Annotated in this window: 51 protein-coding genes, 1 tRNA gene and 1 pseudogene (2 of these 53 running past the window's edge); 30 read left to right on the forward strand and 23 right to left on the reverse strand. The window is 67.9% G+C overall.

Going from position 1 to position 55,518, the window contains the following annotated elements:
- The 18 genes from traD to V8Z74_RS16810 all read left to right on the forward strand — a co-directional run.
- Positions 1-588, forward strand: the 3' portion of a protein-coding gene (gene traD, locus V8Z74_RS16725; RefSeq protein WP_096450694.1) for a type IV conjugative transfer system coupling protein TraD. It extends 1,572 nt beyond the left edge of the window; only the last 588 of its 2,160 coding nucleotides appear in the window; the start codon falls outside the window, past its left edge; its stop codon occupies positions 586-588.
- Complete coding sequence (locus V8Z74_RS16730; protein ID WP_096450692.1) at positions 585-1,334, forward strand: TIGR03747 family integrating conjugative element membrane protein; 750 nt, start codon at positions 585-587, stop codon at positions 1,332-1,334. Before traD ends, V8Z74_RS16730 begins: the two co-directional genes overlap by 4 nt.
- A 113-nt stretch (positions 1,335-1,447) precedes the next feature.
- Positions 1,448-1,858 (forward strand): integrative conjugative element protein, RAQPRD family, encoded by a 411-nt coding sequence (locus tag V8Z74_RS16735; RefSeq protein WP_096450690.1) that lies wholly within the window; start codon positions 1,448-1,450, stop codon positions 1,856-1,858.
- Positions 1,855-2,094, forward strand: a complete 240-nt coding sequence (locus V8Z74_RS16740) for a TIGR03758 family integrating conjugative element protein (RefSeq protein ID WP_096450688.1) — start codon at positions 1,855-1,857, stop codon at positions 2,092-2,094. Before V8Z74_RS16735 ends, V8Z74_RS16740 begins: the two co-directional genes overlap by 4 nt.
- Positions 2,095-2,115: 21 nt before the next feature.
- Complete coding sequence (locus V8Z74_RS16745) at positions 2,116-2,493, forward strand: TIGR03745 family integrating conjugative element membrane protein (protein ID WP_096450686.1); 378 nt, start codon at positions 2,116-2,118, stop codon at positions 2,491-2,493.
- A gap of 12 nt (positions 2,494-2,505) precedes the next feature.
- Positions 2,506-2,934 (forward strand): TIGR03750 family conjugal transfer protein, encoded by a 429-nt coding sequence (locus V8Z74_RS16750; protein WP_096450684.1) that lies wholly within the window; start codon positions 2,506-2,508, stop codon positions 2,932-2,934.
- Complete coding sequence (locus V8Z74_RS16755) at positions 2,931-3,623, forward strand: PFL_4703 family integrating conjugative element protein (RefSeq protein WP_096450682.1); 693 nt, start codon at positions 2,931-2,933, stop codon at positions 3,621-3,623. Before V8Z74_RS16750 ends, V8Z74_RS16755 begins: the two co-directional genes overlap by 4 nt.
- Positions 3,620-4,549, forward strand: coding sequence for a TIGR03749 family integrating conjugative element protein (locus V8Z74_RS16760; RefSeq protein ID WP_267966273.1), 930 nt, complete (start codon positions 3,620-3,622; stop codon positions 4,547-4,549). The genes V8Z74_RS16755 and V8Z74_RS16760 overlap by 4 nt, the downstream gene beginning before the upstream one ends.
- Positions 4,539-6,011, forward strand: coding sequence for a TIGR03752 family integrating conjugative element protein (locus tag V8Z74_RS16765; protein WP_096450680.1), 1,473 nt, complete (start codon positions 4,539-4,541; stop codon positions 6,009-6,011). The genes V8Z74_RS16760 and V8Z74_RS16765 overlap by 11 nt, the downstream gene beginning before the upstream one ends.
- Positions 5,992-6,438, forward strand: a complete 447-nt coding sequence (locus V8Z74_RS16770; RefSeq protein WP_096450678.1) for a TIGR03751 family conjugal transfer lipoprotein — start codon at positions 5,992-5,994, stop codon at positions 6,436-6,438. The genes V8Z74_RS16765 and V8Z74_RS16770 overlap by 20 nt, the downstream gene beginning before the upstream one ends.
- Positions 6,438-9,332 (forward strand): conjugative transfer ATPase, encoded by a 2,895-nt coding sequence (locus V8Z74_RS16775; protein ID WP_096450676.1) that lies wholly within the window; start codon positions 6,438-6,440, stop codon positions 9,330-9,332. Before V8Z74_RS16770 ends, V8Z74_RS16775 begins: the two co-directional genes overlap by 1 nt.
- Positions 9,333-9,344: 12 nt before the next feature.
- A complete protein-coding gene (locus tag V8Z74_RS16780) occupies positions 9,345-10,100 on the forward strand; it encodes a DsbA family protein (protein ID WP_096450674.1) in 756 nt (251 codons plus the stop codon).
- A gap of 194 nt (positions 10,101-10,294) precedes the next feature.
- Positions 10,295-10,882 carry a hypothetical protein gene (locus V8Z74_RS16785; protein ID WP_096450672.1) on the forward strand — a complete coding sequence of 196 codons (588 nt, stop codon included), beginning with the start codon at positions 10,295-10,297 and terminating at the stop codon, positions 10,880-10,882.
- A 142-nt stretch (positions 10,883-11,024) separates the two neighbouring features.
- Entirely contained in the window at positions 11,025-11,471 is a 447-nt protein-coding gene (locus tag V8Z74_RS16790) for a TIGR03757 family integrating conjugative element protein (protein ID WP_096450670.1), read from the forward strand.
- Positions 11,468-12,418, forward strand: coding sequence for a TIGR03756 family integrating conjugative element protein (locus V8Z74_RS16795; protein WP_096450668.1), 951 nt, complete (start codon positions 11,468-11,470; stop codon positions 12,416-12,418). The genes V8Z74_RS16790 and V8Z74_RS16795 overlap by 4 nt, the downstream gene beginning before the upstream one ends.
- Before the next feature lie 9 nt (positions 12,419-12,427).
- A complete protein-coding gene (locus V8Z74_RS16800; protein WP_198363181.1) occupies positions 12,428-13,840 on the forward strand; it encodes an integrating conjugative element protein in 1,413 nt (470 codons plus the stop codon).
- On the forward strand, positions 13,840-14,199 hold the full coding sequence (locus tag V8Z74_RS16805; RefSeq protein WP_096450666.1) for a hypothetical protein: 360 nt from the start codon (positions 13,840-13,842) through the stop codon (positions 14,197-14,199). Before V8Z74_RS16800 ends, V8Z74_RS16805 begins: the two co-directional genes overlap by 1 nt.
- A gap of 23 nt (positions 14,200-14,222) precedes the next feature.
- On the forward strand, positions 14,223-15,743 hold the full coding sequence (locus V8Z74_RS16810; protein ID WP_096450664.1) for a conjugal transfer protein TraG N-terminal domain-containing protein: 1,521 nt from the start codon (positions 14,223-14,225) through the stop codon (positions 15,741-15,743).
- Positions 15,744-15,752: 9 nt separating this feature from the next.
- On the opposite strand, the gene V8Z74_RS16815 is transcribed toward V8Z74_RS16810, so the two are convergent.
- Genes V8Z74_RS16815 through V8Z74_RS16825 form a run of 3 tightly spaced genes read right to left on the reverse strand, consistent with a single transcriptional unit; the run spans position 15,753 to position 16,905 of the window.
- Positions 15,753-16,127 carry a DUF3742 family protein gene (locus tag V8Z74_RS16815; RefSeq protein ID WP_096450662.1) on the reverse strand — a complete coding sequence of 125 codons (375 nt, stop codon included), beginning with the start codon at positions 16,125-16,127 and terminating at the stop codon, positions 15,753-15,755.
- A gap of 20 nt (positions 16,128-16,147) precedes the next feature.
- Positions 16,148-16,585, reverse strand: a complete 438-nt coding sequence (locus V8Z74_RS16820; protein ID WP_096450660.1) for a type II toxin-antitoxin system YhaV family toxin — start codon at positions 16,583-16,585, stop codon at positions 16,148-16,150.
- On the reverse strand, positions 16,585-16,905 hold the full coding sequence (locus V8Z74_RS16825; RefSeq protein WP_096450658.1) for a type II toxin-antitoxin system PrlF family antitoxin: 321 nt from the start codon (positions 16,903-16,905) through the stop codon (positions 16,585-16,587). Before V8Z74_RS16825 ends, V8Z74_RS16820 begins: the two co-directional genes overlap by 1 nt.
- Before the next feature lie 166 nt (positions 16,906-17,071).
- Here V8Z74_RS16825 and V8Z74_RS16830 point away from each other — a divergent pair, with 166 nt between their 5' ends.
- The 3 genes from V8Z74_RS16830 to mobH all read left to right on the forward strand — a co-directional run bounded on the left by V8Z74_RS16830 (position 17,072) and on the right by mobH (position 20,894).
- On the forward strand, positions 17,072-17,827 hold the full coding sequence (locus tag V8Z74_RS16830) for a type IV toxin-antitoxin system AbiEi family antitoxin domain-containing protein (protein ID WP_096450656.1): 756 nt from the start codon (positions 17,072-17,074) through the stop codon (positions 17,825-17,827).
- Positions 17,820-18,740, forward strand: coding sequence for a nucleotidyl transferase AbiEii/AbiGii toxin family protein (locus V8Z74_RS16835; protein WP_096450654.1), 921 nt, complete (start codon positions 17,820-17,822; stop codon positions 18,738-18,740). The genes V8Z74_RS16830 and V8Z74_RS16835 overlap by 8 nt, the downstream gene beginning before the upstream one ends.
- Positions 18,741-19,028: 288 nt before the next feature.
- The gene (mobH, locus tag V8Z74_RS16840; RefSeq protein WP_096450652.1) at positions 19,029-20,894 is read left to right on the forward strand and encodes a MobH family relaxase; all 1,866 of its coding nucleotides are present in this window, start codon (positions 19,029-19,031) and stop codon (positions 20,892-20,894) included.
- Between the two features lie 54 nt (positions 20,895-20,948).
- On the opposite strand, the gene V8Z74_RS16845 is transcribed toward mobH, so the two are convergent.
- Complete coding sequence (locus V8Z74_RS16845; protein WP_096450650.1) at positions 20,949-21,254, reverse strand: helix-turn-helix domain-containing protein; 306 nt, start codon at positions 21,252-21,254, stop codon at positions 20,949-20,951.
- A 122-nt stretch (positions 21,255-21,376) separates the two neighbouring features.
- Here V8Z74_RS16845 and V8Z74_RS16850 point away from each other — a divergent pair, with 122 nt between their 5' ends.
- The gene (locus V8Z74_RS16850) at positions 21,377-21,997 is read left to right on the forward strand and encodes a substrate-binding domain-containing protein (RefSeq protein WP_232516462.1); all 621 of its coding nucleotides are present in this window, start codon (positions 21,377-21,379) and stop codon (positions 21,995-21,997) included.
- A gap of 12 nt (positions 21,998-22,009) precedes the next feature.
- Here the strand turns inward: V8Z74_RS16850 and V8Z74_RS16855 are convergent, their stop codons facing one another.
- Positions 22,010-23,932: a tyrosine-type recombinase/integrase gene (locus V8Z74_RS16855; protein ID WP_096450646.1), complete on the reverse strand. Its 1,923-nt coding sequence runs from the start codon at positions 23,930-23,932 to the stop codon at positions 22,010-22,012.
- Between the two features lie 32 nt (positions 23,933-23,964).
- Between V8Z74_RS16855 and V8Z74_RS16860 the strand changes: the two genes are divergently transcribed.
- Positions 23,965-24,207, forward strand: a complete 243-nt coding sequence (locus V8Z74_RS16860) for a hypothetical protein (RefSeq protein WP_349710270.1) — start codon at positions 23,965-23,967, stop codon at positions 24,205-24,207.
- Here V8Z74_RS16860 and V8Z74_RS16865 read toward each other — a convergent pair.
- A tRNA-Gly gene (locus V8Z74_RS16865) sits at positions 24,173-24,246 on the reverse strand. The two genes, V8Z74_RS16860 and V8Z74_RS16865, sit on opposite strands and share 35 nt — an antisense overlap.
- Before the next feature lie 548 nt (positions 24,247-24,794).
- On the opposite strand from V8Z74_RS16865, the gene V8Z74_RS16870 reads away from it, so the two are divergent.
- Both V8Z74_RS16870 and cyoE read left to right on the forward strand, forming a co-directional pair.
- Complete coding sequence (locus V8Z74_RS16870) at positions 24,795-25,970, forward strand: COX15/CtaA family protein (protein WP_349710271.1); 1,176 nt, start codon at positions 24,795-24,797, stop codon at positions 25,968-25,970.
- Positions 25,971-26,097: 127 nt separating this feature from the next.
- Positions 26,098-27,006 carry a heme o synthase gene (cyoE, locus tag V8Z74_RS16875; protein WP_066478380.1) on the forward strand — a complete coding sequence of 303 codons (909 nt, stop codon included), beginning with the start codon at positions 26,098-26,100 and terminating at the stop codon, positions 27,004-27,006.
- 177 nt (positions 27,007-27,183) lie between these two features.
- Here the strand turns inward: cyoE and V8Z74_RS16880 are convergent, their stop codons facing one another.
- The 4 genes from V8Z74_RS16880 to V8Z74_RS16895 all read right to left on the reverse strand — a co-directional run bounded on the left by V8Z74_RS16880 (position 27,184) and on the right by V8Z74_RS16895 (position 31,547).
- Positions 27,184-28,173, reverse strand: coding sequence for a c-type cytochrome (locus V8Z74_RS16880; protein ID WP_349710272.1), 990 nt, complete (start codon positions 28,171-28,173; stop codon positions 27,184-27,186).
- A 17-nt stretch (positions 28,174-28,190) separates the two neighbouring features.
- A complete protein-coding gene (locus V8Z74_RS16885) occupies positions 28,191-28,907 on the reverse strand; it encodes a c-type cytochrome (protein WP_349710273.1) in 717 nt (238 codons plus the stop codon).
- 283 nt (positions 28,908-29,190) lie between these two features.
- On the reverse strand, positions 29,191-30,861 hold the full coding sequence (locus tag V8Z74_RS16890; protein WP_349710274.1) for an ATP-binding protein: 1,671 nt from the start codon (positions 30,859-30,861) through the stop codon (positions 29,191-29,193).
- An 11-nt stretch (positions 30,862-30,872) separates the two neighbouring features.
- Positions 30,873-31,547, reverse strand: a complete 675-nt coding sequence (locus V8Z74_RS16895) for a response regulator (protein ID WP_066478798.1) — start codon at positions 31,545-31,547, stop codon at positions 30,873-30,875.
- A 240-nt stretch (positions 31,548-31,787) separates the two neighbouring features.
- On the opposite strand from V8Z74_RS16895, the gene V8Z74_RS16900 reads away from it, so the two are divergent.
- Positions 31,788-32,150 carry a DsrE family protein gene (locus V8Z74_RS16900; protein ID WP_066478387.1) on the forward strand — a complete coding sequence of 121 codons (363 nt, stop codon included), beginning with the start codon at positions 31,788-31,790 and terminating at the stop codon, positions 32,148-32,150.
- A gap of 37 nt (positions 32,151-32,187) precedes the next feature.
- On the opposite strand, the gene V8Z74_RS16905 is transcribed toward V8Z74_RS16900, so the two are convergent.
- A complete protein-coding gene (locus V8Z74_RS16905; protein WP_349710275.1) occupies positions 32,188-33,381 on the reverse strand; it encodes a GGDEF domain-containing protein in 1,194 nt (397 codons plus the stop codon).
- A 267-nt stretch (positions 33,382-33,648) separates the two neighbouring features.
- Here V8Z74_RS16905 and tsaA point away from each other — a divergent pair, with 267 nt between their 5' ends.
- Positions 33,649-34,134, forward strand: coding sequence for a tRNA (N6-threonylcarbamoyladenosine(37)-N6)-methyltransferase TrmO (tsaA, locus tag V8Z74_RS16910; RefSeq protein ID WP_349710276.1), 486 nt, complete (start codon positions 33,649-33,651; stop codon positions 34,132-34,134).
- 65 nt (positions 34,135-34,199) lie between these two features.
- On the opposite strand, the gene V8Z74_RS16915 is transcribed toward tsaA, so the two are convergent.
- The 3 genes from V8Z74_RS16915 to V8Z74_RS16925 form a co-directional block, all read right to left on the reverse strand.
- A complete protein-coding gene (locus V8Z74_RS16915; protein ID WP_349710277.1) occupies positions 34,200-36,500 on the reverse strand; it encodes an ATP-dependent DNA helicase in 2,301 nt (766 codons plus the stop codon).
- Positions 36,497-38,164 (reverse strand): VRR-NUC domain-containing protein, encoded by a 1,668-nt coding sequence (locus tag V8Z74_RS16920; protein WP_349710279.1) that lies wholly within the window; start codon positions 38,162-38,164, stop codon positions 36,497-36,499. The genes V8Z74_RS16915 and V8Z74_RS16920 overlap by 4 nt, the downstream gene beginning before the upstream one ends.
- A 103-nt stretch (positions 38,165-38,267) precedes the next feature.
- A complete protein-coding gene (locus tag V8Z74_RS16925) occupies positions 38,268-39,134 on the reverse strand; it encodes a nitroreductase family protein (protein WP_349710280.1) in 867 nt (288 codons plus the stop codon).
- 198 nt (positions 39,135-39,332) lie between these two features.
- Between V8Z74_RS16925 and V8Z74_RS16930 the strand changes: the two genes are divergently transcribed.
- Entirely contained in the window at positions 39,333-39,641 is a 309-nt protein-coding gene (locus V8Z74_RS16930) for a hypothetical protein (protein ID WP_349710281.1), read from the forward strand.
- Positions 39,642-39,672: 31 nt separating this feature from the next.
- Here the strand turns inward: V8Z74_RS16930 and V8Z74_RS16935 are convergent, their stop codons facing one another.
- The 5 genes from V8Z74_RS16935 to V8Z74_RS16955 all read right to left on the reverse strand — a co-directional run bounded on the left by V8Z74_RS16935 (position 39,673) and on the right by V8Z74_RS16955 (position 46,093).
- The gene (locus V8Z74_RS16935) at positions 39,673-41,106 is read right to left on the reverse strand and encodes an efflux transporter outer membrane subunit (protein WP_349710282.1); all 1,434 of its coding nucleotides are present in this window, start codon (positions 41,104-41,106) and stop codon (positions 39,673-39,675) included.
- Positions 41,103-42,317: an HlyD family secretion protein gene (locus V8Z74_RS16940; protein WP_349710283.1), complete on the reverse strand. Its 1,215-nt coding sequence runs from the start codon at positions 42,315-42,317 to the stop codon at positions 41,103-41,105. Before V8Z74_RS16940 ends, V8Z74_RS16935 begins: the two co-directional genes overlap by 4 nt.
- A gap of 25 nt (positions 42,318-42,342) precedes the next feature.
- Positions 42,343-44,499 carry an MFS transporter gene (locus V8Z74_RS16945; RefSeq protein WP_502879563.1) on the reverse strand — a complete coding sequence of 719 codons (2,157 nt, stop codon included), beginning with the start codon at positions 44,497-44,499 and terminating at the stop codon, positions 42,343-42,345.
- 3 nt (positions 44,500-44,502) lie between these two features.
- Complete coding sequence (locus tag V8Z74_RS16950; protein WP_349710284.1) at positions 44,503-45,051, reverse strand: TetR/AcrR family transcriptional regulator; 549 nt, start codon at positions 45,049-45,051, stop codon at positions 44,503-44,505.
- Between the two features lie 127 nt (positions 45,052-45,178).
- Positions 45,179-46,093 carry an RluA family pseudouridine synthase gene (locus V8Z74_RS16955; RefSeq protein ID WP_066478426.1) on the reverse strand — a complete coding sequence of 305 codons (915 nt, stop codon included), beginning with the start codon at positions 46,091-46,093 and terminating at the stop codon, positions 45,179-45,181.
- Positions 46,094-46,242: 149 nt separating this feature from the next.
- On the opposite strand from V8Z74_RS16955, the gene V8Z74_RS16960 reads away from it, so the two are divergent.
- Together V8Z74_RS16960 and V8Z74_RS16965 are read left to right on the forward strand one after the other, a co-directional pair.
- On the forward strand, positions 46,243-46,566 hold the full coding sequence (locus V8Z74_RS16960) for a hypothetical protein (RefSeq protein WP_066478427.1): 324 nt from the start codon (positions 46,243-46,245) through the stop codon (positions 46,564-46,566).
- A gap of 184 nt (positions 46,567-46,750) precedes the next feature.
- Positions 46,751-48,960, forward strand: a pseudogene (locus V8Z74_RS16965) (AsmA family protein).
- Positions 48,961-49,019: 59 nt separating this feature from the next.
- Here V8Z74_RS16965 and V8Z74_RS16970 read toward each other — a convergent pair.
- The 4 genes from V8Z74_RS16970 to imuA form a co-directional block, all read right to left on the reverse strand.
- Positions 49,020-50,057 carry a patatin-like phospholipase family protein gene (locus tag V8Z74_RS16970; protein WP_349710285.1) on the reverse strand — a complete coding sequence of 346 codons (1,038 nt, stop codon included), beginning with the start codon at positions 50,055-50,057 and terminating at the stop codon, positions 49,020-49,022.
- Positions 50,058-50,277: 220 nt separating this feature from the next.
- Positions 50,278-53,742 (reverse strand): DNA polymerase III subunit alpha, encoded by a 3,465-nt coding sequence (gene dnaE / locus V8Z74_RS16975; protein WP_502879564.1) that lies wholly within the window; start codon positions 53,740-53,742, stop codon positions 50,278-50,280.
- Entirely contained in the window at positions 53,735-55,183 is a 1,449-nt protein-coding gene (locus tag V8Z74_RS16980) for a DNA polymerase Y subunit UmuC family protein (protein WP_349710287.1), read from the reverse strand. The genes dnaE and V8Z74_RS16980 overlap by 8 nt, the downstream gene beginning before the upstream one ends.
- Before the next feature lie 17 nt (positions 55,184-55,200).
- A protein-coding gene (gene imuA, locus V8Z74_RS16985; RefSeq protein WP_349710288.1) for a translesion DNA synthesis-associated protein ImuA crosses the window boundary here: on the reverse strand, positions 55,201-55,518 show its final stretch. The gene runs 540 nt beyond the window's last position; 318 of the gene's 858 nt are visible here — the last part of the coding sequence; its start codon lies off the right edge, out of view — the gene reads right to left on this strand; the stop codon is at positions 55,201-55,203.

The following is a 55,518-nucleotide window of genomic DNA, read 5'->3' on the forward strand; positions in this document are numbered from 1 at the left end:
ATGGTCAACAAGGGTGGCGGTGCCGGCGTGCAGGTCACGGCCTACACGCAGACCCTCTCGGACATCGAGGCGCGCATCGGCAACCGCGCGAAGGCGGGTCAGGTCGTCGGCAACTTCAACAACCTGTTCATGCTGCGCGTGCGCGAGACCGCCACGGCCGAACTGCTGACGCGCCAACTGCCCAAGGTCGAGGTCTACACGACGACGGTGATGAGCGGCGCCACCGACAGCTCCGACCCGACCGGCAACACCGCGTTCACGTCGAACACGCAGGACCGCATCAGCAGCAACAGCGTGCCATTGATCGAACCAGCGCACGTGGTCGGCCTGCCCAAGGGCCAATGCTTCGCGCTGATCGAGGGCGGGCACCTGTGGAAGGTGCGCATGCCCTTGCCGGCACCCGATCCCGACGAGGCCATGCCCAAGGATCTGCAGGAGCTGGCCGGCTATATGCGGCGGCACTACGTCGAGGCCGGCGACTGGTGGGACAACAAGGGGCTTCCCGGTCTGCAGGACCAGGCACTGCCCGACGATCTGCTCGCCGACTTCAAGCAGATGGCGAGCGCGGATGAAGAGGCCACGGCATGAGCGATCCCGCCGTCGCCGTCCAGCGCCAACAGATTCGCCAGCAGGGCCTGATCGCGGGGCTGGTGACGCTGCCGTTCCGGCTGTTCGGTGTGTTGATCGGCTCGCTGCTGCTGTGCATCGTGATCGAGTGCATCGGCATGCACTTCCTCTGGCCCGAGCAGGGCTGGCGCCATGCGCAGGGCATGTTGAACTACGAACTGTCGCAGCTCTCGGAGCATTTCACGCAAAGCGTGCTGGTGCAGGAGCCGGGGCGTAGTGCGCGCCAGCTTGTCGAGTGGGCCTACCAGGGCTTGTTCGTGAAGACGGGCCTGCTGGACTGGATACGCGACGCCGCGGCGCAATCACGCGCCGGTGCCAAGAGCCAGGCGCAGGACTTCCGCTACTACATCGGGCAGCTCTACGCGCATGTCGAGAGCTACGTCATCGCCTCGGCCTACACGGTGCTGGTGTTCCTCGTGCGGCTGCTGGTACTGATCCTGACCTTGCCGCTGTTCCTGATGGCGGCCTTCACCGGCCTGGTGGATGGCCTGGTGCGCCGTGACGTGCGCGGCTTCGGCGCCGGGCGCGAATCGGGCTTCGTCTACCACCGGGCGAGGGCCAGCCTGATGCCGCTGGCGGTGCTGCCCTGGGTCACGTACCTGGCGCTGCCGGTCAGCGTGCATCCGCTGCTGATCCTGCTGCCAAGCGCCGCGCTGCTCGGCGTCGCGGTCTGCATCGCGTCGGCGACGTTCAAGAAGTACCTGTAGCCGCATCGGCCGCCGTCGCGGAAAGCGGTGGCGGGCCGGTTCCGATTGATTGCGGCACCGGAAGACCGGCCGTTTGAGCATCAAGCCATCCGCATCCCTCGGAGAACGGCTCGATGGAAACCACTCGCAATCCCGCGCAGGTTCGGCGCTTTGCCGTCGCGGCACCCTGGACCGTGCGTCTTGTCGCGCTTCTGCTTGCCGCTGCCGGATTGCAGCCCGCCATCGCCGCCGATGCCTCCGACAACGCCGCGGAGCGCGAGATGCTCGCCGCGGTGACGCGCCAGCTCGACCTACTGGACCGCCTCGCCGAGCGAGCCGCCGCCACCGCGCCGCAGGAGCGCACCCGCTACCACTTTGACTACGCGCGGCTGCGTGCTGATCTGGAGCGCGTGCGCACCGGCGTGCACGACTACCTCGTTCCGCAACGCGCCCAGCCGCGCGATCCTGTGCCGCTGCTGGCCGGCGACTACACGCGCAGCAATGCAACCACCGCGACGCCTGCCAAGGAGGCGCCGTCGCCATGACGCCTTCCGCCGATCAGGTCGCCGCCTTCACGGCCAATGGCGGTTTCGCGCCCGGGGCCGTCTCCACCGTCGTGCTCGGTTTCGTCTTCGCCGTCCTGCTGCTGTGGGGCGTGTGGGCGATGCGCACCGCCTATGTCGGCTGGGCCGAACACCACCTGACCCAACGCCAGTTCCTCGGCGTCATCGTGCGCTTCGTCGCGATGTACCTGGTGCTGGGCTTTTTCCTCCTGTCCTGACCCCATGAAAGGTACTTCGCCATGAACGCTCCCGCTACTTCTCGCCGCCCCACGTCGCGGCCCGCCGCGCGCCTCGCTGCGCTGCTGATCCCGCTGGGCATCGCCGCCACGCCGCTGCCGTCGTTCGCCGACCTTCCCACACTGGAAGACCCGTCGCGCGGCACTGGCAGCGGCATCATGCAGACGCTGCAGAACTACGGCTATGACATCGTGCTGCTGGTGGCGTTGCTCGTGGTCGCTTCGATGTTCGTCGGCGTCTGCTACCACGCCTACACGCGCTACGCCGAAATCCACACCGGCCGCGCGACCTGGGGCCAGTTCGGCTTGACCGTAGCGGTGGGCGCGATCCTGCTGGTCGTCGGCATCTGGCTGCTGACCAAGGCCACCGGCGTCCTGTAAGGCCCGGCAACGATGGCCGGCTCCCTGGAGAGTCCGTCGCGCGACGGGCTCGTGACCTTCCTGCCGCACCGCCTCAACCGCCATCCGGTGGTCGTGCGTGGGCTCACGGCCGACGAGCTGTGGGTCTGCGCCGGCCTGTCCGGCACGGCCGGCCTCGTGGTCGGCGTGCCGCTGGCCTGGCTGACGCACAGCATCGCGATGGTGCCCACGCTGATCGTCGCCGGCATCGGCATCGGCGTCTTCGTGGGCGGCGGCCTGCTGCGGCGGTGGAAACGCGGCCGGCCCGACACCTGGCTGTACCGCCAGCTCCAGTGGCGCCTCGCGCTGTGCTACCCCGTGCTGACCGCGCATACGGGCGGGAGCCAGCTCATCACCCGTTCGGGCTGGTGGTCCACGCGGCGCCTGCGGCCTGACCCGTCCCTGCGTCGAGGTAGACCATGAGCCGATTCAAGAACGAGGTCGCGCACCTGCAGGCGCACGTGAAGACCTTGCGCCTGGCCGGCGCTGCGCTTTTCATCGTAGCGCTGCTGCTTGGCTTCGGCTGGTGGAGCGCGCCCAAGAGCCTGACCATCCACGTGCCGCCCGACCTGCGCTCGGGCAGCACGCGCAAGTGGTGGGACGTTCCGCCCGAGAGCGTCTACGCCTTCACCTTCTACATCTGGCAGCAAGCCCAACGTTGGCCGACCAACGGCGAGCAGGACTACCCGCGCAACCTGCATGCGCTGTCGGCGTACTTCACGCCGAGCTGCCGCGCCTTCCTGCAACAAGACTACGAATTCCGGCGCAGCAATGGCGAGTTGCGTCAGCGCGTGCGCGGCATCTACGAGATTCCGGGTCGCGGTTACGGCGACGACTCGGCCATGCGCGTGCGCACTGTGTCGGCCAACAACTGGATCGTCACGCTCGACGTGAGCGCCGACGAGTACCTGGGTGCCGAGCAGGTCAAGCGCGCGCTCGTGCGCTACGCGCTCAAGGTCGTGCGCATGGACGTGGACCCCGAGCGCAACCCCTTTGGCCTGGCGCTGGACTGCCATGCGCGCGCGCCGGAGCGCATCGAAACCCCGCCGCCTGCGGCGCCGCCCGGCCGGGCCGCGAGCGCTGGCTCCAACCTGCAGGGAGACACCCCATGAAGTCCCTCGTGAAGCGTTCATCTGCGGCGGCCCTGGCCGGCCTGCTGCTGTGCCTGGCTTTCGTGCCTGCAGTCCATGCCGTCGAAATCCTGCGCTGGGAGCGCCTGCCGCTGGCGGTGCCGCTCGTTGTCGCCCAGGAGCGCGTGGTGTTCGTCGAGCGCAACGTGCGCATCGGCGTTCCACCCACCGTTGGCGAACAGTTGCGCGTGCAGAGCGCCGGGGGCGCGATCTACCTGCGCGCCAATGCGCCGATCCCGCCCACGCGGCTGCAATTGCAGGACGTGGAATCGGGCGCGCTGATCCTGCTGGACATCGCGGCCGAGCCGGCGAAGGCGGGCCAACCCGCGCTCGAACCCGTGCGCATCGTGGAAGGCGACGTGCCGGCCACGCGCTACGGCGAGCCGGCCAGGCCTGGGGCGACGGCGGACGACGATGCTGAACGCACGGCACCTGCTGCGAAGCGCGCTACGCCGGTGGCGGTCGTGCTCACGCGCTATGCGGCGCAGAACCTCTATGCGCCGCTGCGCACCGTGGAGCCCGTGCCTGGCATCGGCCGCGTCAACCTGCGGCGCGGCCTGGAGCTGTCCACCTTGGTGCCGACGCTGCCGGTGCGTGCGCAGGCGCTGGCCGCCTGGCGGCTCGAAGACCAGTGGGTGACGGCGGTGAAGCTCACCAACGCCTCCGGGCGCTGGCTCGACCTCGATCCCCGCGCGCTGCAGGGCGACTTTCTCGCCGCGACCTTCCAGCACCCGAACCTGGCGCCGGCCGGCCGCGCCGCCGACACCACGGTGGTCTACCTCGTTACCCGTGGCCACGGCCTGGCCGAGTCGCTGCTGCCCAAGCTCTCACCGATCGACGCGACGGTGAACCTGCCGCCGGCTGCGGCGGCCGGCCAGGCCGAAGGAGGTGCCCGCCATGAAAAGTAATCCCCTCCTGAAGTGGCTGCTGATCCCGATGGCGCTGGTGCTGCTGTTCGTCGGCATCAAGATGTTCTCCGGGGATCGCGGCGCCAAGCCCGTTCCGGCCGGCAGCGCCAACCCACTCACGCCCGAAGAGATGAAGGCGCTGGGCATCGAGGGCGACACGCCGCGCGATACCGTCGCGACGCTGGTGGCCCAGGTCAAGCAGTTGCGCAATGAGCTACAGACGGCGCTCAACGACAACAAGAACCAGAAGAGCGAGAACGAGCGCATGCGCGCGCGGGAGAGCGCCATCGACCAGCGCATCCAGTCCGCGCTCGAAGGCGAGCGCGGCCGCCTGCAGCAGGACCGCGAGCAGTTGGCCGGCGACCGCCAGCAGACCCAGGGCCTGTTGCAAGACCTGCAGCGGCGCCTGGATGGGCTTTCCGGCAAGGGCGGCCAGGCCGACCTGCCGGTGGGGCTGGGCCTGGAGGATGGCGACGGCAAGGGCTTCGGCGGCACCCAGGGCGGCGCCGCGCGCAGCGCCAGCGGCACGCGCTGGGTGGAACCGGACGACGCGAAGCCCTCGGCGAAGAACGGCAGCGGCGGCGCCCTGAACTTCCCGACCAGCTTCGGGCCGGCGCAGAAGACGCTTTCCGACACGGCCGACAACGTGGCCAGCACCGTGGCGGACGCCGGCAGCCGCGCGGTGGGCGCGTCGGCCAAGCCGGTCTACACGGTGCCGTCGAACTCGACGCTGATGGGCTCGATCGCGATGACCGCGCTGATCGGCCGCGTGCCGATCGACGGCACGGTCAACGACCCGTACCCGTTCAAGGTGCTGATCGGCCCGGACAACCTGACCGCCAACGGCATCGACATCCCCGACGTGGCGGGCGCGGTGGTCAGCGGCACGGCCTCGGGCGACTGGACACTTTCCTGCGTGCGCGGACAGATTCGCTCTGTCACGTTCGTCTTCAACGACGGCACGGTGCGCACCATTCCGGAGGACGGCAACCGCAACCAGAATGGCGGCGGTGGCTCGGGCGGCAACGCGAACAGCATCACGCACGGCGGCCTGGGCTGGATCAGCGATCCTTACGGCATCCCCTGCGTCAGCGGCGAACGGCGCAGCAACGCGCAGCAGTACCTGGGCTCGCAGGCCCTCATCACCGCGGCCGGTGCCGGCGCAGCCTCCCTCATCAAGTCGGACAACGGCAGCGTGGCCGTGGTCGCCAACAGCAACGGCTCGCTCGGCACCGTGGGCATCAGCGGCAACGAGGCGATGGGCCGCATCCTGGCCGGTGGCGTGCGCGACATGGCCGATTGGGTCAACAAGCTGTATGGGCAGGCCTTCGCCGCGGTCTACGTGCGCCCCGGCGCCAAGGTCGCCGTGCACCTGGAGCAGCCGCTCAACATCGACTACGACGCCAAGGGGCGCCGGGTCAATCACCGCATCGGAGGCAAGCATGCGTCGGATTTGGATTGAATCGGCCGCGATCCTGTGCGCGGCCGTGGTGCTGGGTGGCTGCGCCACCAGCAAGGACAAGCTGCTGCCGCACGGCGATCACACCATGCTCGATGTGTGGAACCAGGAGACGGGCGGCAGCGCCGGTGGCGCTGCGGGTGGCGGACAGGCTGCACGGCAACTGCTCGATGCACGCCAGGGCCTGCGCCGGCCGCTGACGGAGGCCGACGTGCAGGCAGCACCTGCCGCCGCAGCAGCCTACACGCGCACCGCGGCCAACGAGATCTACCGCCAGTTCCACCGGCTGCCGAACCCCGACCTGGTGATGTACGTGTTTCCGCACCTGGCCGGCAGCGATCCGGTGCCGGTGCCCGGCTACACCACCGTCTTTCCCCTGTATCAGCGCGTGCAGTACGCGATGCCCGGCGAACGCCTGGAGGACTACTGATGGCCTGGCCCTTGCCCTGGCCGCGCAAGGCCCTGACGTCTGCTGGTCCCGACCTGGATGCCGATGACGCCTGGTCGCAGCATGTCACGATGATGGCGTCGCACGGCATCCCCGAGCCGGGCATCGCAGCGGACGACCGGCCGCGCCGACCGGCCACCGAGGCGGACCTGCAAGCGCTCTACGGCGTGGCGCCGTCCTTCGCCGACCTGCTGCCTTGGGTGGAGTACCTGCCGGATTCCAAGAGCATGCTGCTGGAAGACGGCCAATCGGTGGCTGGCTTCTTCGAGCTGGCGCCGGTGGGCACCGAGGGCCGCGAGATGGCCTGGCTGTGGCAGGCGCGCGATGCGTTGGAGAACGCGCTGCAGGACTCCTTCGACGAACTCGACGAGAACCCCTGGGTGGTGCAGCTCTACGCCCAGGACGAATCGACCTGGGACAACTACCTGCGCGGGTTGGCCGACTACGTGCGGCCGCGCGCGCAGGGCAGCACCTTCACAGAGTTCTACGTGAGGTTCTTCGCACACCACCTGCGCGCCATCGCCAAGCCCGGGGGCCTGTTCGAGGACACGACCGTGACGCGCCTGCCGTGGCGCGGCCAGGTGCGGCGCGTGCGCATGGTGGTCTACCGGCGTGCTAACACGGCGACCGCATCGCGGCGCGGCCAGTCGCCCGAGCAGGCGCTGACGACGATCTGCGACCGGCTGGTGGGCGGCCTCGCCAACGCAGGCGTGAAATCCCGGCGCATGGAGGCGGCCGACATCCACGACTGGCTGCTGCGCTGGTTCAACCCGCATCCGACGCTGCTCGGCCCCAGCGCCGACGACCGCGAGCGCTTCTATGCGCTCACGCGCTATCCCGAGCAAGCCGAAGACGGAGAGATCGAATTGGCCAGTGACGACTTCGGACAGCGCCTGTTCTTCGGCCAGCCGCGCTCGGACGTGGCGAACGGTACGTGGCTGTTCGATGGCCTGCCGCACCGGGTCATCGTGATGGACCGGCTGCGCATGCCGCCAGCGACCGGCCACGTCACCGGCGAAACCCGCAAGGGCGGCGATGCGGTCAATGCGCTGTTCGACCAGATGCCCGAGGACACGGTGATGTGCCTGACGGTCGTCGCGGCGCCGCAGGACGTGCTCGAAGCTCACCTGAACCACCTGAGCAAGAAGTCGGTCGGCGAGACGCTGGCCTCGGAGCAGACGCGCCGCGACGTGCAGGAAGCGCGCGGGCTGATCGGCAGCGCGCACAAACTGTACCGCGGCGCGCTCGCCTTCTACCTGCGCGGGCGCGACCTGGCGCAGCTCGACGCCCGCGGCCTGCAACTGATCAACGTCATGCTCAACGCCGGCCTGCAGCCGGTGCGCGAGGAAGACGAGGTGGCGCCGCTGAACAGCTACCTGCGCTGGCTCCCGTGCGTGTTCGATCCGGCGCTGGACAAGCGCCAGTGGTACACGCAACTGATGTTCGCGCAGCACGCTGCGAACCTTGCGCCGGTGTGGGGCCGCAGCCAGGGCACGGGGCATCCGGGCATCACGTTCTTCAACCGCGGCGGCGGGCCGATCACCTTCGATCCCTTGAACCGGCTCGACCGCCAGATGAACGCGCACCTGTTCCTGTTCGGGCCGACCGGCTCTGGCAAGTCGGCAACGCTCAACAACATCTTGAACCAGGTCACGGCCATCTATCGGCCGAGGCTGTTCATCGTGGAGGCTGGCAACAGCTTCGGTCTGTTCGGCGACTTCGCCACGCGGCTCGGCCTCAAGGTGCATCGCGTGAAGCTCGCTCCCGGCGCCGGCGTCAGCCTCGCGCCGTTCGCGGATGCCCACCGACTGGTCGACACGCCCAGCCAGGTGCAGACGCTGGACGCCGATGCGCTGGACGAGGACCAGGAGCCTGTCGCGCAGGCGGTAAGCCGCAGCGAGGAGGTGGACGAGCAGCGCGACGTGCTCGGCGAGCTGGAGATCACCGCGCGGCTGATGATCACCGGCGGCGAGGACAAGGAAGAAGCGCGCATGACGCGCGCCGACCGCAGCCTGATCCGCCAGTGCATCCTCGATGCGGCCCAGCTTTGCGTGGCCGACCGGCGCACGGTGCTCACGCGCGACGTGCGCGACGCGCTGCGCGAGCGCGCCCGCGATACCTCGCTGCCGGAGGTGCGCCGCGCACGGCTGTTGGAGATGGCGGACGCGATGGATATGTTTTGCCAGGGCGTGGACGGCGAGATGTTCGACCGGTCCGGCACGCCCTGGCCCGAGGCCGACATCACCATCGTGGACCTCGCCACGTTCGCGCGCGAGGGCTACAACGCCCAGCTCTCGATCTCGTACATCAGCCTCATCAACACGGTGAACAACATCGCCGAGCGCGACCAGTTCCTGGGCCGGCCGATCATCAACGTGACGGATGAAGGCCACATCATCACCAAGAACCCACTGCTCGCGCCCTATGTCGTGAAGATCACGAAGATGTGGCGCAAGCTCGGCGCCTGGTACTGGCTGGCGACGCAGAACATCGACGACCTACCGAAGGCGGCCGAGCCCATGTTGAACATGATCGAATGGTGGATCTGCCTGTCGATGCCGCCCGACGAGGTGGAGAAGATTGCGCGCTTCCGCGAGCTGAACCCGGCGCAGAAGGCGCTGATGCTCTCCGCGCGCAAGGAGGCCGGCAAGTTCACTGAGGGCGTGATTCTCTCCAAGAGCATGGAAGTGCTGTTCCGTGCGGTGCCTCCCAGCCTCTACCTGGCGCTGGCTCAGACCGAGCCCGAGGAGAAGGCGGAACGCTTCCAGTTGATGCAGCAGCACGGCATCGGCGAGCTGGATGCGGCCTTCAAGATCGCCGAGAAGATCGACCGTGCTCGCGGCATCGAATCGCTGGCGATCGGTGCACTGGCTTGAGGGGAGAACACCATGCGGATCGCTCGCTTCATTCCATCCCGCCCGGTCGCACTGGTCGCCGTGCTGCTCGTCGTCGCGCTGATCGCAGCGGTCTGGCTAGGCATGCAGCCACAGGCGCCGATCGCTGAAGACGTTTCCACGTCGGCCGACTTCAAACCGGCGCCCGCGCCGGCATCCGCCACCACCACCGGCCCGCCGTGGCGCTACGGGCGCGACGATGCGCGCTTCACGGTGGTGGAGTACGCCGACCTCGAATGTCCGTTCTGCCGCGCCTACTTCGCGGTGCTCAAACAGTGGATCGATGCTCACCCCGAGGTGAACTGGCAGTGGCAGCACCTGCCGCTGACCACGCATGAGCCTGCGGCGACTGCCAATGCGCGCCTGGTCGAGTGTGTCGGCGAGGCCGGCGGCCCGGCCGCTTTCTGGCACGCCGTGGAGTGGGTCTACGCGCATACCCGCGGCGACGGCCAGGGCCTGCCCGAGGGCCTGGGCTATCCCGGCATCACGCCCGCCGCCCAGCAATGCCTCGACAGCGACCGTCCCGATGCGCTGATCCGCGCGCAGTCGGCGATCGCCGCGCAGGAGGGCATCAAGGTCACGCCCACGCTGCGCCTGCGGGACCGCCATTCCGGAAAGACGCTGTTGCTGCATGGCCCGGTGGAAGGCGATGCGCTGCTGTCGGCCATCGACCTGCTGGCGGCCGGCGGCACCACCGAGACCGCATCGAAGGAAATGCCTGCCGAGTCCCTCGGCGACATGCCCAGGTAGCCCCGATCTTCAAGGCTACGCCGCGGCCCCCGGCCGCGCTGATCGACCCCGTTCGCTTCGCATCCCTCGACGCGAACAGCCGCCGCGCTGCGGTGGCGGATGCCTGTTCTTCCTTCGCTTGTTGTTTATCCCACGCGGGTCGCCCACGCCCGCAGGGGCGGCATGGCGCTTCCGCACCTTCTTTGGAGACTGCCATGCAACCCAAGATCCATGTTGTTGATGGTGTGACCTTCGTGGCCACGCCTTACCGCGCCGGAACCTTCATCCGCGAGGATGTGTTCTGGCGCCAGTTCACGATCACCTGCCAAGGCTACATCGAGTACCCCGAGGATGATCCCGTTTTCGGGACCTGGTGGACACCTCACATCCTTGAGCTGGGCCAACACGGCCTGATCGAGGAGGCCCTGGCCCTCGCAGCGGACGAACTGTCAAAAGACGAGTTCGATCTGAGATCGGAGATCGAGGCGCTGGACTTTAGGCCGGAGCTGGTCCTGATCCGCGATTCGCTCGATCGGCTGGTTGTCTCCAGCGAGGTGCAGTGCGGCAGCCGCATCCGCTGGTGCGAACCCACCGCCTCAGATGCGGAAGCCGCCGACGTCGCGAAGCAGGTTGATGACCTGCGCGGCGAGGCTTCCTACGAAGCTGGCTGGGACAACCACAGCACGGCCGAGCGCCTGCGCCTGCGTGCCCGCGTGCTCGCCGGCCGGCTGGTCGATCCATTTTGGCAGGCCCATGCCCGCCGCGCCGTTCAAGCCTCGGCGGCCACGGCTGCGGTCGCCTGATCCACACGGGAGCTTCGGCTCCCGTTCTTCTTCCTTGAGGCGCTGGCGAAAGCGGGGTGTGCGCGGTGCGCATTCCTTGTCGCAGCGGACATGCCTTCGGCGTTCGACTAGGGACCTTGCTCTCATTCCCAGGACGCCCGCCATGACGGCTCCCTTGTTCAATTCCATCCCGCGGCTGCGGGCCACGCGCATCGCGTGCGCGGGAGGGCTGCTGCTTGCCCTGTGTGGCCAGGTCGCTTCTGCCGCCGACGTGCTGGTCGTGACCGACAGCAGCCATCCGGTGCAATCCACGTCCGGCGCCCGCGTGGTCGAGCTGGACCTGCCCGAGCGCATCGAGGCCGAGCTGGCGGCCGGTCTGCCCAACGATCCCAGCCGCGCCGCTGCCCTCGTGCAGCAGCGCTTGCGCGATGGCGGCCAGGCCTTGCAGCGCCGGATCGGCACCGCCTACCAAGGTGTGGCCGATGCCTGGGGCCTGGGCATCGCCAAGGTGCCCGCCGTCGTGGTCGATCGCCGGTATGTGGTTTACGGCGAGCCCGACGTGGCGCGCGCCGTGGCCCGCATCCAAGCCCATCGGAGGACACAGCCATGAAGCGCCTGCTGTCGGCATCGTCGCGCCGCGCGCGCCTTGCCATCGCTTCGGTGCTGCTGGGCGGCGCGGCATCGAGCTTCGCCCTGAACACCGCCACCATCGTGTCCTCGGCCCTGTCGCCCGACTGCATCGAGTACCGCGTCGTCGGCATCTGCTACTGGCTGTTCTGCACCACGTTCGGCTGCTCGGTACGCACGTCGGTGAAGGTGCGGCACTACGTGCCGGACGCGGTGGTGTCGAGCTACAGCAACACTGGCGAGAACCCCTGGGTCGAGGTGCGCGCGATGAGCACGCCGAATCCCACGGCGCAGGCCGGCGGCGATGGCACGACGAACCACGACAACGAGAACAACCTCGCCAAGTTCAAGAACGCCGATGTCATCGGCCACCCCGGCGGCTACGTGTTCAGCCAGTTCGCGAGTTCCTTCGGCTACTCCTGCGAGGGCGCCGGCACGGCCTTCATGCCGTACCTGCTCAGCACGCTGGACACCATCGCCTGGCGCTACAACATCCCGGAAGCCTTCTACCCCGAAGCGCTCATTCCCGGCCGGCGCGAGATCGGCACGCGCACCGGCCTGAACCTGTGGGGCAACGTGTACGCCCGCGGGGGCTTCCTGCACCAGACCGATGACCACAAGAGCGGCGCCGTGGTCGCGCAACGCGCGGGCGACGTCGTGACGCGGCGCAACCAGATCCACGTGTACCAGCCGCTGCTCGCCGACGCCCGCGACGGCTACTGGCCGGCCGGCGCACTGATGGAGACCGACGCCTCGACGGGCAAGTGGCAACCGCTCACGCCCACGCTCTCGAACAGTTGCGTTGTCTTCCCGCACAGCGGAAGCCTCACGCAGGCGCAGCAGGGCGACTACGCCTGGGCGCTGTGGCGGCCCTATGCCTGCTGCCAGCGCCGCGGCCAGGTTTTCCTCGGCAGCGTCGATTTCAACTGAGGAAAGCCCATGAAAACCCCCGTGCAAACTTTCATCTCCCGTCTCGCGCAACGCGCCAAGCCCTACACACTCAGCATCGCGCTCGCCTGCGCCATCACCGCCGCGGCCGGCGTCGCGTGGGCGCAGACCCGCATCAACCCGACCGGTGTCGGCGTGAGCGGCAGCGTGATCGGCGACGACGTGCTCTACAGCATCGGTGGCGGTCGGGCCGTGTCCATGGGCGGCGCCGGGAACATGCAGAGCATCGGTGTGGGCATTGGTTGGAACAGCAACCTCATTTGCGGCGACATGAGCATCACGACGACGCTGCAGAACCAGTTGAACGGCATCACCAACGGCTTCCAGCAGATCATGAGCAACGTGATCCAGAGCGCGACCAGCGCGGTGGCCTCTCTGCCGGCGCTGATCATCCAGCGCGCCGATCCGGGCCTCTACAACCTGCTGACAAATGGCGTGCTGCAAGCTCGGCTCGACTTCGACCGCAGCAAGCTGACGTGCAAGGCGATGGCCAACCGGATGGCGGACATGGCCGGTGGCCAGGCCGGTTGGGATCAACTCGCCGAAGGCTTCGCGCTGCGCGATGCGGTGAGTAGCACCGATGCGGTGTCCGCCGTCGAGCAGGCCGAATCGAACAAGGGCAACAACGGCGTGCCCTGGGTCGGGGGCAGCAACGCAGGTGGCTCGGGCCAGGGTTCGATCAAGGTGGTCGGCGACGTGACCCGCGCCGGCTACAACCTGCTGAACAGCCGCGGCGTCACGGACACCTCGTCCATCCCGCGCGCGTCCTGCGGCAACCGGCTGACCTGCCAAACCTGGTCCTCGCCGCAGGCCGCCGCGGACTTCGCAACGCGCGTGCTCGGCGAGCGCGAGCAACGCACCTGCGAGACCTGCACGAAGACGCAGACGACGCCCGGCGTCGGCCTGACGCCGGTGATCCAGGAAGAGTACGAGGCCAAGCTGCAGGCGCTGCAGGGCCTTGTGACGGGCTCGACGCCGATGACGGTGGCGAACCTCGAAGCCGCCGGCAGCAACTCGCTGCCGATCACGCGCGGCGTGGTCGAGGCGCTGCGCGACGAGCCCGATCAAGACCTGCTGGGCAAGCGCCTGGCGTCCGAGGCCGCGCTGTCGAGCGTTCTGGAGAAGGCCCTGCTGTTGCAGCGCACGCTACTGACCGGCAAGAAAGAGCCGAACGTCGCCGCCAACGAGCTGGCCGTGAAGGCAGTCGACCGGGAGAACACCACGCTGGAGCAGGAGATCAACAACCTCAAGACCGAACTAGAGCTGCGGCGCACGCTGGCTGGCAATTCGGCGATGGCGATCGTGCAGCGGCACGGCACCCGCGCCGCCGGCTCGCGCGGCATCTTCGAGGGCGACACCACGCGCGACCGGCTCAAGGAAGTGCAGAAGCCGAGGAACAACTGATGGCCGCGCGCGCATGGGCCTGGCTGCGGCCCGCCTGGTTGTTCAACCGGCGCGTAGTCCTCGCGCTGCTGTGGGTGCTGGCGGTCGCCGGCATCGCGGCGGGTGTCAACGTCGTCGGCGTGCATGTCGTCGGCAGCATCGACGGCTGGGAGCGGTGGCTGCGCGAGCACTCGGCCCACTTCCTAGTGTGGCGGCTGCTGCTCTACGCAGCCACGTCCTACGGCTGGTGGTGGATGCGTCGGCGCCTGCGCGAGCGCGAGCCTTCGCCCGAGGCGCACCAGCGCCTGCTGCGCGTCGAGATCGCGGCCGTCGTCACCCTCGTGCTGCTCGAAGGCAGCCAACTGCTGCGCAGCGGCTGAACGACTGAGGCGAGGAGCACGCCATGACCCTCTACACGACCGACTACCTGGAGTATTACCTGACGCTCGTCGGGTGGATCGTCAACAACGGCATCTGGAACATCCTGGTGGCCAGCGGCGTGTTTGCGCTGCCCTTCGTTGTGATCGTCGTGCAGGAGTGGCTGCGCGCACGCGCCGAAGGCGCCGACGAGGGCAATAAGGGCGTGCTGTCCTCGATGCGCATCGAGAACCGCGTGTGGGTGGCGATCGTCGTCATCCTGTTCGCCGGCATCCCCTTCATACCGGTCGACCTCAGCACGATCCGGTTCGACACGACGCGCTCTGCGCAGTGCCAGGTCAGCGTCCCGCAACCCAACGACACGGGCTGGTCCAACGCCTACACGACGCTCAACAACCAGAACGCGCTGGTGCCGGTGTGGTGGTTCTTCATGCACGCGATCTCGAAGGCGGTCACGGGCGGGGCGGTGGCGGCGATCCCCTGCGGCACCGACCTGCGGCAGATGCGCATGGACGTGGACGCCACCCGCATCGACGACCCAGTGCTGGCTCAGGAGGTGGGCGACTTCGTGCACGACTGCTACGGCCCGTCGCGTGCCAAGTTGTTCATGAACCGGCCCACGCTCTCCGACGAGCAGATGAACGACGTCACCTGGATCGGGTCGAGCTACTTCCTGGGCAGCACGGGCTTCTACGACACATACCACTCCAACACGCCCCGCACCGCCTGGCCGTATGACGCGACGCGCGATGCGGGGCTGGCTCAGGTGGACAGCGGCGGGGGCTATCCCACGTGCCAGCAATGGTGGTCCGACGGCAACAGTGGCCTGCGTGCGCGCCTTCTGGCCCAGGTCGACCCCGATCTGCTGACGCGCATGGGCCGCTGGGCGGGCTTCCTGTCACAGGCGGAGGTGAACGACTCGGTGGTCCGCGCCGTGGTCTCGCCAAAGCAGCAGAAGATGAACCAGGGCTCGGTCTACACCGACTACGGAGGGCAGATCGAAAAGACGCTGCCCAACATCGTCACGCGCGGCGCCGGCGACCTCGGCATGACGATGGGCTCGCTCGGCGTTTTCCCGGCCATGGACGTGGTGCGCCAGGCGCTGCCGATGGTGCTGTCGCTGCTCAAGATGGCGCTGGTCATCTGCATCCCGCTGGTGCTGGTTTTCGGCACCTACGAGCTGAAGGCCCTGGTCGCGGTGAGCTGCGTGGAGTTCGCGCTGTTCTTCGTGGACTTCTGGTTCCAGCTCGCGCGCTGGCTCGACTCGACGATTCTCGACGCGCTCTATGGCTGGGGGTTCGGAGCGAACCGGCCGCACAGCAACTTCGATCCGCTGATCGGGCTAAACAACGCTTTCGGGGACATGTTGTTGAACTTCGTGATGGCGACGATGTTCCTCGTGCTACCCAGCTTGTGGATCACAGCGTTGGGATGGGTCGGTGTCCGTGCTGGCGGTGTTCTTCAAGGCCTCGCCAACGGTACTCGGGACGCGGGCCAAGCGGGACGTTCGGGAGCTAACGTGGCGATCAGTGCAGTGAAAAAGTAGAGCGTTCCGTTAGTCGTCTTTGAATCGCGGATCGGGATCATCGTCATGCATGGCCGGGTGATAGAACAGCCCTTCACGATGGTCTCTCTCTTCCGCTTTGCGCCCGAGGAAATCGGCATCGTCGTCAGAGTCGTGTTGCCAGGCCATCCTCGCAACGACCACGATGCACAGAAGCAGCAACGCCATCCAGAACGCAGCGTAGAGCAGCACGGCAAACGCTGCGATCTTGACGATCAGCATCACGCCCTTTGCGACACCGGGTTTCCAACCCTTTGCCACCAGTCCCTGCATCGCACGTCGATCCAGCCGAACGCAGCCACGCCACAGCCGGCCCAGGGTTCGGCCCACGCGCTCGGGGAATGTTGTCTGTGCTGCGGTCTTCATGGTGCTACCTCATGTTCAATTCATCTTTCCTGGCGAGGCCTGGTCATTCGTTGCCTCCGTACCTTCGTCACTGTCGGGTCGATCTGACTGCTCAGTGCATCCGACTGTTCGCGGCTCGGTGCTATCGCCGTAGCCCGGTCCTTGAGTGCTGCGAACACGATGACTTTCGCCCTCGCGTCGTAGCGGAAGAACAAGCGGAACCGCCTGCCGATCCTCGCGCACCGCCAGTTGGAGTGCGCCGGCTCCGCGATGTTGCAGTAACGAAACTCATCCCGCGAGGGATCGCCCGGCACGGCGTCCATGACCCGATGGCTCAACGCCTGAAACAGCTTGGCGTTGGCATCGCCATCGAACTGCTGCGGCTCGCTGTCGCTGAGCGGCACTGCGGCCGCCTGTACCTTGCGCAACTGCTCGATGAAGCCCTCATGGAACAGCAGGGTCCAGCCGTGCCGCTGCATCAGATTTCCACGCGCCCATCGAAGTCGTCGCCCAGGACAACCTCATGGCCTGCATGCTCCAGCATTGTGCGAGCCAGTTCCTCGGGCAGACCGCGGATGTTTCGCCCTGCCTCGATGTCACGAGCCAGCAGGGTCAGGAACGCACCGATAGCCGGGTCTTCATGCTCTGCCTCCCCGCGGCTGACGACGACCTGGCCATCCTCGCGCAACTCGAACGCCACCTTGTCGCCGGCCTCCACGCCCAGCGCCTGGCGAACCGCCTTGGGCAGGGTGAGCTGTCCCTTGGACGTGACAGTGGCGAGTTCCTTGACGTTGGGCATGACGGCTCTCCTGGCAATCACCGCAAGGAAAATTCCTTACAATGTCAAGGGGTGGCGCCGTCAGGCGCGATTAGAAGTTGCATTGAAAATACCCGATGAGGCGAATTTCAGCGCTGAATCCTGTCCTCTGGAAGCGCTTGATTGGATTCTGTGCTATTTTTCCACGATGGATGGAAATTCACGGCATCAAGTAATCAAGCGGCTGCAGACCACGCTGCCACGTGGTGCGCCGTTCGACCTGACCACCCTGGCGCCGCTGGGGGTGTCGTCCAAGCTCGCCGCGCGCTATGCCGAGGGCGGCTGGCTCGTGCGCCTGGCCCAGGGCGTCTACGCCTTCCCGAACGACGAGTTCGGCGTCTACGGGGCGCTGAAGTTCCTGCAGCAGCGCGTGCCCGGCCTGCACGTCGGCGGCAAGAGTGCGCTGGGCCTGCAGGGTGTGCGCCACAACCTCGGCCGCGACACGCTGGTCCTGTGGGGCAACAGCCGCTACGAGCTGCCGGTCTGGTTCACTTCGCGCTTTCCGGCACGCTACGTCCATGCGCACCTGTTCGACTGGCCCGATGCCGCACTGGCCGACAAGACCCTGACCACGCCGCCCGGCCTGCCCGATCGGTTGCAAGTCGCCGTGTCCGAGCGCGCCGTGCTGGAGCTGCTCTACGAGGCCGGGACGAAGCAGAGCCTGGAAGAGGCCCGCAACCTCTTCGATGGCCTGCGCTCGCCGAGGAAGGAACTGCTCGGGCAACTGCTGTCGTGCTGCACCAGTGTGAAGACCGTTCGTCTGTTCCTCACCTGGGCACGCGAGACGCAGGTGGTCGACGTCAAGGATCTGCTGGAGCGGCATCCGCTGCGCACCGGCAGCGAAAAACGCTGGATGAGCCGACTGGCCGACGGCACCTTGCTGAGCCTGAATCCCCATGGATAAGAACTACGCCGATACCGTTCGCCTGCTGCTGGCCGTCACGCCCGAGGTCTTCGCCAACGACATCTTTGCGATGAAGGGCGGCACAGCGATCAACCTGTTCGTGCAGGATATGCCGCGCTTGTCGGTGGACATCGACGTGGTGTACCGGCCCTGGCAGGTCGCACGCGACGACGCGCTGAAGGCGATCAACGGCGAGCTGGCCGCCATCGCGCAACGCGTGCAACCGCTGGGCATCCAGACGCGCCTGGTGCGCAGCAAGGATCTCGGTGACACCAAGCTGATCGTCGAGAACGACACCAGCCAGGTCAAGATCGAGGTGAACGTCGTCTTCCGCGGCACGGTGCTCCCGGTTGAACGAAAGCCGTTGAGCGCCAAGACCGGCGACCTGTTCGGTGTCGAGTTCGAGGCGCCGATCCTGGCGCGCGACGAGCTGTATGCCGGCAAGTTGGTGGCGGCCCTGGACCGGCAGCACCCACGTGACCTGTTCGACGTCTGGCAGCTCTATGGGTCTGGCGGCCTCAGCGACGGCATGGTCGAGTGCTTCGTGCTCTACCTCGCCGGCCATAACCGGCCGCCGCATGAAGTGCTGTTCGGCAACGACAAGGACATCGCAGCGGAGTACGAGCGCGCTTTCGTCGGCATGACCGAAGTGGAGTGCTCGCTGGACACGCTGCTTGCCGCTCGTGCACAGATGCGACAGGAACTGCCTCGTCGCCTGACCGAGGGGCACAGACAGTTCCTGAGCGGGCTGGTACGCGCCGAGCCCGACTGGTCGCTGGTGCTGTGCCCGCACGCGGCCGAATTGCCCGCCTTGCGCTGGAAGCTCGCCAATCTGGAGGCGTTTCGCAAGCGGCGCCCAGCGGACTTCGCAGCGCAGGCCAACGCCCTCGATGAGGGGCTGGGTCAGGCCTGACGGCGATCCTGCTGGTCATCGACGGCTGTGGAGAGCGGCAGGAGGCGTTTCAGTCTTTGGCGCTGTTTCAACGGCTGCTGAAAGCAGGCCGTTCCTTGAAACATCATCACCAATCGGCCTGGGCCAGCTCCGTATTGGTTGTGGTCGGGACACCCTGGTTGCCCTATATCCAAAGGCTTCCAAAGGCCAAAGGGCTGGGGAAGGGGCAAGGGAATGGGGCCAAGGGGAATGGCCCTACCCGAAAAGGCCAAAAGGCTCCCCCGACCGGCCCGCCGTCCGGGGTTCGCCATGCTCTCGCTGTTCCAACGCAAACGGCCGCCGCCATCCTCTGGCACGACGCCGACACCCATACCTCCCGCCGACACCGGCAAAGGGTTGATGCGGCCCGAGCCGGCCGCATCGCTGCTGGCGACGCCCCGGCGGCAGAAGCTGTTGGAGCACATCTGGCAGCGCACCTCGCTGTCGCGCAGGCAATTCGCATCGCTGTACCTCGCGCCGCTGGAGCGCTACGCCGAGCTGGTCCAGCAATTCCCCGCATCCGAGAGCCACCACCACGCCTACCCGGGCGGCATGCTGGACCACGGCCTGGAAATCGTCGCCTACGCGCTCAAGCTGCGGCAGTCGCACCTGCTGCCCGCCGGCACCACGCCGGAGGCGCAAGCGGCCCAGGCCGAAGCCTGGACGGCCGGCACCGCCTATGCGGCGCTGTTGCACGACGTTGGCAAGGTCGCCGTCGACCTGCACGTGGAGTACGCGGACGGCACGGTCTGGCATCCGTGGCACGGCCCGCTGCGGCGGCCGTACCGCTTCCGCTACCGCAAGGAGCGCGAGTACCGGCTGCACAGTGCCGCCACCGGGCTGCTCTACGCCCGGCTGCTCGATCCGGGCATCTTCGACTGGCTCGCCGGCTACCCCGACCTCTGGGCCGCGCTCCTGTACGTGCTGGCAGGCCAGTACGAGCATGCCGGCACGCTCGGCGAACTGGTGGTGCAGGCCGATCAGGCCTCGGTGGCCCAGGAACTCGGCGGCGATCCCAGCAAGGCGTTGGCCGCGCCCAAACACGCCTTGCAGCGCAAGCTGCTCGATGGCCTGCGCTTCCTGCTGCGGGAGGAATTCAAGCTGAACCAACCTCAAGCCTCGGACGGCTGGCTGACCCAGGACGCACTCTGGCTGGTGAGCAAGACCGTCTCGGACAAGCTCCGCGCCCATTTGCTGCAGCAAGGCATCGACGGCATCCCGGCCAGCAACACGGCGGTGTTCAACGTGCTGCAGGACCACGGCATCGCCTTGCCCACGCCGGACGGCAAGGCGATCTGGAAGGCCACGGTGGCCAGCGATGCCGGTTGGTCGCACAGCTTCACGTTCCTGAAACTCTCGCCCGCATTGATCTGGGAGGCGGCCGAGCGGCCCGCTCCGTTCGCCGGCCAGGTGCAGGTCGAGCAGGAGCACGAGGACGTGGCGCAGCAGGTTCCCGCAACGCCTGGTGCGGCACGCACGGGGCCAGAGCCCGCCTACAGCGGCGCCCCGCCGGTCGCGCCCCCGATGACGGCAGCGACGGCGGACAACGGTGTCGGGGCGCTGCTCGACCTGCTGGACATGGCGCCCGCCGCGTCGGCGCCGCTCCCGATGCCACCCGAGCCCGTCGCCGACGCGCGGGCAGACGCCGAAGGAGATTCCCTGGCCAGCGCGGTGATGGCGCCGCCGACACCGCCAACCTCGGCACCCCGGCCACAGGCCGAGCCCTCCGGCGACGACTTCATGGCCTGGCTGACCCATGGCGTGCGCTCGCGCAAACTCATCATCAACGACGCCAAGGCCCTGGTGCATACCGTCGCCGGGACCGCCTACCTAGTCAGCCCCGGCGTGTTCCAGCGGTACGCACAGGAACATCCGCAGGTGGCGAGCATCGCGCGGCAGGAGAAGCTAGAGGCTTGGCAGTGGGTGCAGAAGCGCTTCGAGAAACTGGCCGCGCACCGCAAGCAAGCCAGCGGACTGAATATCTGGACATGCGAAGTCACGGGACCGCGCAAATCGCGGCGACTGCACGGCTATTTGCTCCTGGCACCGGACAGCGTATTCGGAGAAACGCCACCCGATAACCCTTACCTACGTCTCGCCAGCGACATGCCAAGAGACGAAAATCTCTCGGTTTGAGCAGAACATATATAACGAACAGGGATAGGTAAAGCGGCCAGCGCGAGACCGGCTTCAATCCTCAGTCTTGGAAGGAGCCGGTTCGGCCAGCTTGGCTTCGGTCAGGGCCATCAGGTGGGCAGAACTGCATTTCAGCGCACGGGCGATCTTGAGGATCAGGGGCAGCGTGGGCGTGTGCTCGCCGCGCTCGATCTTGCCTACGTGCGAGCGCTCGATGCCGGCCAAGTGAGCCAGCGTTTCCTGGGCGATGCCCTGGTTGGTTCTCTCGTCGCGAACGGCGGCCCCAAACGCGATGGCTGGTTCTGCTTCGTAGGTGGTCGTGCCGGTCGGTCGGCCTCTCTGAATCTGGCGCTTCTGCATTAGCAAAAGCGTCGAGCATTGCCTCGATATAAACCACGTTAAACTTAACTCAAAAGCGCGATTGCATGCTTCATGCTTTCACCGTCGCGATGAGTTTCTTGCCCTTGGGAAGGAGGTTGGATGTGACATCGATCTATGCTTCCACCGCGATCCGTGTGGCAGTGCTCGGCGAGTGGGTGCCTTCACAGCTTGCCGACGTGCTGGCACTGCAACGTGCCGAAGAGCCGGAGACCTCTGCTGCATTGGTCCGATGTGCTGCGGCGGAACTGGCGAGCAAGTCGCTGGACGATGACTTCGATTTCGCGTTGTCGTCCACGGACCTGGAATGGCCTGGCTGGGTGTGCGAGCCGTTGTGGCACGACACGCTGGCTGTCGCCGTCGCCAAGCGTTCGCACCTGCTGGTCCATCGCGACGTACCGTGCCATGAACTGCAAAAGCAGCCCCTCATCTGTGCGCAATCTACCGCGGACGAGCCATGGCAGGCCCTGGTGCATCGGTTGATCGGCGACGCGCCACACGAGCAGGTCGTGAGCACCTTCGACATGGCGATGACGCTGGTCGCCGCGGGTTACGGCATCGCCATCGCGCCCGCCGCGCGGCTGGCAGGATACCAGTGCCGCGGCATCGTGGTGCGACCGCTGGCCGGCGCACCGCCGATCGTCATGTCCTACCTGCTGCACACGTCTGAGGCCTTGACCGAACCCCAGGAGCGGTTCGCGCGCCGCGTCCGCTCCGTGACCTGAAGTCCCGCCGCGTCAAGGCTCCATCAGGTCTTCGGCGGCATCGGCCGTGATGGCGTCTTGCACCAGGCGCTGCACGCTGCGCCGCACCTGCACCGGAATGTCGGAGTCCTCGAGATCATCCGCCGCGATGCTCTGCGCCGCGACCAGCCGCGCAGCCAGGTGCAGGTTCTTCGGGTTGACTGCCTCGATGGCAGAGCGCCCGCCGAGCGCGTCATAGGGCTGTAGCAGCGCGTGGTAGATCGCCCAGGTGTCGAGCCCGCGCGGCACCTGCTTGAGCACGGACTGCACGAGCCTGCGCTTGAGCGGATCGAGTTGCCAGTCGGGCACACGCTGCCCGCGGTGGCCCATGTGGATCGACAGCAGGTTGCCAGCCTGGATCTCGTAGGTGATCCACCGGCGCGACTTGCCGGCGAGCTTGGCGTAGTCCGCCACCGAGAGGTTGTGCGGCGCCTCAAAGGTCTCCAGCACCTGCAGGCGTTCGCGCTGCACCTCCGACAGGCGCGGCCGCGCGTACTCGGGCATGCGCACGGCCGACAGCCGCTGCACCGATGCCGGCGCTGCGGGCAGGTCGGGCGTCGGCGCGGTCACGATCAACTGTGGTGCCGTGAGGTCGATCACCGGCGGCTGTACCGCCGCTTGGCCGGCGATGGTCGGCAGGCCCTGCAGCGTGATGGTCAGATGACGGCTGGCGACCTCGACCTGGTTCTGCTCGAACAGGTCCAGGCGATCGGCCCAATCCTGCATCATCACGCGGCGCTGCTCGACGTACTCGGCATGGTTGTAGGTCGCGCTGATCTTGTCCGGGTCGGCGTGCGAGAGCTGGGCATCCACCCACTTCTTCGGGTAGCCAAGTTCGTTGAGCGCGGTCGACATCGTGGCGCGGATGCCGTGCCCCGTGAGCTGGTCCTCGTAGCCCATGCGCTTGAGCGCGCCGTTGAACGTGTTCTCGCTGACGGGATGCTTCAAGCACCAGTCGCCAGGGATGAGGTAGACCTGGGCCGGCTTGCACTGGTCCAGCAGGTGGCGAACGATCTCCTGGGCTTGCACCGACAACGGCACAATGTAGGGCGGGATGTCCACCAGGCGCTTGCGCTTCTTCTTGGTGAGCAGTGCGCGCTGCTTGAGCCTGGCCACCGGGATGATCCACAGGCCTTGCTCCAGGTCGAACTGGTCGGGCGTGGCGAAGCGCAGCTCGCCGGTGCGCACGCCGGTGAGCATCAGCAGCCGAATCCCCAACTGCGTGTTCAGGCGCCCGCGGTACTTGCGCAGCGTCTGCAACATGATCGGCAGCTCGGGCATGCGCAGGAACGGGTTGTGTTCGACCGGCGGCAGCGGCAGCGCGACGACCTCCAAGTCCTTGGACGGGTTGTCGTGCATGTTCGGGATCGCCACCGTGGCGTAGGTGAACAGTTGGGTAAACCAGGTCCGCAGCTTCTCGGCCACCGACAGCGAGCCGCGCTTTTCTACCTTGCCGATGATGTCCAGCAGGTGCGCGCGGGTGATGTCGTAGATGGTCAGGTGACGCAGCACCGGGAAAACGTCCTTCTTGAAGACGCGGGCGATCTGCTCCAGGCTGGTCTGCCGTCCTTCCTCCAGTGACAACTTGCGGTGTTTCAACCATTGGTCATATACCGCCTGGAACGTGTGTTCGCCCGCCAGCACGATCGCGTGGCGCTTGCGCTTCCGTTCGGTGTGCGGGTTAACGCCCTTGGCGAGCAGGTTGTGGGCTTCATCGCGAAGTTCGCGCGCCTCCTTCAGGGAGAGCGCCGGGTAGCTGCCGAAGGACATGCGATCACGCTTGCCGCCCCAACTGAAGCGGAAGTGCCAGGCCTTGGCGCCGTTGGCGGAAACGAAGAGGGAGAGGCCGTCCGAATCGGCCAGCGTGTATGTCTTGCCAGTGGCCTTGGCCTGGCGAACCATGAGGTCTGAGAGCATGCGCCCAACTCCTGAGAATCGAGTTGGCTGCCATGGTCCTGTCCGACCCCGCGCCGCTCCAGCAACTATGCGGAAACGGGAAGCTCCGCTTTCCGATGTACCACTTGATGTACCGTTTTGTACCGGCAGTCAGTGGTTTTCGCTGGAAGTCACTGGATTCAGCGATGGTGAAAAAGCTGAATGGTGACAATCACTTGCGACGTTCCTCGGTCTTTTCTGGAAGTCCCTGGAAAGTCGAAGTGGAGCGGGCGATGGGAATCGAACCCACGTCATGAGCTTGGGAAGCTCAGGTCCTGCCATTGAACGACGCCCGCCTGTGGCATGCACTTCGCAGGCCTGAAGTGCATGAAGAAGAAATCGCCGCCGCCGGCGCATCCGGCAGCAGCGAGTCGCTATCGTACCTCAAGCCAATGGCGTGCCAAGCCAATTCGAGGGGATTCTTGCGTTGGCGAATGCTCCCCTGCCAAAGAGCAGGCGCGCCGAACCCGTCCCGCAGGGCTGCTGCGCATTAGGACAAATTGTCCTAGGCGCTCCCATGCTGCATTAGGGGCACTCAAAACGAGAGTGCTTTGCCAGAAATGGCACAGGTAAAATTGTTCCGGATCAAACATCCGCCCTTTTTTACCTGACGGGCCTGTGCAATGTTCTGCTTTTTCAGATCCACGCCAGCTTCAGCCGTCTCTGTTCTGCTTGAACAGGCGTGAGGGAGAGGGCATGCATTGGCCCTTTTCCGCTGCCCCGCCATTTTTTCAGACCGCAACAGACGGCCGCCCTTGTCCACCATGTCCTGCCTTTCCCGCGAGAGTTCTTTTGCCGCCCGATGCCGGATGTCGCCAGGCGCCGACGCAGACAAGGCAGTTGCATGTCCCGCGGATCAGACATGACGCCGGCCGCTTCCTCGCTCTACAACCTCGCGCCGGTGCTGGAGCTTATGTGCCTGGGCCTGCTGCTGGCCCTGGGCCCGCTGGCCTGGGTCTGGTGGCGCAACCGCAGCCGGGGAGCGCATGCCAGGCTGCAGGCCCTGTGCGTGCTCACGCTGTTTCTCACCTTCGACCTGGTCCTGTTCGGTGCCTTCACACGGCTGACGGACTCCGGACTGGGCTGCCCCGACTGGCCCGGCTGCTACGGCAGCTCCAGCCCCATCGGCGCGCAGGCGCAGATTTCCGAAGCCCAGGCTGCCATGCCCACAGGCCCCGTCACGCACGGCAAGGCCTGGGTGGAGATGATCCATCGCTATCTGGCCACCGCAGTGGGTGTGCTCATCATTGCGATCACGGTGCTGACCTGGCTGGCGGCCCGGCGCGTACGCCGCGAAGGTCGCTCCTGGCCCGGCGGCTCTCTCAGCCCGTGGTGGCCGACCGCCGCCCTGGTCTGGGTCTGCATACAGGGTGCCTTTGGCGCGCTCACGGTCACGATGAAGCTCTTTCCTGCCATCGTAACGCTGCACCTGCTCGGCGGCACGTTCCTGCTGGCGCTGCTGTGCATTCCCGCCTCGGCGCTGAGCCTGCAGGCGGCCGGGCGGACGCTGGTTTCGGTCGCACGCAGGCTGCGCTGGCTGCTGTGGCTGGCGCTGGTGCTGCTGGTGGCCCAGGTGTCGCTGGGCGGCTGGGTCAGCACCAATTACGCCGTGCTGGCCTGCACCACCTTCCCGACCTGCCAGGGCAGCTGGTGGCCGGCCATGGACTTTGGCCAGGCGCTGCAGCTCTGGCGGCCGCTGGGCCTGCTGGCCGACGGCAGCCACATCAGCTTCGAGGCGCTGACCGCCATCCACTATCTGCATCGCCTGGCGGCCTATGGCGTGATCGCGGTGCTGGCCGGCCTGTGGGCGGAACTGCACCATGCACCGGCGCTGGCCGCGCAGCGCCGGCTGCTGGGCGGATTTCTGATACTGCAGGTGCTGACCGGCCTGTCCAACGTGGTGCTGGACTGGCCGCTGGTGGCCGCCGTGCTGCACACGGGCGGTGCCGCCGCGCTGGTGACCATTGTGGTCTGGTGCCTGGCCGTCACCAGGGCCGATGCCAACCCTCAACGGGCCTAGCCGCTTGCCGCCGCCAAGCCCGCACAAAGGAGAACAGGACTGACGCCCAGCCCGCATGCATACAAGGCGCCTCCCCAGGGAATGCGCCTTGCCGTTGCCGGATCTGCGCAAGTCGTGGAGTGTTTACATGAGTAGTAGCGACGTTTTTTCCGATAGCCATACCTCGCGCTGGAGCCAGTTCTACGCGCTGACCAAGCCGCGCGTGGTGCAGCTGATCGTGTTCTGTGCCCTGATCGGCATGGTGCTGGCCGTTCCCGGCTGGCCCAGCGGCAGCCAGTGGCTGCACATGGCCCAGGCCTGCCTGGGCATCTGGCTGGTGGCCGCCGCGGCCGCGGCCTTCAACTGCCTGGTGGAGCGCCATATCGATGCGCGCATGAAGCGCACGGCCTGGCGCCCCACGGCGCGCGGCGAGCTTTCGAGCCAGCAGGCCCTGGGCTTCTCGGCCATTCTGTGCACGGCGGGCGCAGCGGTGCTGCTGGTCTGCACCAATGCGCTGACCATGTGGCTCACGCTGGCCACCTTCGTCGGCTACGCGGTGATCTACACCGTGGTGCTCAAGCCGGCCACGCCGCAGAACATCGTGATCGGCGGCGCATCGGGCGCCATGCCGCCCGTTCTGGGCTGGGCCGCGATGACCGGCGACGTCGGCCCCGAAGCGCTCATCCTGTTCCTGATCATCTTCCTGTGGACGCCTCCCCATTTCTGGGCGCTGGCGCTGTACCGCGTCGAAGACTACCGCAAGTCCGGCCTGCCCATGCTGCCCGTGACCCACGGCAGCGAATACACGCGGCTGCAGATCCTGCTGTACACGCTGGTGCTGTTCGCGGCCTGCCTGCTGCCCTTCATGTACGGCATGAGTTCCTGGCTGTATCTGGTGGCCGCCGTGGTGCTGGGCGCGGGCTTTTGCGGCTATGCGATCGCGCTGTGGCGCAATTATTCGGACGAGCTTTCGCGCCGTACCTTCCGCTTCTCGCTGATCCACCTGAGCCTGCTGTTTGCGGCCCTGCTCGTGGACCACTACATCTGGCTGGGCTGATGCCTTGCCGTCCTGCATCCAGCCCGGCCCTTGCGCCGGGCTTTTTTCATGCCAATTGCAATGCAGCCTACGGAAACCATGGCTGCCCGCGCATTCTCCATGTGTCCTTGAAGCCAGGCAGACATAAAAAAGCCAGCCCCGTGAAGGACTGGCTTTTCGGCGGCAGCCCGGCGGCGCTTAAAGGCCCTTGAGCAGCTTGCCGTTCACTTCCTTGCCGTACATGGAGTACGGACCGCCATGGAACTTCTCGGCCGTGGCCTGCACACTGCCCGTGAAACGCGGATCCTGGCCGCGCTCCTGGCTGTTGATGAAGGTGGAGACATCCCAGGCCTGCTGGTCCGTCAGCGTGGCATTGCCGTAAGGCATGTTGTTCTTGATGAAGTTGGCCGCCTTGTCGATGTCGTGCATGCCCGCGCCCCAGTTGTAGGAATCCTTGCCCCATAGCGGCGGGAATACGGCCACGCCGTCCACCTTCTGGCCCTGGCCGTCGGCGCCGTGGCACAGTGCGCACTTGGCTTCGTAGACCTGGGCCCCGCGCTCGTAGCTCGGCGTCTCGGCCGGCTCGCCGGCCTTCTTGAAGCCCGCGCCCGGCAGCTTCTCGCCCGTCGGAGCCTTCTGCGCCATCCAGTAGGCATAGGACTCCAGCGCGACCAGGATGTCATGGCCGTCGTCGGGCGCCTTGCCGTTCATCGAATACATGAAGCAGCCGCGGATGCGCTCGGCGAACGTGTCCACATGGTCGGTCTTCTTGCGGTAGGCCGGGTACAGCGGATAGGCGCCCCACATGGGGGCCGAGCCCTTGAGGCGGCCGGCATCCAGGTGGCAGTTCACGCAGTTGAGCGAGTTGCCCGAAAAGCCCACGGCATTGGCCGGCGTGCGCATGAAGATGGCTTCGCCGCGGCGTATCCACTCGCCCATCGGGCCGTCGGGAATATCGCGCGCATCCGGCGGGGCGAACGCACCGCCGGGGGACGGCGACGTGCTGACGGGCGTGGCAACGGCTGCCGCGGCAGGCGCCGGCGCTGCAGCCGCCGTGGCCGGGGCTTTTTCAGGCGTGCTCACATGCATGCCGTACCAGAGTGCACCGCCCAGACCGGCAAACAGGCTGGCCACGACGGCGTATTCGGCCAGGTTGGAGCTTTTCGAAGTGTGTTCTTGTTTCGCCATATGCAACTCCCGTGGCTTCAAGGTTTGGCCGGCGCTGCCTGGGGGGCTGCGCCGCCGTGCAGTCGCTGGTAATAGGTGGCCACGGCCTGGATGTCCTCGGCCGTGAGCTTCTTGGCCACGGCCCCCATCAGGCCCAGCGGTCCGGCGTCGCGCTGGCCCTTGTTCCAGGCGTCGACCTGCGCCTGCATGTAGTCGGCCGTCAGGTGGCCGATGGCCGGGAAATCCTGGCCCACGCCCACGCCGCCCGGGCCGTGGCACTGCGCGCAGGCCGGGATGCCGTCGGCCCAGCGGCCGCGTTCCACCAGCCAGGCGCCGTCGTCGTCCTTCTTGCCGGGCAAGGGCCCGCGCACAGGCTTGATGGAGAGCTTGAGGCTGGCGTAATAGGCCGCCACATCGGCGCGCTCCTGCTCGGACAGGGCCTTGGCCATGGGCGCCATGACGGGGTTCTGGCGTGCCCCCGAGGCCAGCTGGTTGAGCTGGCGTACCAGATAGCCGGCATGCTGGCCGGCCAGCGCGGGAAAGCCGGCCTGGCCTTCGCCGTTGGCGCCGTGGCAGCTGGCGCAGGCGGCAGCGCCGCCGGCCGAGCCCGCGCGCGCGATCTTCTCGCCGGCAGCGGCCTGGCCTTGCAGCGCTGCCTTGGCATTGTCCTGTGCCCAGGCGGCGGTCGCCATCAGCATGCAAATGCCGGCGGCCACCCAGGCCCGTGGCAGGGTCTTCGTGTTCAAGCGGTTCATTGTGGGAGGAGAAAAGTGCATGCCGCCCGCTGCCAGGGAAGCGGCAAACGGCACAGAATCGACGGCCGCCCCGGGCGGAACGGCCGTATCCAAACGTATGCCGCACGATAGGCAGGCAGGATTAAGCAAGCATTAACAGGCGGGCGGCGGCCCGTGTGCGGGCCTGCATCTTGCTACATCATCAATAGCATATAGCGCTTCTCATGCCTTGTTTCCAGAAGCATTTAAACGGGGAACCGATGGCCAGCAAGCGCCAGACGCTATGAATTCCGCAAGTTCTACCTCAGACATCATCGAGACCGCAGCCCGGGACCCGCAGATAAAGGCGCGCCACCAGGCCGGACGTGGCGGCCGGCCCGCCCTCTTGCAGCCCCGCAGGCACCGCTTCGGCCAGCCACTGGGCGCGCGTCAGCAGCTGCAGCTGGCCGCCGCTGCAGCGCGCAATGCGCTGGACGATGGCCAGCCCCAGCCCGCTGCCATGGGCCTGGTGCTGCTTGCGCCAGAAGCGCTGCACGGCCACCTCGCAGTCGGCGGCGCTCAGGCCCGCGCCCTGGTCGGCCACGGTGAATTCCGCATAGCCGCAGGGCGCGGCGGCCACGCTGCCCGCCATGGCGGCGGATTGCGCCAGGCCCGGCGGCAATGTGGCCACCTGGCGCAGGCCCAGGTGCACGGGTGTGGGCAAGCCGTCGGCCCCGCAGGTATCGGCATGGCGCAAGGCGTTTTCGAGCAGATTGCGCAGCGCGGACACCAGCAGCGGCTGGGGCACGACCACCTGCAGGTCTTCCAGCCGCGCATCGTCATGCGCCTGGCCGGGCAGCCACTGCAGCCGGCGCTGCCCTGCCGCAATCGCCGTGGCCGCCAGCTCCCAGGCCTTCTCCAGCGCTTCCAGCGCCATGCCCGGCTCGGCGCCGCAGACCACGGCACCGGAGCGGGCCGCATCGCGCTCGCCGGCGTCGGGTTGGCATTCCAGCCGCGCCAGCAGCAGCAACTGCTCCATGGTGTGCTGCAGATGTTCCACCCCCTCGCCGGCCTGCAGCAAGGCGTCGCGCGCCATATTCCATTGCGGCGTTTCGGCAATCGGGATCGGCACGGGCGGCGCCTCTTTCGTGGCCGGCTGCGCCGCAGGGTCCAGCACCAGCTGCCGGCTGACACTGGCCACCGCCATCTGCGCCACCTGCACATGGGTCTTGACGGCCGTCAGCGGCGTGCGCAGCTCATGGGCCGCATCGTCGCTCCAGCGGCGCTCGCGCTCGATGGCGCCATGCACGCGCTGCAGCATCTGGTTCACGGCCTGCACCAGCGGCGCCAGCTCCTTGACCTTCGCGCCCTGCGTGACGGGGGCATCGTCGCCGGGCGGGCGCCGCGCCAGTTCGCGGCGCAGCGCGTCCAGCGGCCGCAGCCCGCGCGTCACGGCCCACCACATCAGCGCCATGCTGGCCAGCAGCGCCAGCGCAAACGGCACGACGATGGTGTAGGCAAAGCTGTGGATCAGATGCTCGCGCACATCGATGCGGTCGGCCGTGGCAATGCGCACGCCCTGCTCCTCCAGCACATAGGCGCGCCACAGGCGCCCGCCTTTTTCCATGGTGGAAAAGCCCAGCGGCAACGGCGCCTGGAAGCCCGGCCCGCCTTCGGTGCGGGCCAGAATCCGCGCAGGCCCCGGCCCCGTGGCGGCGACGGCGCGCACCTCGCTGCGCACCATGCTGACCTCGCAGGCCACGCCGTCGCGCGCCACCACGTTGAGCACCGAGCTCCAGTCCTGCGGCGCTCCATGTGCCGGGCGGAACTGGTGCACGATGCCGGCCACCATGCGGGCCGAGGCGATCAGGCGCTCGTCCAGCATATGGCGCAGATCGTGGCGCATGCCCGCAAACATCCAGGCCGCCACCGCGCCCCACAGGGTGCACAGCGCCAGGCTCAGCCCCACCACCAGGCGTACGCGCAGACTGCGCATGGCCACCGTCCTCAAGCCCCGGCCCGGGCAGCTCGCCCCAGCCGGAAGCCCACGCCGCGCACGGTTTCCACCAGGTCCGCGCCCAGCTTGCGGCGCAGATGGTGCACATGCACGTTCACGGCATTGCTCTCCACATCCTGGCTGTAGCCGTACAGACTGTCGCACAGCTGCTCCAGGCTCAGAATGCGCCCGGGCGACTGCAGCAGCGCGCGCAGCAAGGCCCATTCGCGGCGCGACAGGTCCACGCCCATGCCGGCCCGCTGCGCCCGACCCGCGGCCAGGTCGATGCGCACATCGCCCAGCGTGATCCAGTCCACGCTGCGGCCCGCCGCCCGGCGCAGCAGCGCATGCAGGCGCGCGGCCAGCTCGTGCAGGTCGAAAGGCTTGACCAGATAGTCGTCCGCGCCGGTCTGCAGCCCTGCGATGCGCTGCTCCACCGCATCGCGCGCCGTGAGCACCAGCACCGGCAGCTCCACGCCCTGGCGGCGCCAGCGCTCCAGCAGCTGCAGGCCGTCCTCGTCGGGCAGGCCCAGGTCCAGCACGCACACATCGAAGTGCGAGGACTTGAGCGCCGCGTCCGCCTGGGCGGCCGAGCCCACCACATCCACGCCAAAGCCCTGCAGGCACAGGCCTGCCTTGATTCCACTGGCGACCAGGGCGCTATCTTCAACTACCAGCACATGCATCGTCGTATCGTGCGGCCCCGTGCCGGCCGCTTCTTGCTCCATCCAAAGCGGTCGAGCATCGCAGATTTACCTTTTGCAACCATTAACGGACCGTTAATTCCCGATCCCCACAATCGGCAAGCCATGCGCGCCCTCTGCCCTGGCAGCCCGAAACCACTGCCGATCTGCATGCAGAATCGGCCCCAAGCTCCCGGCCGGCAAGCGCCGGCCGCTATCGCCATCAAAGCAGACCCTCCGACCATGCCCACCATGCCCGACTGGAACACGCTGTTTCCCGCCCGTCCTGCGGCGCCTCCCCTGCGCATTGCCCTGCATGCACCCACGCCCGCCAGCCTGGAGCGTGCGCAAAGCAATCTGCGCAACCTGCTGGCCAGCCAGCCCCATGCCGAAATCTGGATCGTCGCCAACGCCCAGGCCGTGCGAGCCGCCGTGCAGGCCCCCGAAGCACTGGGCGAACAGGCGCGGGCGCGCATGCTGCTGTGCCCGAATACGCTCCAGAACATGGGTCTGGCGCCCGCGCCCGGCATGCATGTGCTGCCCCAGGGCGCGGTGGAGTCACTGGTGCTCATGCAGCAGCAGGGCTGGGCGTATATCCGCTGCTGAGGGCCATGGCCGTCTATCCGCAAGCGAGGGAAGACCGTCAGGCCGGCCGGAGTTCCGGCAACGCCGGCACACCCGCCTGGCCTGAATCGGCTTCGGCCTCGCAAATGCAATTGCGGCCCTGCTTCTTGGCCTGGTAGAGGGCGCGATCGGAACGATCAAGCAGGTGGAAAAGCCCGTCGCCCTCGTTCGCATACGCAATGCCGAAACTGGCGGTGGGGTGCATTTCCCCGTTCACCAGGCCCGCGGATATTGCATTGAACGAAGCCTGGACATCCTGGGCATATTTCCGCGCCGATAGAGAATTGTTCGCCATGAGGAAGACGGCAAACTCCTCGCCACCGAGCCGGCCTATGAGGGTTCTAGGGGGCGCATTTTCCTTGAGCTTGTCGGAAAATGCGCGTATTACCCTGTCGCCCGCGAGATGCCCGAAGCTGTCGTTTATCTTCTTGAAATGATCCAGGTCGCACATGACCATTGCCGCCGGCCTGTCCGAGGTTTCACCGAACAGCACGGCATCCGCACGCTTTTCGAATCCTCTGCGGTTCAGCAGGCCCGACAATGAATCGGTAAGCGCTTCCGCCTTGATTTTCTCCATGACATCGGAGGCCATGACGGCAAAAATACCCACAGCCAGGGCGACGCTGACGATGGCATCGGATACGGAGGTGAAAATCCAGTAGAAGTCCGGGTAATCCATCTCGAAAAAGGCACTGCCCAGGATGATGAGCGGCCTTGCAAGGGTCATGGCGCCGGCAATCACCACCTGTATGCCCAGAAACTGCGCCACAGGGTTTTCATCTCCGGCCTTTCTTATATGGCCGAGGAACACCAGGAAAATGGCGAACAGTCCCAGATTGATGACAACACCTCTTTCCTGCAACCCGCTGTCCATGGACATGAAATACTGCAGCCCGGCCATGGTCACGGTGAAAATAAAAGCCAGCAACTTGAATCTTGGCGCCTGATGGGAACGCTGCGCATAGGCAACGACCAAAAGCGCGGTGGTGATCAGTATCATGGCATTGGAGATCTGCCGCAACACCATGTCGCTGTATTTCAGCGAAACATAAAGAATGAGAAAGCACAAGGCCCGCATCAGGTATGAAAAGACTAGAACAGCAATGAATCTTGATTTTTTCTGCGTGCGCCATAGTAAATAAAATCCAGCCGCAAAAAAAGCAGACATGATGGGATTAAATATCAGAAAAACTATATTCAATTCCTTGCTCATTGCTTGCCTCTTTTTGAAAATCTATCGACTCAAACTTCCATTCGTCAGAAAATTAATATTAGAAATGCGAACAAACCAGGAAAATCTGATGATTTTTGCATTTTCACGCCGATCGTTAAATGCAAACTCCAGCTGAACCACAAAATTTTGCATTCCCCGTACTGACCGAGGACAGTTCGGTCATGGCCTTCCTGCTGTCCCCCTCGGCCTTCCGGCGTCCGCGCCAGCCCATGCTATAAGTCCCGATTTCACCCCTGCAAGCCACCCATGCAGCACGAGACCATTGCCATGCGCGCCATAGGCCGTGTGCACAGCCCGTTCCGAAGCACTCTGGGCATGCCCATACAGACCGTGGCTGCCGGTCAGCATCAGGGAAAGATCGAGGTGTTCGAGGCCTTTGCCCCGGGCCTGCGCGACGTGCAGGAGTTCCAGTACCTCATCGTGCTCACGCATCTGCACGAGGCGGTGGAAAAGCTGGAAGTCACTCCCTTCATGGATACGCAAAGCCACGGCGTGTTCGCCACGCGGGCGCCGGCGCGGCCCAATCGCATTGGGCTGTCCATCATCGAGCTGCTGCACCTGGAAGGCCGCATGCTGCACTTTCGCGGCAACGACATGCTGGACGGCACGCCGGTGCTCGACATCAAGCCCTATGTGCCCCGGCTGGACGTGCGCGAGACCGGACGCATAGGCTGGTTTGCCCAGGGCCTGCAGCAGCTGCCTGGCAAGCTTTCAGACGACAGAATGCAATAGAAAAACACGCTTTTCGCCTATCGGCAAAGCGTTGCGCGCTCTCCATTCAATAGCAAACCTCGCTGTCACTCCACCCGCCACCAGGCAGGCAGCAGCGCGCGCACCTGGGCGCGGTGAAAGCGGTCGTCGATCAGGAACACCACGCCTTTGTCCTCTTCCGTGCGTATCACGCGGCCGGCCGCCTGCACGACCTTGCGCAGCCCCGGATACAGATAGGTGTAGTCGTGGCCCTTGCCCGGGCCAAAGCGCCGCGCCATGGCCTGCATCATGCGTTCGTTGACGGGGTTGACCTGCGGCAGGCCCAGCGTGGCGACAAAGGCGCCGATCAGGCGCCTGCCCGGCAGGTCCACACCCTCGGAAAATGCGCCGCCCAGCACGGCAAAGCCAATGCCGCAGCCCTCCTGCGCAAACCGCTCCAGAAACTCCGCGCGGCCCGCATCGTCCATGGCCGAGGTCTGCAGCCAGATGGGCAGGCCCGGATGGCTGGCGCGCATGCGCTCGGCCGTGCGCTGCAGATAGTCGAAGCTGCTGAAAAAGCACAGGTAGTTGCCGGGCTGGCGCGCGTACTGCCGGGCCACCAGGTCCACGATGGGCTGCAGCGAACGCTCGCGGTCGCGCCAGCGCGTGGAGATATGGCCGGCAATGCGCACCTGCAGCTGCTCGGCCTGGAACGGTGCGGGCACATCGATCCAGCGCGTGCCTTCGGGCAGGCCCAGCATGTCCCGGTAGAAATCCGGGGGGCTCAGCGTGCCCGAGAACAGCACCGTGGCATGGGCCGCCGCATGGCGCGGAGCCAGATGCGGCGCCGGAACCACATTGCGTATGCACAGCGTGGAAGCCGGTGTGCTGCGTGCGCCGGCGCCTGCCGGTGCCAGGCTCACATCGAACAGCGCATGCGGCCCGAGCTGCTCGGCCAGCGCCATGAACTGCAGCGCCTCCAGATAGAAGTCGAGCACGGCATCGCCGGGCAGCATGGGGCGGTCGGCATTTTCCTCGGCCATCGCGCCCACGGCGCGCTGCACCGCGGCCAGCAGTCCGGCCGGCACTTCCTCATGGGCCTGGTAGGCCAGCTGCGCGGCCTGCTGCTCCCTGTTGATGGCGTTCCAGCTGCGCTGCAGCCTGTCCAGCGCCTTCCGGACCGCGCCGGATGCATTCTTTCGCGCAGCGGCCAGCGCGAACTGCGACAGCTGCGCGGTGTACATGCGCCGGGCGCGCTCGGGCAGGTTGTGGGCCTCGTCCACCAGCACGCCCACGCGCCACTGGCCGGCCTGGGCCAGCGCATGCAGCATGGCCGAGCTGTCGTAGTAGTAGTTGTAGTCGCCCACCACCACGTCGCTCCAGCGCACCAGCTCCTGCATCAGGTAATAGGGGCAGATGCCGTGCGCCAGCGCCACCTCGCGCACGGCCGGCGCATCCGCCTGCCCGGGCTGTTGCAGGGCCTGCCGGCGCGCGGCCGGCAGGCGGTCGTAAAAGCCCTGGGCCAGCGGGCAGGATTCCCCATGGCAGGCCTTGTCCGGATGCTCGCAGCTCTTGTCGCGGGCCCGCAGGTCGAGCACGCGGATACAGGCTGCGCCCTGCCGTGCCAGGCTTGCATTGACGGCGGCCAGCGCCTGCAGGGCCAGGCCATGGCCCGTGCCCTTGGCCGTGAGAAAGAAGACCTTGTCCAGCCCCTGCCCGGGGCAGGCCTTGAGCAGGGGAAAAATCGTGCCCAGCGTCTTGCCGATGCCCGTAGGCGCCTGTGCCATCAGGCAGTTGCCGCCTTCCTCGGTGCGCGTGCTGCGGTACACGGCCACGGCCAGTTCGCGCTGGCCCGCGCGAAAGCGCTCGAACGGAAAGGCCAGCTGCGCCAGCGCCGCATCGCGCGCCCGGCGATGTTCGGCTTCGCTGCGCGCCCAGGCCAGATAGCGCTCGCACTGCTGCCCGAAGAACGCCTGCAGCTCGGCCGCATCGAAGCGGTCTTCCAGCACGGTTTCCTGCTGCGTGCCCACATTGAAATACACAAGGGCGATGCACAGCTGCGCCAGGCCGCGTTCGCGGCACAGCAGGTGGCCGTAGACCTTGGCCTGCGCCCAGTGCAGCGCGCGGTGGTTGGCGCGCACGCCGTCGAGCGCGCCGCGGTAGGTCTTGATCTCTTCGAGCCGCTGCAGCGCAGGATCGAAGCCGTCGGCACGGCCGCGCACCAGCAGGTCCTCGTGCCGCCCGGAAAGGCTGATCTCGGTTTCGTAATCCTTGCCGCGGCGGGATGCAACGAGCTGGTGGCCCGCAATGCCTTCAAGCGCCGTGGGTGCCGGCGTGAAGCGCAGGTCCAGATCGCCGGCGCGGGCCGTGAATTCGCACAGCGCACGCACGGCTACCACCTGGCTCATGCGGCCTCCCCCAGAGACTCTGCGCGCCAGCGCACATGGCAGACGCTGGCCGGAATGCCGTGCGCGCCGCAATACTGCAGCCAGCGGATCTGGTTGTCCTGCAGCTTGTCGCCCGGCCCCTTGACCTCGACGAACGCGTAGCGCCTTTGCGCCGGCCAGAACCGCACCAGATCGGGAAAGCCCGTGCGATTGGCTTTCACATCGCACAGCAGGCGCGTGAACAGCAGCTTCAGGTGCGCGGCGGGAATGCAGTCCAGCGCCAGCGCCAGCAACGCTTCGTCCACCGTGCTCCAGAACACGAATGGCGACTGCACGCCGTTCTTCTCTGCATGGCGCTGCAGGATTGCTTGCCGGTAGGCTCCCGTGTCCAGCAGCTCCAGGCATGCGTTGAACAGGGCCGCGCGGCGCGCGGCAAAGTCCGGCGCGCCCAGGTCGGCGGGCCCGCTCTGGAACGGGTGAAAGAACGCGCCCGGCAGCGGCGCAAAGATGGCCGGCCAGCACAGCAGGCCGAACAGCGAATTGACCAGCGCATTCTCCACATAGAACACCGGAGCCTCGGCCGTGTGCCAGTGCGCACGCAGCACATATTCCACGGCCGTGGGCACGGCAGGCGCATCCAGCTCCAGCGTGACGGCCTCCGGGGAGCCTGCCGATTCCGGCGCGGATTTGCGCGTCGTGCCGCCCTGCCCCAGGCTGCGCCGCAACCGCGGCAGCATGCGTGCCACGCGCTGGCTTTCCTCGTCGCTCTCGGGCGCCTGCTGGGCCGCCAGCGCCAGGGCCAGGGCATCATCGAAGCGCTGCATGCGCTCGTACACGCGCATGCGCCGGTGGCGCGCCCCCGGATAGCCGCATTGCAGATAGGCGCGCTCGGCCTGGCTCCAGTCCTGCGCCCGTTCGCAGGCCTGGCCTATGCGCAGCAGCAGCTTGGCGCGGCGCTTTTCCAGCCAGGGATTGGCGTTTTCGCAACTGGCCACGGCCTGCAGCAGGACTTCGGCATCCTCGCCTTCGTCCAGCGCCTGCCGCAAGGCGCTCAACGCCAGATAGCAGTCGACGTCGGCCCGCGACTGGAAGGCGCGCGAATCCGCATCGAAGGCCACGCTCTCGTATCTGAAGATGCCCAGATCGGCCAGCACGAATTCCGACCAGTCCTGATGCAGATTGCCGAAGAACATCAGCCGCAGGCGCTCGCACATCTCGCCCACCATCACGCGCCAGAGCGGCTCCCGGGCAGCCGGGTTCCACTGCGCATAGGTTCGTGGCGCTGCATGGACGGCCTGCAAGGCTTGCAGCAGCGCACTCTTGCGCAGGCCGCCCGGCAGTCCCGCGCCGGCAAACAGCTGCAGCAGCTCCGGCTTGGTGTGCAGCGCAAACAGCTCGTCCAGCCCCATGGGCTCCTGCGTCGCCAGCCAGCCCACCTCCTGCAAGGGCGCTGCGGCTGCGGCCACGTCCGGGATTTCCTCGTAGACCAGCTTGCCGGCGCGGAACCAGGGACCGCGCCGCATCAGCATGCGCACCATCAGCGCCTGGGACAGCTGCGGCAGCGCTGCAAACTGCGCGAGAAAACGCTGCTCGTCGGCAGCCAGCAGGTCGCCATGGCGTTCGCCTATCCAGTCCAGCGCCTGCCGGAAATTGTGCAGGTAGTAGTAGCGATGGGGAGCAAGCATGGGCGCGGGCAAGGCAGCGAAAATCGCACTGACTGTATTTATATACAGCCATCATAGCAAGCCGCTGTTGTGCCCGCTGCACGCCGGGTTGTTGGGCCGGGGGCTAGGAAACCCGGGGCCCCAGCTCGGCCGCAGCAAGGGCCGGACCGGGAATCCACTGCGCACGCACGGCATCGAGCGCCACGGGCTTGCGCTGCGGCGGTGCCTGGGCAATGCGGCCCAGGCTGATAAAGCCGGCCAGCCACTCCGTGGATGCCAGGCCCAGCTGGGCACCCAGCACCGCATCGAAGCAGCGTTCGCCGCTGAGCACGATGCCGCCGAAGCCGAGCTGGTGGGCGGCATTCATGAAGTTGCCCAGGGCCGCGCCCGCGGCCAGCCACTGCTCGCGCAAGGGCACCTGCGTGCGCGCCCTGGGCGAGACCACAAAGCCCAGCAGAGCCGGCGAGCGCGTCGCATGCTCGCGTGCCCGTTCGATATCGCTGCGCGGCGCCAGCGGGTCGCGGCGCAGCTTTTCCTGCTCGAACAGATCGGCCAGCCGGGTGCGGTGCTCCTGCGCGAACACCAGCACGCGCCAGGGATGCAGGCTGCCATGGTCCGGCGCACGCAGGGCCGCCTCGATCATCAGGTCGATCTCCGCCGCGTCGGGGCCCGGCCCCGTCAGGCGCTTGGGCGAGACCGAGCGGCGCTGCAGCAGCGGCGCAACCACGGATTTCCGGCGTGACTCGGCAAAGCAACGCTGCAGCGCATCGACGGCGCCGGCCAGTTCGCGCGCCCGGGCCACCAGTTCCTCGCCTGCGGCGGTGAAGTCCACATGCCCGTTGCCGGCCACGACCAGCACCTGGCCGTATTCGCGCTGCGCATGCTGCACGGCCCGGCGCAATTCGGCCTCGGTCAGGCCGCAGTCCCGGGCCGCCTGCAACCAGTCCCGCGCGCCATGCAACGCCAGCAGATAGGGAAGAAATTCCTGCATCAAACTCCACCTCCAACGGACAACGGCGAGCCGATCCAGGCGCCTCGCTATATACCGCTGAATATACTGCCTGAATCCGGGATGCAAGGGCTTGCCGCAGGAGACCCGCAGGCCCATGGCGCATGCCGCTATGGCTTGAATAGCTGCTGCCGCATGAATACTCTTGCTTTCAGCTCGCAAACCCCATAAAAACCATGGATGCCCGGCGATGCACCGCCACCGCCCGGCCTGGAGCTACGCATTGCCGCCGAGCTGGCGCGGGGCCGCAAGATCGAGGCGGTCAAGCTGCTGCGCGAGGCTTGCCACCTGAGCCTGGCCGAGGCCAAAAGGCGTGTCGATGCCGCCGAACAAGGCCAGGCGCTGGACCTGCGCAGCGAAGTGCCCCGCGCCCCGTCAGCCGGCCTCGCGCCGGGCGAAGTGCCGCGCGGCAGTGCCCTGGGCTGGATGGCGCTGGCGGCGGCCGCCGCCGTGGCCTACGGCTTCTGGCGTTATTTCGGACTGCCCTGAATGCCGGACGCGCGCGGCCGGGCCGCCCTGTTCATTTCGCCGCGGCCGGTGCGGCCGGCGGCGTCTGCCAGCCGCCGCCCAGGGCCTGGTACAGCGCCACGGCGTTCTGCAGCTGGGCTTCGCGCAGCTTGATGACTTCCTGCTGCACCGCATACAGATTGCGCTGGGCGTCCAGCTCCTCGAGGTAGCTCGCGTAGCCGGCCTCGTAACGGTCCTTGGCAAAGCCCAGCGTGCGTGCCAGCACCGCCTCGCGCTGGCGCGCATGCTCCCACTGGGCCTGCAGGCGCTTGGCCGACAGCAGCGCGCCTTCCACATCGGCAAAGGCCTTGACGACCACGCCCCGGTAGGCATAAGCGGCCTGGTCGCGCTGAGCCGAGGCCGCATCGAACTGGCCCTGCAGCCGCCCGCCGTTGAACAGCGGCGCCAGAATGCTGCCGCCCACGGACCAGACCGTGGCCGGGTGGTAGTCCAGCGCATTGATGAGCAGGCTGCCCACGCTGGCGCTCAGGGTGACCTGGGGCAGGAAGGCCGCGCGCTGGGCCGCGAGGTTGCTGTCGCTGGCCGCCAGCTGCAGCCGGGCGCGCGCGATGTCGGGCCGGCGCTCCAGCAGGGCCGAAGGCATGCCGGCGGACGGCACGGCCGGCAGGGCCACGGCGTCGAAGCTGCCCTGCCCGAGGGTTTCGCGCATCAGCGCCTGGGCCGCTTCGTCGCCCGCGCCACCGACCAGCTGCAGCAGGCTCAGGCGCTGGCGTTCCAGTGCCAGCGACAGCTGCTCCACGGCCTGCTGCACGCTTTGCAGCTCGGCCAGCGCCTGGCTTTGCTGCAGCTGCGAGATATAGCCCACGCGCACCTGGTCGTCGGCCAGGCGAACCGCATCCTGGCGCGAACGCACCGTGCTTTGCGCCGCCGCCAGCTGGGCCTGCAGCGAGCGCAGCGCGATATAGGCCTGGGCCGTGGTGGCGGCCACCGCGAGGCCCACCGCATCGCGGTCGGCCTGCGTGGCCTGCAGGCGCAGGTCGGCAGCGTTGCGCAGCTGGCCCAGGCGGTTCCACAGGTCGATCTCCCAGCTGGCCTGCAGCCCAGGCTGGAGGGAGCGCGTCTGCGTGAGGCCGCGCGCGCCCAGGCTGCGCCCGGCCGACAGCGGCGCCGTGGCCGACACCTGGGGCAAGGCGGCCGAGCCTGCCAGCTCCAGGTTGGCGCGCGCCTCGTCCACGCGGGCCATGGCGGCCAGCACATCGTTGTTGCGCTCGGCGGCCAGCGCCATCCAGCGGTCCAGCAGCGGATCGCCAAAGGCCTGCCACCAGGCGGCCTGCACCGCCTGCTGTCCCTGGCTGGCGGGCTCGCCCGGCCAGGCGGACGGGATGGCGGGCGCGGCCCGAGCCGGGGCTTCGGTGATGGCCGGCACGCTGCAGGCGCTCAGCACGCCGCAGGCTGCAAGGCAGGTTGCCAAGGTCTTGAGGCTCATGGCTTGGCCTTTTCCGGGTCTGGCTGCTTCTGAGCGTTTTCGGCCGCGGCCCCTTGCCGGTCCTGCGCAGCCTGCTCCTTTTTCTGCGCGGTATCGAGGCGCACGACCACCGACATGCCCGGACGCAGGCGTGCGGCCAGCGGCTGGCCTTCGTCGACGGAGATCTTCACGGGCAGGCGCTGCACGACCTTGGTGAAGTTGCCCGTGGCATTGTCGGGCTTGAGCACGCTGAACTCCGAGCCCGTGGCCGGCGCGATCTCCAGCACATGCCCCCTGAGGCGCGCGCCGCCCAGCGCATCCACGCTGAAGCTCACGGCCTGGCCGATCTGCACATGGGCGGTCTGGGTCTCCTTGAAATTGGCCATCACCCAGAACGGCGGCGGCACCACGTACATGAGCTGGGTGCCGGCGGCCACGTACTGGCCCTTGCGCACCGAGACTTCGCTGACCTGGCCGCTGCTGGGCGCGTAGACCACGGTGTTGTCCAGATTGATCTGGGCCTGGCGCAGCTGGGCCTCGGCCATCTGCACCTGGGCCTTGAGCGATTCGCGGCCCACGGTGGTGGCCTTGATCTTCTCCTGGTTGATCTCGATGTCGGCCTGGGCCTTGGCCACGTTGGTGCTGGCCAGGCGCGCGGTGGCGCGCACCTTGTCGCGCTCGTTGAGCGAGACCGAGCCGCGCTCGGCCAGCTCCTGCACGCGCCTGAGCTCGGCCTGGGAACGCTCGGCCTCGGCCTGCACGGCCGCCAGGCCCGCGCGGCTGGCCGACAGCGTGGCGCGGTTCTGGGCCTGGGTCTGGTCGGCATTGGCCAGCTGGGCCCGGGCATTGGCCAGCTGGGCCTCGGCCTGGGCCAGCGATGCCTCGTAGGTACGGCGGTCGATGCGCACCAGGGGCTGGCCTGCCTGCACCTGCTCGTAGTCCCGGACCAGCACCTCGGTCACGTAGCCGTTGACCTGGGGTGCCAGCACGGTGACGGCGCCGCGCACATAGGCGTTGTCCGTGGAGACCACCGAGCTGTTGAACGGCCACTGGTTCCAGGCGCGCAGCACCAGCAGGATGCCGGCCAGCGCCACCACGGCCATGACCAGCACGCTGCGCCGCGAAGGCTTGATCTTCTTGGGCGTGGGCGGCAGCGTGGCCGCCGGTGCGGCAGCGGGCGCAGCGGGTGCTGCGGGCGATGAGGATGGATTGTGGGTCTGGTTTTCACTCATGGGAATCGATGGGTTCGCTGCTGCGTCATTCGGTACGGTGCGACGGCTCGGCATTCGTGGTCTTGCCGGGCTTCTGCGGGGCGGCGGGCGGCGCGCCCTCGCCTTGCGGGGTTTGGGCATCCGGGTGCTGCCTGAGTTCGGCTTCAAGCTCGCTTTCCAGCTCCAGCACCTGCTCGTTGTCGCGCAGCGGGTCGGCGCTGTCCAGCGCCTGCTGCTCGCCGGCCTCGGCGGCCTGCATGGCCTCGCTCAGATGCCGGGCCTGGGCGCCGCCCAGCACCATGCTGCGCTGGCGTGCCGCAGCGGCCGTCCCGGCACCTGCGGGAAGGCCTGTCTCATCCGAGGCGTCGCTGCCGCTGTCGTCGACGATCACGGTCAGCGCGCCCGGCGGCTGCGCATCCGGGCCGGCCTGGGGCTGCGCGGCCACCGAGGGCGCGCGCTGCGGCGCGCCGTCGGTGGCGGCCGCGGCCGTGCCCTGGTTGCCGCTCTGGCGCGTCATCAGGCGCACCATGGCGGCGGCGCGGCGCACGCGCACCGAGGCGGCCAGGCTCCACAGCAGGTACAGCAGCGCAATCGCGCCCGTGAGCGCAAAGACATCGTTGTAGGCCCGCACGTTGGCTTCGCGCCGCACGATCTGCGAAAGCTGCAGCGTGCCCTGGCCGGCGCGCAGGGCCGGGTCCACCGTGACGCGGCCGTAGACCTGGCTCTGGATGCGCAGCCGATCGGCCACCACGGGGTCGGTCGGGTCGATCTGCGACACCAGCGCGGTCGAATACACCTGCTCGCGGTGGGTCTGGTAGGTGCTCAGCAGGGCCGAGCCCATCAACCCGCCCATGGACTGGGTCATGGAGATGGTGACGATGCAGGTCAGCATGTGGTTGGGGCCGAACTTGAGCCCCTGGATGACGCCCGTGAGCATCAGCGGCCCCATGAAGATGCCCGCCCCCATGGCCAGCAGGAACTGGCTGTAGTAGAAGTCGGCGGGCCGGTCCAGGCTGGTGCGGTGGTGGTCCAGGAAGGCGGCCACGGCAAACAGCGCGATGGACGCGAGAATCTGCTTGCCCATGTGGGGCACGCCGAAGGTGAGCGCCGACAGGGCGATGCCGGCCACCGTGCCCAGCAGGATGACGCCGAACAGCGGCTGCATCTGGTCGGGCGTCATGCCCAGCGTGCGCATCAGGCCCACCATGCCGTAGGTCTGCTCGGTGGTCAGGAAGCGCAGCAGCACGGCACCGATCACGAAACGTATGGTCGGCCCCTGCACGAACCAGCGGGTCTGCAGCATGGGATTCTTGCGGTGGTGTTCTATGTACAGGGCAGTGCACAGCAGCACGATGGAGCCGACCAGCAGCCAGGCCAGCCACGGCGTGTCCAGCCACCAGCGCGTGTAGCCCTGCACCAGCACGGCAATCAGCATGCCCAGGCCCGGCACCATGAGGAAGAAGGTGACGAAGTCCAGCTTCTCGAAGGTCTTGATATAGAGGCCCGGCGGCAGCTTGAGCACGACCACGCCCGCGAACGAAATCAGCGCCAGCCCGGCCTCGAAGATGTAGAGGTTGTGCCACTCGCTGTTGTAGAGCAGGCCCGGCGACAGCATCCAGGCCAGCGGCGTGGCGATCTGCGACAGGCCCACGCCTATCACCAGCATCTTCATCACGTATTTGCGCGGCGCCGATTGCAGCAGGTACAGCGTGCCCAGCGACGAGCAGGCCGAGGCCGTCAGCCCGCTGGCCGCACGCAGCAGCAGCAGGCTGTCGTAGCTGCCCAGCAGCAGGTGCAGCACGCACAGCAGGGCATAGGCGCCCAGGCCGATCTCGGCGAACAGGCGCATGCCGAACTGCTGGCGGAACTTGTAGACCAGCAGATTGGCAGTCATGTTGAGCATGACGTAGCTGCCGGTCAGCCAGCCGGCCTCGGCTGGCGTCAGCCCCATCTGGCCCTGGATGGTGGGCAGGTTGGCCGTGAACAGCGCATTGCCCAGGCCGCCCGTGATGGCCACCAGCACGGCGATGAGCCCATAGGCCACGCGCACCATGGGTGCATGCACCGGCATGGAGGGCGATCCCGGCAGGCTGGGCTTTTCATGCTCCTCCCAATCGGGCGGGCGGCGCAGGTAGACCAGCGCCGGCTGGGGTGCAGGCATGGCGGCCTGCGCGGAGGCGGAAGTGTCTTGGGCCTGGCTCATGGTTCAGTCCGCCAGCCCGTGCCAGATGATCTGCAGCGCGCGCCGCGCGAGCTTCTTGCGCTGCTGCGCCGTCTCGCCGCGCAGCGAGCCGCCCAGCATGCCGAACACCAGCGACAGGTCCTGAAAGCTCAGCACCTGCCTGCACAGACCGGCCTCCACCGCGCGCTTCATGGGCCCCTGGAAGGCTTCCCACATCTGCCGGCGTGCCTGGGCGATCACCTCGTCGCCGCGCTCCACGGCGCGCCAGTAGTCCACCAGCGGCGCGGAGACAGCGATGCGGTCGGCCACCAGGGCCAGCAGCTTGAAGAAGGCCTGTTCGTCGTCGCCCAGGGCCTGCGCTGCCTGGCGGGTTTTCTCCAGGGAACGCTCCAGCAGCGCCAGCATGATGGCCTTGCGGTCGGGAAACTGGCGGTACAGCGTGGCGCGGCCGACCTGCGCACGCTCGACGATCAGGTCCAGCGGCGCCGTCACGCCATGTTCGGCAAACACGGCATCGGCCGCGTCCAGCAACTGGGCGCGGCGTTCGGCGGGAGCGGGACGCTTGGCATTCATGCGGACAATTATCGGACAAAAATGTCCGAACAAGTGTCACGTTTGCGCATTCCCTACTCGCATGAAGGGCGCCCTCCTACCGCCATGCAGACTTGCCGCAGAGGCCGTGGCGCAGCCTGGCAGGTGTTCAGCCGGGCAATGCCAGCAGGCTGCGCCGGCTCGCGAAGGCGCGCGGCTGGCCGGTCAGCGGATCGTCGAAGGCCAGGCTGCGCGCCAGCAGCTGCAGCGGATTGGAGTAGTCGCCGGGCTCGGGATCGTTGACCTCGGGATAGAAGGCGTCGCCCCTGAGCGGCAGGCCCAATGCCGCCATGTGCACGCGCAACTGGTGGCGCTTGCCCGAGACCGGCTCCAGCCGGTAGCGCGCCCAGCGGCCGTTGTGTTCGATGATGTCCATGCGCGTGCGGCTGTTGGGCTCGCCGGGCACCTCGTGCATGCGAAAGAAATGGCCGCTTTCCTCGAGGCGGCTCGCATGCTCGCGCGGGAACGCCAGGTCGGCGCGGTACGGGGCCACGGCCTCGTAGACCTTGTGGATGGCCCGGTCGCGGAACAGCGCCTGGTAGATGCCGCGCGTGGCGCGCTGCACCGAGAACACCACGAGCCCCGCCGTGTCGCGGTCTATGCGGTGGATGGGCGACAGCTCGGGCAGGTCCAGCATACGCTTGAGCCGCACCAGCAAGGTGTTCTGCAGATACCGGCCCGCCGGTACCACGGGCAGGAAGTGCGGCTTGTCGGCCACCAGCAGATGCTCGTCCTGGTACAGCACCTCGGCGGCAAACGGGATCTCCGGCTCGCGCTCGAGCTCGCGGTAGTAGTAATAGCGCAGCCCCGGTGTGAACGGCGTCTGCGGCGTGGCCGCCTGGCCCCGCTCGCTCACCACCTCGCGGGCCTGCATGCGCCGCAGCCAGTCCGCATGCGTGACCGCGGGCAGGCGCCGGGCGAGAAAGTCGATCAGCAGCCCCTGGCCCTGGCTGGGCAGGACGACGCAGCTGGGGCTGACGCCGTCGCGCAGCGGCAGTACCTTGGGATCGTGGGAGTTATGCATGGCGCGGCGATTCTAGACCGGCCGGCAGTCCGTTCCCGCTGGTGCATACTGGGCGGCGCCTTTCACTCGCCGGGCCGCTCCGGGAGGCAACCGCAGGGCAGCGTCCACCCGGGCCATGGAGCGCCATTTTTCAGCTTTCACCAGAAACCATGAGCATCGCCGTCTTCTATCTTCGCAACCGCAGCCCTGAAGGGGAGGCGCCCGTCTGGCAGCCGGAGTGCGTTTCGTACGGCGACGCCCAGATGGGCGAAGCCCTGGCGCGGTGCCAGGCGCTGCGCGGCGACCCGCGCCATGCGCATGTGGTCATCTCTTCCGAGCTGCGCGACATGGTGGGGCAGATCGGCGTGGCCGCCGTCGAGGACGGGCTTACGCCCGACGGCCAGGCCTACGAATGGAGCAAGGCCGGCCGCGCCGGCGCCAGCCGCAGGAATGCAGCGCAGCCGCCGGTGCAGCGCAAGGATATGGATGTTTGAGCCCTGGGCGGCTATGCCGCTCCCCCGGCGGGGCCGCCTACCCTGGCGCAGGCACCACCGACAATCCTGCAAGGCGGGGCCTCGTACACGCTTGTAGGACATGCCTGCGCAGAACTGACGGGCTCGCAAGGTATTCGTGCAGCCCATAGACCGCTAGCATGGGCCTTCACAGGCTGAATGACCCATGGACGATACCGCACAACACCCGGCCGCCCCGGCCACCTCTGCCCCCGCCTCCTCGCGCGCCAGGCCCCGGCTGTGGCTGCGCCTGCTGGCTGCCGTGCTGGGCACGCTGGTGGTGCTCGTGCTGGCCGTGGCCGCCACCATCGCGCTGATGGACTGGAACCGCTTCAAGCCCTGGGTGAACGAGAGGGTCAGCACCGCCACGGGCCGGGAATTCGCCGTCGATGGCGACCTGCAGCTGCGCTGGACCTGGCCCCAGCCGCTCGATGACGGCTGGCGCCACTGGATTCCGGGCGTGACCGTCATTGCCACCAATCTGCGCCTGGGCAGCCGCCGGGCTGGCGGGTGCCGGAGGCACCGGAAAAGAACGGCAGCGAGCTGCCTGCCCTGCCCGCCGTGCCCCGGGAGCTCAACGCGGGCCGGCTGCCCGGCACAGGAAAAGCAGCTTCCGTCCCACCGTCTGCAGGTGACGCGGATGCCGACGCCATTGCCCCGGCCCAGGAACAGCCGCCCGAGCGCACGCCGGAAACCATGGCCACGGCGGCACGCGCCACGGCCAGCCTGCGGTTGTGGCCGCTCATGGCCCGCCATGTGCAGCTCGACCAGGTGGTGCTGGAAGCGCCCGACATCGTGCTGGCGCGCAAGCCTGGCGGGGACAACAACTGGACTTTCCACTCCCCCGAAAGCAGCGGCCCGCGCTGGAGCGTGGAGCTGGGCCAGCTGCGCATACGCCACGGCGTGCTGGGCTGGGCCGACGGCGTCAAGAACCTGGCCATGCGCGCACGCGTGGACAGCCTGCGCAGGCCCGTCAGCGAGGACCATCCCTACGGCCTGCGCTTCGGCCTGGTCGGCCATATGGGCAAGGCGCAGATCCAGGCCCAGGGCCTGACCGGGCCGGTGCTGGACCTGCGCCGGGACAAGCTGCATTTCCCTCTGCGCTTGTCCGCGCGCGCCGGCAGCATCCAGGCCCAGGCCGAGGGCTTTCTGGACAATCCCAAGGCGCTGGACGGACTGGACTTCGAAGTGCGGCTGCGCGGCAACAGCATGGCCGACCTGTTCCCGCTCACCGGCCTGCTGCTGCCGCCCACCCCGCCCTTCGAGACCAGCGGCCACCTGATCGGCAGCCTGCAGCCCGGCAAGGCCGTGTGGGATTACCGCAAGTTCCAGGGCAAGGTCGGCCAGAGCGACCTGCGCGGCGATCTGCACTATGTCTCGGGCCAGCCCCGGCCCCGGCTCAGCGGCGAGCTTGCTTCCAGGCAGCTGCGGCTGGTCGACCTGGGCCCCGTGATCGGCGCTGCCCCCTCAGGCAGCAGCAAGCCCAAGGCCGTCAACGGCAAGGTGTTGCCGCAGACCCGCTTCGAGACCGCCAACTGGGATGCCATGGACCTGGACCTGCGCTATGCCGGCGACCATATCCTGCGCCCCGAAGCGCTGCCGCTGCAGAATCTGAGCGTGCATGCCGTGCTCGACAACGGCAAGCTCGTGCTGTCGCCGCTCAAGTTCGGCCTGGCCCAGGGCACGCTGACCCTGGACGCCACGGTGGACAGCCATGCCAGGCCCGTCAGGGCGCAGCTCAAGGGCCAGGTCAGCGGGCTGCGGCTGTCGGCGCTGTTTCCCAAGGTCGAGGCCATGAAGAAAAGCCTGGGCAGCCTGGACGGTGCCATGTCCATGCAGGGCCGCGGCGAATCCGTGGCCCAGTGGCTGGGCTCGGGCGACGGTTCGATCCGGCTCTATGTGCGAGAAGGCTCCTTCAGCCGCCAGCTGCTCGATCTGGCGGGCCTGAACCTGGGCTCCGTCATCGTGGCCAAGCTGTTCGGCACCGACAAGGAAGTGCAGCTGCGCTGCGCCGTGGCCGACTTCAATGTGCAAAACGGCCTGGCCACGCCCCGCATCGCCAAGCTGGCCACGACCGAGGCCATCGTGCAGGCGACCGGCCAGGTCAACCTGGCGAAGGAAACCCTGGATCTGCGCATCGTGCCCGAGTCGCTCAAGTGGAAGTTCTTCTCGCTGCGCACGCCGCTGTATGTGCGCGGCAGCTTTGCCCAGCCCGACGTGGGCCTGGAAGCGGGCCCGCTGCTGGCGCGCGCCGGCGCGGCCGTGGCGGCCGTGGTTGCAGCGCCCGTGGCCCTGGCCCTGGTGCCGCTGACCGTGCCGGCGGCCGAGGACGATGTGAACTGCAGGCAGCTGCTGACCCAGGTTCACGCAAAGTGAGAGCGTGCCCCTGAGCGCCACATCGCGGAGGGTGTGGAGTCGTGCTAAGAAACGCGTGCTCAGGGATGGGCGCAGGCGCCGTCCAGGCCTGCCATGCCCGCGAGCTTTTGCAGGCTGGAGCGGTTGTCCAGGCAGGCCTGGTGCCGGGCTTCGGCCGCCTGCTGCTGCGCCAGGCTCGCGGCCTTGGCGCGCTCGGCCTGCAGCTGGGCCACGCGCTCGCGGATCCTGGGCATGACCGCCATCGCAGCCTTCTCGCCCTCCACGATGGCGCTGGCGCGCTGGCTGAAATCGGCAGGCCCGATATCGAGCACCTTGGGGCGGATGGTGATGTCGGCACGCGCCAGCTCGGCCTGGCCCAGCTTCTGCCCCATGATGGCAATCGACTGGCCCAGGGCGCCCAGCATGTTCTCGGGCGTCTTGCCGCGCGCCTTGTTGGAGATGTCCACGGCGATCACGATGTCGGCGCCCAGCTGGCGCGCCGCATCCACGGGAACGGGACTGGTGATGCCGCCGTCGACATAGTGGGACTTGCCGATGCTCACGGGCTGGAACACGCCCGGCACGCTGCTGGAGGCGCGCACGGCCTGGCCCGTGTTGCCGCGGGCGAACACGGTGCGCTCGCCGTCCTCCAGCCGGGTGGCCACGGCCACAAAGGGCTTGGCCAGTTGCTCCAGGGGTTTGCGCTGTACCTGCTCGTTCACATAGTCCTCGAGCTTCTGGCCCAGCACCAGGCCGCCCGAGGACAGCTGCAGGTCGCGAATTTTGGCCTCATCCAGGGCCACGGCCTTTTCCTGCAGCTCGAAGGCGTTCATGCCGCTGGCATACAGCGCACCGACCACGCTGCCCGCGCTGGTGCCGGCCACCACGGCGGGCGTGAAGCCGTTGGCCTCCAGCATCTTGATCACGCCGATATGGGCAAAGCCCTTGGCTGCACCGCCGCCCAGGGCGACGCCGATCCTGACCGGCGCAACGCCGGGCGCGGGCGCTGTGGGCGTGGCCTCGGGAGCCGCCGATTTGACGGGCGGGTTGCTGCCGCAGCCGGACAGGGCAGCCAGACCGGCCAGCCCCAGGTACACCAAAGAATTCTTCAAACGCATGACAGGAAATCCTGCTTTCTCATCGGGGCGGGCAGTATAGCGGCAGGCGCGATGGCACTGCGGCCAGGGTCATGGGCCCATGGCCCTGCCTGGGCTGCACGCCGCCGGCAACAGACATCGGGTCTCGCCTGCCGGGGCGAGTCCCGGCCGGATGCCGCCCGCCCATCCTCGGCCTTGCACACCGGCGAGATCTCCAGGGCGCCCATCGGCAGCCAGCAGCTCAATGGAAATCCCGGCTGCTCAGCCCGGCGCCCGCCAGCCGCCCCAGCCAGGCCGTCATGTCCCTGGCCCGTTGCACTACCAAATGATGAGCTGCCGGCGCTTTTTCCTTCTGGGTTTCAGGCGAATTTCGCTCAAATTCCTCATCGGCATCGCGCGACCAGTTCGCGCTGCTTTGCCAGACGCCCTCCACCGCCAGCAGGCGCGATCCGAGCAGGGCAGCCTGCCAGCGCGCAAAGGCCCTGGCCCAGACCACCAGGTTGACCACGCCGGTTTCGTCCTCCAGCGTGATGAACAGCGTGCCGCCGGCCGTGGGCGGGCGCTGGCGCACGGTGACGATGCCGCAGGCCCGCACCTTCTGGCCCGGCAGGGCGTTGCGCAGCTCCACGGCCGTGCGCATGCCGTGGCGGGCCAGGCGCTCGCGCAGCAGGGCCAGCGGGTGGCGGCGCAGGGTCAGGCCCGTGGCTTCGTAGTCGTGCAGGATTTCTTCGCCCTCGGGCGCCTCGGCCAGCTGCACCGAGCCTTCGTTCACGGGCACACCGGCAAACAGGGGCGGCAGCGCGGCATGCGCCGCCGCATCCCACATCTGCTGGCGCCGGTGGCCGGACAGGCCGCTCAGGGCATCGGCGGCGGCCAGGGCCCGCAGGTCGCCCGGGCTCAGGCCGGCGCGCAAGGCCAGGTCCTGCGTGCCGGCCCATGGCGCCTGGGCGCGCTGCGCCTCGATGCGCAGCGCCGCGGCCTCGCCCAGGTTCGCCACCAGGCGCATGCCCAGGCGCACGGCGGGCTGCAGCGCCTGTACGCCGGGCACGGGCTGCAGCGGCTCTTCGAGCGTGCAATCCCAATGGCTGTGGCGCACGTCCACGGGCAGCACGCGCACGCCGTGGCGGCGCGCATCCTGCACCAGTTGCGAGGGCGAGTAAAAGCCCATGGGCTGGGCGTTGAGCAGGGCCTGCAGGAAGATGGCCGGCTCGTGCCGCTTGAGCCAGGCGCTGGCGTAGGCCAGCGAGGCAAAGCTGTAGGCATGGCTTTCCGGAAAGCCGTATTCGCCAAAGCCCTGCATCTGCCTGAAGATGGCCTGGGCAAACTCCAGCCGGTAGCCGCGCGCGACCATGCCGTCGATCAGCGGCCGCTCGAAGCGGTGCACGCCGCCCTTGCGCTTCCAGGCGGCCATGGAGCGGCGCAGCGCATCGGCCTGGTCGGGCGTGAAGCCCGCCGCCACCATGGCGATCTGCATGACCTGCTCCTGGAAGATGGGCACGCCCAGCGTGCGCTCCAGCGCATCCTCCAGTGCGGCCTTCTCGTCCGGTTTTTCGAAACGCGAGCGTTCCAGCACCAGCGGCTCGCCGCGCCGCCGGCGTTCGCGGGCCTGCAGATAGGGGTGGACCATGCCGCCCTGGATAGGCCCGGGCCGCACGATGGCCACCTCCACCACCAGGTCGTACAGCGTCTCGGGCCGCAGGCGCGGCAGCATGCTCATCTGCGCACGGCTCTCGATCTGGAAGGTGCCCACGGTATCGGCGCGCTGGATCATGGCGTAGGTGGCCGCATCCTCCGGCGGAATCTGGGCCAGGCTCCAGCGCTCGCCGCGCCAGGCCGCGCGCTCGTCCAGGCTGTGGCGCAGCACGGTGAGCATGCCCAGGGCCAGCACATCGACCTTGAGCAGGCCCATGGCATCCAGGTCGTCCTTGTCCCACTGGATGACCGAGCGGTCCTTCATGGCCGCCGGCTCCACGGGCACCAGGCGCGTGAGCTTGCCATCGGTCAGCACAAAGCCGCCCACATGCTGGCTCAGGTGCCGGGGGCTGTCCTTGAGCTGCCAGGCCAGCTCGATCCAGAGCCGCAGCTGGCGCGGCGTCAACGCATTGGACTGGGCCTTGGCCAGGGCCTGGGCTTCGAGGAACTTGCGTTCCACCCAGTCGTCGGGAAGTGCTTCGGGTCGGGGCTCGGGCAGGTCCTGTTCGCCCTCTGCCTCGGCGCCAGCCCCCTGCTCCGCTGTTTCGCTGAACCAGTACTGGCCCTTGGCCAGCGCATCCACCAGCGGCGGGGGGATGCGCAGCGCCTTGCCCACGTCACGCAGGGCGCTGCGGCTGCGCCAGCAGCTGACCACGGCCGTGAGCGCCGCGCGCTCGCGCCCGTACTTGGTGTAGATGTACTGGATCACCTGCTCGCGGCGCGCATGCTCGAAATCCACGTCGATGTCGGGCGGCTCGCCGCGCACGCGGCTGATGAAGCGCTCGAACAGCAGGTGCTTGCCCTCGGGGCTGACCTCGGTGATGCCCAGGCAGTAGCAGACCGCCGAATTGGCGGCAGAGCCCCGGCCCTGGCACAGAATGCCTTCGCTGCGCGCATAGCGCACGATGTCGTGCACGGTGAGGAAGTACATCTCGTAGCGGCACTCGGCAATCAGGTCCAGCTCCTTGTGCAGCTGCTCCTGCACCTTCTGCGGAATGCCTTGCGGATAGCGGCCCGCCGCGCCCTGCCAGGTGTGCCAGGCCAGGGTCTGTCGTGCATCCATGCCGGGCAGCACGCTTTCCTGCGGGTAGTGGTAGCGGATCTCGTCGAGCGTGAAGCGGCAGCGCGCCGCCAGGCGCAGCGTGGCCTCCAGCAAGGCCTTGGGGTACAGGCTCGCCAGCCGCAGGCGCGAGCGCAGGTGGCGTTCCGCATTGGGCTGCAGCGCAAAGCCGCATTCGGCCACCGGCCGTCCCAGGCGTATGGCGGTGGCCACGTCCTGCAGCGGTTTGCGCGAGCGCGCATGCATGTGCACATCGCCGCAGGCCACCAGCGGAATCCCCAGCGCCGCGCCCACCTGCTGCAGGGTCTGCAGCCACAGGCTGTCGTCGGGCGCCAGGTGCAGCTCCACGCCCAGCCAGATGCCGGCCTGCGGGCATTCCTGGGCAAAATAGGCCGAAACGCTTTGCACGCAAGCGCGGACCGCTTCCAGATCGGAAGCACCAAGCACCTCCCGCCGGGGCAGCACAATGCATTCGCAGCTGCGCGCCAGCGCCTGCCAGGGACTGCGGGCATCCACCACATAGCCGCCCTTGCCGCTGCGGCCGCGCGCGGCGGAGATGAATTCGCACAGGTCGCCCCAGCCCGCGAGGTCGCGCGCCAGCACCACGATGCGCGCACCCTCCTGATCGGCGAGGGCGAATTCGCTGCCGTGGATCAGCGTCAGGCCGCAGTCCCTGGCCGCCTCGTAGGCGCGCACGGCACCGGCCACCGAGCATTCGTCGGTCAGCGCCAGCGCCGCATAGCCCAGGCTCTTGGCGCGCTGCACCAGTTCCTCGGGCGAGGAAGCGCCGCGCAGAAAGCTGAAATGCGACAGGCAATGCAGCTCGGCATAGGCCAGCGGCCCATGGCCTGCGCCCCAGGCACCGGGCGGCGCAGGCATGTCTCCCGGCGGCGGCACCGGTGGAGAAGCCAGCCGGACCGCAGGACGGTCCCAAACGGCGGCCTGCTCAGCCATATACGCCCTGCCCGTACCAGGCCACCGATGGCCCGGATGCGCCGCCCGCCCCGGCCCCGCGGACAGGCAGCTGGACCCGCTCGCGGTAGATCCAGACATGGCCTACCGCCTCGTTGTAGCCTACGAAATAGTCGCGTACCGCGGCTGCGCCCTCCTCGTCCCACCAGCCCGCCTCCAGCCGGTAGGGACCGGCGCGCAGCTGCAGCGGCCCGTGCCAGCAGGGACGGTTGCTCTCCAGCGGCAGCGGCCTGGGCTGCGGCAGCAGCCAAGGGGGCCACAGCCCCTGCCAGGGATCGGCGCAGCCCGCAGCGGAGCTTCGCCTCGCAGCGGCATGCTCCGGCGGTGCCGCTGCGGCAGGGATCCATTGCTGCATGGCCTCGGGCCGGTGGTCGGCACAGGGCAAGGGAATCTGCACGCAATCCTCGCCCCAGCGCGCGCCGACCCGCTCCACCCATTCATGCCATTGCAGCGACGCAGCCCCCACGCCGTCCCGCGTGCTTGCCGGTCCGTCCTGCCCATCCTGCAGGGACGGCGGCAGGCAGCTCAGCGCCTCGGCCGCAAAGGCCGTGGTTTCCGGCGCCTGCAGCTCCAGCATGTCCACGGGTGCGCGCCAGCTCAGGCGCGCGATGCGCTCGCGCAGCAGCCGCTCCAGATGGGCCATGGCCTGCGTGGGCTGCGCCGTGCGGATCTCCAGCGCATCCCAGGGCGGCAGCGCCTCTCCGTCCATGCGCCGCAGATCATGGTGCCAGCGCAGCTGCAGGGCCAGCACGCCATGGTGGCGGGCCTGCAGCCACAGCTGCAGCGAGCGCAGCAGGGGCCGGGCCGCCTGCAGCACGGCCGCCGCATCATGGGCCGGATAGCCGAGGTCGTGCCGCAGGACGAAACGCTCGGGCCAGCTCAGCCATTCATGGGCTTCGGGCAGCAGCCCATAGGCCTGGTCCAGCACCTTCATGGATGCTGCGCCCATGCGGCGCGCCAGGCCCGCGCGCGGCAGGGCCCGCACATCGCCCCAAGAGCGGCAGCCCAGGCGCTGCAGCACCGGCATATGCGGCTGCAGCGCGGACAGCGTCCACAGCGGCAGCGCATCGGCCCCCACCAGGGCCGGCCTTGCAGCAGGAAAGCGCTGCGCCAGCCGCAGCCGCGCCAATGCCAGCCAGGCCGTGGCGCCCTGCGCCCAGACAAAGTCCGGCGGCTGCGCCGGGGCATGCATCTGCCACTGCTGCCGCACCGCATCGACCAGCGCGTCCAGTCCGCCCCACAGGCGCAGCACGCTGGCGGTTTCCATCAGCACGGCTTCTTCGAGCACCACCACGCGCGGGGAAAACTGCAAGGCCCAGCAGGCGGCGCTGAACAGCGCATCGCTGCCAGCCTCCTGCCCGCCCGCCGCAGCCGTCCCCTGCCCGTGGGGCCATGCAATCCAGTGCCGCTCCATGCCGTCCATGCCGCCTCCCTGCTCCGCTATGCGCCCGCATGCGCGGCAGCCGCCGCTGTGGCCGGGCGTCCGCCCACCGAGTGCCCGTGCAGCAGCAAAGCGGCTTCCCTGTGCTGCGCGGCCTGGCGCATGGCCTGGGCCTGCATGACGGGCAGCCAGCCCCAGGAGGTGCGGGGCAGCAGCAAGGCCTTTTCCAGTGCCGGGCCCTTGCGCTTGAGCAGGCGCACCTGCAGCCTGCAGTCCTCTGCAATTTCGAGCTGCAGGCGCAGGGCCGCGGGCGAGCTGCGCCGGCTTGCCTCCAGTCCGCCCCACAGCCACAGCGGCCGCCCCTGGGAAGCGGCGGC

Source organism: Comamonas sp. w2-DMI (genome assembly GCF_040187735.1).
GTDB lineage: Bacteria > Pseudomonadota > Gammaproteobacteria > Burkholderiales > Burkholderiaceae_C > Comamonas > Comamonas terrae.

Bases quoted from the DNA above. Each gene is read 5' to 3' on its own strand.
- V8Z74_RS16770 (WP_096450678.1), top strand. From the start codon at position 5,992: ATGCGTCGGATTTGGATTGAATCGGCCGCGATCCTGTGCGCGGCCGTG.
- V8Z74_RS16940 (WP_349710283.1), bottom strand. From the start codon at position 42,317: ATGAGTGAAAACCAGACCCACAATCCATCCTCATCGCCCGCAGCACCC.
- V8Z74_RS16775 (WP_096450676.1), top strand. From the start codon at position 6,438: ATGGCCTGGCCCTTGCCCTGGCCGCGCAAGGCCCTGACGTCTGCTGGT.
- V8Z74_RS16810 (WP_096450664.1), top strand. From the start codon at position 14,223: ATGACCCTCTACACGACCGACTACCTGGAGTATTACCTGACGCTCGTC.
- V8Z74_RS16750 (WP_096450684.1), top strand. From the start codon at position 2,506: ATGGCCGGCTCCCTGGAGAGTCCGTCGCGCGACGGGCTCGTGACCTTC.
- V8Z74_RS16860 (WP_349710270.1), top strand. From the start codon at position 23,965: ATGGTCCTGTCCGACCCCGCGCCGCTCCAGCAACTATGCGGAAACGGG.
- V8Z74_RS16795 (WP_096450668.1), top strand. From the start codon at position 11,468: ATGAAGCGCCTGCTGTCGGCATCGTCGCGCCGCGCGCGCCTTGCCATC.
- V8Z74_RS16830 (WP_096450656.1), top strand. From the start codon at position 17,072: ATGGATGGAAATTCACGGCATCAAGTAATCAAGCGGCTGCAGACCACG.
- V8Z74_RS16880 (WP_349710272.1), bottom strand. From the start codon at position 28,173: ATGGCGAAACAAGAACACACTTCGAAAAGCTCCAACCTGGCCGAATAC.
- V8Z74_RS16765 (WP_096450680.1), top strand. From the start codon at position 4,539: ATGAAAAGTAATCCCCTCCTGAAGTGGCTGCTGATCCCGATGGCGCTG.
- V8Z74_RS16915 (WP_349710277.1), bottom strand. From the start codon at position 36,500: ATGAGCCAGGTGGTAGCCGTGCGTGCGCTGTGCGAATTCACGGCCCGC.
- V8Z74_RS16950 (WP_349710284.1), bottom strand. From the start codon at position 45,051: ATGAATGCCAAGCGTCCCGCTCCCGCCGAACGCCGCGCCCAGTTGCTG.
- V8Z74_RS16780 (WP_096450674.1), top strand. From the start codon at position 9,345: ATGCGGATCGCTCGCTTCATTCCATCCCGCCCGGTCGCACTGGTCGCC.
- V8Z74_RS16900 (WP_066478387.1), top strand. From the start codon at position 31,788: ATGCCCACCATGCCCGACTGGAACACGCTGTTTCCCGCCCGTCCTGCG.
- V8Z74_RS16785 (WP_096450672.1), top strand. From the start codon at position 10,295: ATGCAACCCAAGATCCATGTTGTTGATGGTGTGACCTTCGTGGCCACG.
- V8Z74_RS16980 (WP_349710287.1), bottom strand. From the start codon at position 55,183: ATGGACGGCATGGAGCGGCACTGGATTGCATGGCCCCACGGGCAGGGG.
- V8Z74_RS16735 (WP_096450690.1), top strand. From the start codon at position 1,448: ATGGAAACCACTCGCAATCCCGCGCAGGTTCGGCGCTTTGCCGTCGCG.
- V8Z74_RS16835 (WP_096450654.1), top strand. From the start codon at position 17,820: ATGGATAAGAACTACGCCGATACCGTTCGCCTGCTGCTGGCCGTCACG.
- V8Z74_RS16870 (WP_349710271.1), top strand. From the start codon at position 24,795: ATGTCCCGCGGATCAGACATGACGCCGGCCGCTTCCTCGCTCTACAAC.
- V8Z74_RS16820 (WP_096450660.1), bottom strand. From the start codon at position 16,585: ATGCAGCGGCACGGCTGGACCCTGCTGTTCCATGAGGGCTTCATCGAG.
- V8Z74_RS16825 (WP_096450658.1), bottom strand. From the start codon at position 16,905: ATGCCCAACGTCAAGGAACTCGCCACTGTCACGTCCAAGGGACAGCTC.
- tsaA (WP_349710276.1), top strand. From the start codon at position 33,649: ATGCAGCACGAGACCATTGCCATGCGCGCCATAGGCCGTGTGCACAGC.
- V8Z74_RS16845 (WP_096450650.1), bottom strand. From the start codon at position 21,254: ATGCAGAAGCGCCAGATTCAGAGAGGCCGACCGACCGGCACGACCACC.
- V8Z74_RS16945 (WP_502879563.1), bottom strand. From the start codon at position 44,499: ATGAGCCAGGCCCAAGACACTTCCGCCTCCGCGCAGGCCGCCATGCCT.
- V8Z74_RS16960 (WP_066478427.1), top strand. From the start codon at position 46,243: ATGAGCATCGCCGTCTTCTATCTTCGCAACCGCAGCCCTGAAGGGGAG.
- V8Z74_RS16815 (WP_096450662.1), bottom strand. From the start codon at position 16,127: ATGAAGACCGCAGCACAGACAACATTCCCCGAGCGCGTGGGCCGAACC.
- V8Z74_RS16755 (WP_096450682.1), top strand. From the start codon at position 2,931: ATGAGCCGATTCAAGAACGAGGTCGCGCACCTGCAGGCGCACGTGAAG.
- V8Z74_RS16730 (WP_096450692.1), top strand. From the start codon at position 585: ATGAGCGATCCCGCCGTCGCCGTCCAGCGCCAACAGATTCGCCAGCAG.
- V8Z74_RS16925 (WP_349710280.1), bottom strand. From the start codon at position 39,134: ATGCAGGAATTTCTTCCCTATCTGCTGGCGTTGCATGGCGCGCGGGAC.
- V8Z74_RS16930 (WP_349710281.1), top strand. From the start codon at position 39,333: ATGCCCGGCGATGCACCGCCACCGCCCGGCCTGGAGCTACGCATTGCC.
- V8Z74_RS16740 (WP_096450688.1), top strand. From the start codon at position 1,855: ATGACGCCTTCCGCCGATCAGGTCGCCGCCTTCACGGCCAATGGCGGT.
- V8Z74_RS16905 (WP_349710275.1), bottom strand. From the start codon at position 33,381: ATGAGCAAGGAATTGAATATAGTTTTTCTGATATTTAATCCCATCATG.
- mobH (WP_096450652.1), top strand. From the start codon at position 19,029: ATGCTCTCGCTGTTCCAACGCAAACGGCCGCCGCCATCCTCTGGCACG.
- V8Z74_RS16885 (WP_349710273.1), bottom strand. From the start codon at position 28,907: ATGAACCGCTTGAACACGAAGACCCTGCCACGGGCCTGGGTGGCCGCC.
- V8Z74_RS16805 (WP_096450666.1), top strand. From the start codon at position 13,840: ATGGCCGCGCGCGCATGGGCCTGGCTGCGGCCCGCCTGGTTGTTCAAC.
- V8Z74_RS16790 (WP_096450670.1), top strand. From the start codon at position 11,025: ATGACGGCTCCCTTGTTCAATTCCATCCCGCGGCTGCGGGCCACGCGC.
- V8Z74_RS16895 (WP_066478798.1), bottom strand. From the start codon at position 31,547: ATGCATGTGCTGGTAGTTGAAGATAGCGCCCTGGTCGCCAGTGGAATC.
- V8Z74_RS16890 (WP_349710274.1), bottom strand. From the start codon at position 30,861: ATGCGCAGTCTGCGCGTACGCCTGGTGGTGGGGCTGAGCCTGGCGCTG.
- V8Z74_RS16760 (WP_267966273.1), top strand. From the start codon at position 3,620: ATGAAGTCCCTCGTGAAGCGTTCATCTGCGGCGGCCCTGGCCGGCCTG.
- V8Z74_RS16855 (WP_096450646.1), bottom strand. From the start codon at position 23,932: ATGCTCTCAGACCTCATGGTTCGCCAGGCCAAGGCCACTGGCAAGACA.
- V8Z74_RS16970 (WP_349710285.1), bottom strand. From the start codon at position 50,057: ATGCGTTTGAAGAATTCTTTGGTGTACCTGGGGCTGGCCGGTCTGGCT.
- dnaE (WP_502879564.1), bottom strand. From the start codon at position 53,742: ATGGCTGAGCAGGCCGCCGTTTGGGACCGTCCTGCGGTCCGGCTGGCT.
- V8Z74_RS16745 (WP_096450686.1), top strand. From the start codon at position 2,116: ATGAACGCTCCCGCTACTTCTCGCCGCCCCACGTCGCGGCCCGCCGCG.
- V8Z74_RS16955 (WP_066478426.1), bottom strand. From the start codon at position 46,093: ATGCATAACTCCCACGATCCCAAGGTACTGCCGCTGCGCGACGGCGTC.
- V8Z74_RS16935 (WP_349710282.1), bottom strand. From the start codon at position 41,106: ATGAGCCTCAAGACCTTGGCAACCTGCCTTGCAGCCTGCGGCGTGCTG.
- V8Z74_RS16920 (WP_349710279.1), bottom strand. From the start codon at position 38,164: ATGCTTGCTCCCCATCGCTACTACTACCTGCACAATTTCCGGCAGGCG.
- V8Z74_RS16800 (WP_198363181.1), top strand. From the start codon at position 12,428: ATGAAAACCCCCGTGCAAACTTTCATCTCCCGTCTCGCGCAACGCGCC.
- cyoE (WP_066478380.1), top strand. From the start codon at position 26,098: ATGAGTAGTAGCGACGTTTTTTCCGATAGCCATACCTCGCGCTGGAGC.